General features: G+C 71.0%; 52 protein-coding genes (2 of these 52 only partly in view). 14 read left to right on the forward strand and 38 right to left on the reverse strand.

The window, feature by feature from the left end; all coding sequences use genetic code 11:
• From dxs to ACFY1U_RS13425, 17 genes are all read right to left on the reverse strand, one after another.
• Positions 1–988 carry the 5' portion of a 1-deoxy-D-xylulose-5-phosphate synthase gene (gene dxs, locus ACFY1U_RS13345; protein ID WP_390694242.1) on the reverse strand. Its footprint begins 947 nt before the window's first position, so 988 of the gene's 1,935 nt are visible here — the first part of the coding sequence; its start codon is at positions 986–988; its stop codon lies beyond the left edge, outside the window.
• Positions 989–1,015: 27 nt separating this feature from the next.
• Positions 1,016–2,173: a flavodoxin-dependent (E)-4-hydroxy-3-methylbut-2-enyl-diphosphate synthase gene (gene ispG / locus ACFY1U_RS13350; protein ID WP_099932728.1), complete on the reverse strand. Its 1,158-nt coding sequence runs from the start codon at positions 2,171–2,173 to the stop codon at positions 1,016–1,018.
• 4 nt (positions 2,174–2,177) lie between these two features.
• Positions 2,178–3,200, reverse strand: a complete 1,023-nt coding sequence (gene hpnH / locus ACFY1U_RS13355) for an adenosyl-hopene transferase HpnH (protein ID WP_390694243.1) — start codon at positions 3,198–3,200, stop codon at positions 2,178–2,180.
• Between the two features lie 5 nt (positions 3,201–3,205).
• Positions 3,206–3,847: a 1-hydroxy-2-methyl-2-butenyl 4-diphosphate reductase gene (locus ACFY1U_RS13360; RefSeq protein WP_390694244.1), complete on the reverse strand. Its 642-nt coding sequence runs from the start codon at positions 3,845–3,847 to the stop codon at positions 3,206–3,208.
• The gene (shc, locus tag ACFY1U_RS13365; RefSeq protein WP_390694245.1) at positions 3,847–5,853 is read right to left on the reverse strand and encodes a squalene--hopene cyclase; all 2,007 of its coding nucleotides are present in this window, start codon (positions 5,851–5,853) and stop codon (positions 3,847–3,849) included. The genes ACFY1U_RS13360 and shc overlap by 1 nt, the downstream gene beginning before the upstream one ends.
• A 116-nt stretch (positions 5,854–5,969) precedes the next feature.
• Complete coding sequence (locus ACFY1U_RS13370; RefSeq protein WP_351469142.1) at positions 5,970–7,034, reverse strand: polyprenyl synthetase family protein; 1,065 nt, start codon at positions 7,032–7,034, stop codon at positions 5,970–5,972.
• 68 nt (positions 7,035–7,102) lie between these two features.
• Complete coding sequence (gene hpnE, locus ACFY1U_RS13375; RefSeq protein WP_390694246.1) at positions 7,103–8,533, reverse strand: hydroxysqualene dehydroxylase HpnE; 1,431 nt, start codon at positions 8,531–8,533, stop codon at positions 7,103–7,105.
• Positions 8,530–8,667, reverse strand: a complete 138-nt coding sequence (locus ACFY1U_RS13380; protein WP_390694247.1) for a DUF6380 family protein — start codon at positions 8,665–8,667, stop codon at positions 8,530–8,532. The genes hpnE and ACFY1U_RS13380 overlap by 4 nt, the downstream gene beginning before the upstream one ends.
• The gene (hpnD, locus tag ACFY1U_RS13385) at positions 8,667–9,617 is read right to left on the reverse strand and encodes a presqualene diphosphate synthase HpnD (protein WP_390694248.1); all 951 of its coding nucleotides are present in this window, start codon (positions 9,615–9,617) and stop codon (positions 8,667–8,669) included. The genes ACFY1U_RS13380 and hpnD overlap by 1 nt, the downstream gene beginning before the upstream one ends.
• Positions 9,614–10,501, reverse strand: coding sequence for a squalene synthase HpnC (gene hpnC, locus ACFY1U_RS13390; RefSeq protein WP_390694249.1), 888 nt, complete (start codon positions 10,499–10,501; stop codon positions 9,614–9,616). The genes hpnD and hpnC overlap by 4 nt, the downstream gene beginning before the upstream one ends.
• 401 nt (positions 10,502–10,902) lie before the next feature.
• A complete protein-coding gene (locus tag ACFY1U_RS13395) occupies positions 10,903–11,691 on the reverse strand; it encodes an ABC transporter ATP-binding protein (protein ID WP_390694250.1) in 789 nt (262 codons plus the stop codon).
• A complete protein-coding gene (locus ACFY1U_RS13400; protein WP_390694251.1) occupies positions 11,684–12,613 on the reverse strand; it encodes an ABC transporter permease in 930 nt (309 codons plus the stop codon). The genes ACFY1U_RS13395 and ACFY1U_RS13400 overlap by 8 nt, the downstream gene beginning before the upstream one ends.
• A 95-nt stretch (positions 12,614–12,708) precedes the next feature.
• Complete coding sequence (locus ACFY1U_RS13405; protein WP_390694521.1) at positions 12,709–13,581, reverse strand: glycosyltransferase family 2 protein; 873 nt, start codon at positions 13,579–13,581, stop codon at positions 12,709–12,711.
• A 5-nt stretch (positions 13,582–13,586) separates the two neighbouring features.
• On the reverse strand, positions 13,587–14,366 hold the full coding sequence (locus ACFY1U_RS13410) for a CDP-alcohol phosphatidyltransferase family protein (RefSeq protein ID WP_390694252.1): 780 nt from the start codon (positions 14,364–14,366) through the stop codon (positions 13,587–13,589).
• On the reverse strand, positions 14,344–15,405 hold the full coding sequence (locus ACFY1U_RS13415; protein ID WP_115910429.1) for an iron-containing alcohol dehydrogenase family protein: 1,062 nt from the start codon (positions 15,403–15,405) through the stop codon (positions 14,344–14,346). The genes ACFY1U_RS13410 and ACFY1U_RS13415 overlap by 23 nt, the downstream gene beginning before the upstream one ends.
• A complete protein-coding gene (locus ACFY1U_RS13420) occupies positions 15,393–16,145 on the reverse strand; it encodes a sugar phosphate nucleotidyltransferase (protein ID WP_390694253.1) in 753 nt (250 codons plus the stop codon). The genes ACFY1U_RS13415 and ACFY1U_RS13420 overlap by 13 nt, the downstream gene beginning before the upstream one ends.
• Positions 16,142–17,977 (reverse strand): DUF5941 domain-containing protein, encoded by a 1,836-nt coding sequence (locus ACFY1U_RS13425; RefSeq protein ID WP_390694254.1) that lies wholly within the window; start codon positions 17,975–17,977, stop codon positions 16,142–16,144. Before ACFY1U_RS13425 ends, ACFY1U_RS13420 begins: the two co-directional genes overlap by 4 nt.
• Positions 17,978–18,253: 276 nt before the next feature.
• On the opposite strand from ACFY1U_RS13425, the gene galE reads away from it, so the two are divergent.
• The 3 genes from galE to idi all read left to right on the forward strand — a co-directional run bounded on the left by galE (position 18,254) and on the right by idi (position 21,154).
• Positions 18,254–19,219, forward strand: coding sequence for a UDP-glucose 4-epimerase GalE (galE, locus tag ACFY1U_RS13430; RefSeq protein WP_390694255.1), 966 nt, complete (start codon positions 18,254–18,256; stop codon positions 19,217–19,219).
• 149 nt (positions 19,220–19,368) lie between these two features.
• A complete protein-coding gene (locus ACFY1U_RS13435; RefSeq protein ID WP_390694256.1) occupies positions 19,369–20,304 on the forward strand; it encodes a cation diffusion facilitator family transporter in 936 nt (311 codons plus the stop codon).
• Between the two features lie 256 nt (positions 20,305–20,560).
• Positions 20,561–21,154 carry an isopentenyl-diphosphate Delta-isomerase gene (idi, locus tag ACFY1U_RS13440; RefSeq protein WP_030936227.1) on the forward strand — a complete coding sequence of 198 codons (594 nt, stop codon included), beginning with the start codon at positions 20,561–20,563 and terminating at the stop codon, positions 21,152–21,154.
• Between the two features lie 6 nt (positions 21,155–21,160).
• Here idi and ACFY1U_RS13445 read toward each other — a convergent pair whose 3' ends face one another.
• Positions 21,161–21,673 carry an ATP-binding protein gene (locus tag ACFY1U_RS13445; RefSeq protein ID WP_390694522.1) on the reverse strand — a complete coding sequence of 171 codons (513 nt, stop codon included), beginning with the start codon at positions 21,671–21,673 and terminating at the stop codon, positions 21,161–21,163.
• Between the two features lie 245 nt (positions 21,674–21,918).
• Here ACFY1U_RS13445 and ACFY1U_RS13450 point away from each other — a divergent pair, with 245 nt between their 5' ends.
• Positions 21,919–22,668 carry an enoyl-CoA hydratase/isomerase family protein gene (locus ACFY1U_RS13450; RefSeq protein WP_390694257.1) on the forward strand — a complete coding sequence of 250 codons (750 nt, stop codon included), beginning with the start codon at positions 21,919–21,921 and terminating at the stop codon, positions 22,666–22,668.
• Here ACFY1U_RS13450 and ACFY1U_RS13455 read toward each other — a convergent pair.
• Positions 22,655–23,290, reverse strand: coding sequence for a DJ-1/PfpI family protein (locus ACFY1U_RS13455; RefSeq protein ID WP_390694258.1), 636 nt, complete (start codon positions 23,288–23,290; stop codon positions 22,655–22,657). The two genes, ACFY1U_RS13450 and ACFY1U_RS13455, sit on opposite strands and share 14 nt — an antisense overlap.
• Positions 23,291–23,300: 10 nt before the next feature.
• Positions 23,301–24,266, reverse strand: coding sequence for a GlxA family transcriptional regulator (locus ACFY1U_RS13460; RefSeq protein WP_390694259.1), 966 nt, complete (start codon positions 24,264–24,266; stop codon positions 23,301–23,303).
• 113 nt (positions 24,267–24,379) lie between these two features.
• On the opposite strand from ACFY1U_RS13460, the gene ACFY1U_RS13465 reads away from it, so the two are divergent.
• From ACFY1U_RS13465 to ACFY1U_RS13475, 3 genes are all read left to right on the forward strand, one after another.
• Positions 24,380–25,249 (forward strand): hypothetical protein, encoded by an 870-nt coding sequence (locus ACFY1U_RS13465; RefSeq protein ID WP_390694260.1) that lies wholly within the window; start codon positions 24,380–24,382, stop codon positions 25,247–25,249.
• A 289-nt stretch (positions 25,250–25,538) separates the two neighbouring features.
• Positions 25,539–25,670 carry an LPFR motif small protein gene (locus tag ACFY1U_RS13470; RefSeq protein ID WP_390694261.1) on the forward strand — a complete coding sequence of 44 codons (132 nt, stop codon included), beginning with the start codon at positions 25,539–25,541 and terminating at the stop codon, positions 25,668–25,670.
• Positions 25,671–25,770: 100 nt separating this feature from the next.
• Entirely contained in the window at positions 25,771–28,203 is a 2,433-nt protein-coding gene (locus ACFY1U_RS13475) for a Tex family protein (RefSeq protein ID WP_390694262.1), read from the forward strand.
• Between the two features lie 156 nt (positions 28,204–28,359).
• Here the strand turns inward: ACFY1U_RS13475 and ACFY1U_RS13480 are convergent, their stop codons facing one another.
• The 3 genes from ACFY1U_RS13480 to ACFY1U_RS13490 all read right to left on the reverse strand — a co-directional run bounded on the left by ACFY1U_RS13480 (position 28,360) and on the right by ACFY1U_RS13490 (position 31,709).
• Complete coding sequence (locus ACFY1U_RS13480) at positions 28,360–28,839, reverse strand: DUF1003 domain-containing protein (RefSeq protein WP_390694263.1); 480 nt, start codon at positions 28,837–28,839, stop codon at positions 28,360–28,362.
• Positions 28,840–29,000: 161 nt separating this feature from the next.
• Entirely contained in the window at positions 29,001–30,641 is a 1,641-nt protein-coding gene (locus ACFY1U_RS13485; RefSeq protein ID WP_390694264.1) for an ABC-F family ATP-binding cassette domain-containing protein, read from the reverse strand.
• Between the two features lie 36 nt (positions 30,642–30,677).
• Positions 30,678–31,709 carry an oxidoreductase gene (locus ACFY1U_RS13490; RefSeq protein ID WP_390694265.1) on the reverse strand — a complete coding sequence of 344 codons (1,032 nt, stop codon included), beginning with the start codon at positions 31,707–31,709 and terminating at the stop codon, positions 30,678–30,680.
• Positions 31,710–31,823: 114 nt separating this feature from the next.
• Between ACFY1U_RS13490 and ACFY1U_RS13495 the strand changes: the two genes are divergently transcribed.
• Entirely contained in the window at positions 31,824–32,732 is a 909-nt protein-coding gene (locus tag ACFY1U_RS13495) for an FAD-dependent oxidoreductase (protein ID WP_390694523.1), read from the forward strand.
• Positions 32,733–32,845: 113 nt separating this feature from the next.
• On the opposite strand, the gene ACFY1U_RS13500 is transcribed toward ACFY1U_RS13495, so the two are convergent.
• On the reverse strand, positions 32,846–34,795 hold the full coding sequence (locus tag ACFY1U_RS13500) for a Xaa-Pro dipeptidyl-peptidase (RefSeq protein WP_390694266.1): 1,950 nt from the start codon (positions 34,793–34,795) through the stop codon (positions 32,846–32,848).
• A 196-nt stretch (positions 34,796–34,991) separates the two neighbouring features.
• On the opposite strand from ACFY1U_RS13500, the gene ACFY1U_RS13505 reads away from it, so the two are divergent.
• Positions 34,992–36,479, forward strand: a complete 1,488-nt coding sequence (locus tag ACFY1U_RS13505; protein ID WP_390694267.1) for a M1 family metallopeptidase — start codon at positions 34,992–34,994, stop codon at positions 36,477–36,479.
• A 92-nt stretch (positions 36,480–36,571) separates the two neighbouring features.
• Here ACFY1U_RS13505 and ACFY1U_RS13510 read toward each other — a convergent pair whose 3' ends face one another.
• The 3 genes from ACFY1U_RS13510 to ACFY1U_RS13520 are packed head-to-tail and all read right to left on the reverse strand — an operon-like array spanning position 36,572 to position 39,491.
• Entirely contained in the window at positions 36,572–37,498 is a 927-nt protein-coding gene (locus ACFY1U_RS13510) for a PfkB family carbohydrate kinase (protein ID WP_390694268.1), read from the reverse strand.
• On the reverse strand, positions 37,488–37,982 hold the full coding sequence (locus ACFY1U_RS13515) for a macro domain-containing protein (RefSeq protein ID WP_390694269.1): 495 nt from the start codon (positions 37,980–37,982) through the stop codon (positions 37,488–37,490). The genes ACFY1U_RS13510 and ACFY1U_RS13515 overlap by 11 nt, the downstream gene beginning before the upstream one ends.
• Positions 37,983–38,024: 42 nt before the next feature.
• Positions 38,025–39,491 carry an amino acid permease gene (locus ACFY1U_RS13520; protein WP_390694270.1) on the reverse strand — a complete coding sequence of 489 codons (1,467 nt, stop codon included), beginning with the start codon at positions 39,489–39,491 and terminating at the stop codon, positions 38,025–38,027.
• Between the two features lie 220 nt (positions 39,492–39,711).
• Here ACFY1U_RS13520 and ACFY1U_RS13525 point away from each other — a divergent pair, with 220 nt between their 5' ends.
• Positions 39,712–40,491 (forward strand): MerR family transcriptional regulator, encoded by a 780-nt coding sequence (locus ACFY1U_RS13525; RefSeq protein ID WP_390694271.1) that lies wholly within the window; start codon positions 39,712–39,714, stop codon positions 40,489–40,491.
• An 82-nt stretch (positions 40,492–40,573) separates the two neighbouring features.
• On the opposite strand, the gene ACFY1U_RS13530 is transcribed toward ACFY1U_RS13525, so the two are convergent.
• From ACFY1U_RS13530 to ACFY1U_RS13550, 5 genes are all read right to left on the reverse strand, one after another.
• The gene (locus tag ACFY1U_RS13530) at positions 40,574–42,202 is read right to left on the reverse strand and encodes a thiamine pyrophosphate-binding protein (RefSeq protein WP_390694272.1); all 1,629 of its coding nucleotides are present in this window, start codon (positions 42,200–42,202) and stop codon (positions 40,574–40,576) included.
• Positions 42,203–42,433: 231 nt separating this feature from the next.
• Entirely contained in the window at positions 42,434–44,608 is a 2,175-nt protein-coding gene (locus tag ACFY1U_RS13535) for a 3-hydroxyacyl-CoA dehydrogenase NAD-binding domain-containing protein (RefSeq protein WP_390694273.1), read from the reverse strand.
• A gap of 50 nt (positions 44,609–44,658) precedes the next feature.
• Positions 44,659–45,873 (reverse strand): acetyl-CoA C-acetyltransferase, encoded by a 1,215-nt coding sequence (locus tag ACFY1U_RS13540; protein WP_390694274.1) that lies wholly within the window; start codon positions 45,871–45,873, stop codon positions 44,659–44,661.
• Positions 45,874–45,914: 41 nt separating this feature from the next.
• Positions 45,915–47,057 (reverse strand): acyl-CoA dehydrogenase family protein, encoded by a 1,143-nt coding sequence (locus ACFY1U_RS13545; RefSeq protein WP_390694275.1) that lies wholly within the window; start codon positions 47,055–47,057, stop codon positions 45,915–45,917.
• On the reverse strand, positions 47,054–48,208 hold the full coding sequence (locus ACFY1U_RS13550; protein ID WP_390694276.1) for a CaiB/BaiF CoA transferase family protein: 1,155 nt from the start codon (positions 48,206–48,208) through the stop codon (positions 47,054–47,056). Before ACFY1U_RS13550 ends, ACFY1U_RS13545 begins: the two co-directional genes overlap by 4 nt.
• Before the next feature lie 186 nt (positions 48,209–48,394).
• Between ACFY1U_RS13550 and ACFY1U_RS13555 the strand changes: the two genes are divergently transcribed.
• Complete coding sequence (locus ACFY1U_RS13555; RefSeq protein ID WP_390694277.1) at positions 48,395–49,573, forward strand: saccharopine dehydrogenase family protein; 1,179 nt, start codon at positions 48,395–48,397, stop codon at positions 49,571–49,573.
• 61 nt (positions 49,574–49,634) lie between these two features.
• On the opposite strand, the gene ACFY1U_RS13560 is transcribed toward ACFY1U_RS13555, so the two are convergent.
• Entirely contained in the window at positions 49,635–50,507 is an 873-nt protein-coding gene (locus ACFY1U_RS13560) for a YhjD/YihY/BrkB family envelope integrity protein (RefSeq protein WP_390694278.1), read from the reverse strand.
• Between the two features lie 189 nt (positions 50,508–50,696).
• Between ACFY1U_RS13560 and ACFY1U_RS13565 the strand changes: the two genes are divergently transcribed.
• Positions 50,697–51,377, forward strand: a complete 681-nt coding sequence (locus ACFY1U_RS13565) for a GAP family protein (RefSeq protein ID WP_390694279.1) — start codon at positions 50,697–50,699, stop codon at positions 51,375–51,377.
• Positions 51,378–51,461: 84 nt separating this feature from the next.
• Here ACFY1U_RS13565 and mmpA read toward each other — a convergent pair whose 3' ends face one another.
• From mmpA to ACFY1U_RS13585, 4 genes are all read right to left on the reverse strand, one after another.
• Complete coding sequence (gene mmpA / locus ACFY1U_RS13570) at positions 51,462–51,605, reverse strand: morphogenic membrane protein MmpA (protein WP_181922587.1); 144 nt, start codon at positions 51,603–51,605, stop codon at positions 51,462–51,464.
• 99 nt (positions 51,606–51,704) lie between these two features.
• Positions 51,705–52,400, reverse strand: a complete 696-nt coding sequence (locus ACFY1U_RS13575) for an endonuclease V (protein WP_390694280.1) — start codon at positions 52,398–52,400, stop codon at positions 51,705–51,707.
• Positions 52,401–52,504: 104 nt separating this feature from the next.
• Positions 52,505–52,837, reverse strand: coding sequence for a plasmid stabilization protein (locus tag ACFY1U_RS13580; protein ID WP_390694281.1), 333 nt, complete (start codon positions 52,835–52,837; stop codon positions 52,505–52,507).
• 54 nt (positions 52,838–52,891) lie between these two features.
• Positions 52,892–53,968, reverse strand: a complete 1,077-nt coding sequence (locus ACFY1U_RS13585; RefSeq protein ID WP_390694282.1) for a WD40/YVTN/BNR-like repeat-containing protein — start codon at positions 53,966–53,968, stop codon at positions 52,892–52,894.
• A gap of 249 nt (positions 53,969–54,217) precedes the next feature.
• Between ACFY1U_RS13585 and ACFY1U_RS13590 the strand changes: the two genes are divergently transcribed.
• The gene (locus ACFY1U_RS13590; RefSeq protein ID WP_390694283.1) at positions 54,218–54,634 is read left to right on the forward strand and encodes an SsgA family sporulation/cell division regulator; all 417 of its coding nucleotides are present in this window, start codon (positions 54,218–54,220) and stop codon (positions 54,632–54,634) included.
• 401 nt (positions 54,635–55,035) lie between these two features.
• Here ACFY1U_RS13590 and ACFY1U_RS13595 read toward each other — a convergent pair whose 3' ends face one another.
• Positions 55,036–55,704, reverse strand: coding sequence for a GPP34 family phosphoprotein (locus ACFY1U_RS13595; RefSeq protein WP_390694284.1), 669 nt, complete (start codon positions 55,702–55,704; stop codon positions 55,036–55,038).
• A 296-nt stretch (positions 55,705–56,000) separates the two neighbouring features.
• Here ACFY1U_RS13595 and ACFY1U_RS13600 point away from each other — a divergent pair, with 296 nt between their 5' ends.
• Positions 56,001–56,262, forward strand: partial view of an ABC-F family ATP-binding cassette domain-containing protein gene (locus ACFY1U_RS13600; protein WP_390694285.1) — the start only. Its footprint extends 1,352 nt past the window's final position; 262 of the gene's 1,614 nt are visible here — the first part of the coding sequence; its start codon is at positions 56,001–56,003; its stop codon lies off the right edge, out of view.

Here is a 56,262-nt window from a genome sequence, read left to right on the forward strand (position 1 = left end):
CGATCGCGACGATCTCGTCCCCGAACACCGAGGTCCAGGAAGGCCCGTTGGAGGGGGCGAGGGGCTCGCAGGTGAGCGGGTCCATCACACCGACGGTGTGGAAGTGGTCCTCCTCGTGGGCGATGGCCGGCTCGTAGCCGCGGCCCTTCTCCGTCAGGCAGTGGACGAGGACCGGTCCGTGGAAGCGCTTGGCGCGCCGCAGCGCGGACTCGACGGCCCCGATGTCGTGCCCGTCGATCGGGCCGACGTACTTCAGTCCCAGGTCCTCGAACATGCCCTGCGGGGCGAACGCGTCCTTGAAGCCCTTCTTGGCGCCGTGCAGCGATTCGTAGATGGTGTTGCCGACGATGGGTGTGCGCAGCAGGACGTCCTTGCCCCAGGCGAGCACCTTCTCGTAGCCGTCGGTGGTGCGCAGGGTGGCCAGGTGGTTGGCGAGGCCGCCGATGGTCGGCGCGTACGAGCGCTCGTTGTCGTTGACGACGATGATCAGCGGGCGGTCCTTGGCGGCCGCGATGTTGTTCAGCGCCTCCCAGGCCATGCCACCGGTGAGGGCTCCGTCGCCGATGACCGCGACGACGTGTCCCCTCTCGCCCTGCACCTGGCGGGCCTTGGCGAGGCCGTCGGCCCAGCCGAGCGCCGTGGAGGCGTGGCTGTTCTCCACGATGTCGTGCTCGGACTCCTCACGCGAGGGATAGCCTGACAGGCCGCCCTTTCCGCGCAGCTTGGAGAAGTCCTTACGGCCCGTCAGGATCTTGTGTACGTAGCTCTGATGGCCGGTGTCCCAGACGATGCGGTCGACGGGCGACTCGAAGACCCGGTGCAGCGCGATGGAGAGTTCCACCACCCCCAGGTTGGGCCCGAGGTGCCCGCCGGTCCTGGCCACCGCGTGCACCAGGAACTCTCTGATTTCTTCGGACAGTTCGCGAAGCTCCGTCTCGGACAGCGCCTTCAGGTCGCGTGGTCCCCGGATGTTCTCCAGAATGGTCACGCTCGGGCCCCCTTCGGTCCGTGCTGTTCAACTCACGGTGACGGCCGGCTCCCCCGACGCGGTACCGTCCTGTTCCATCTGTTCGGCGATCTTCATCGCCTCCTCGATGAGGGTCTCCACGATCTTCGACTCGGGTACGGTCTTGATGACCTCGCCCTTGACGAAGATCTGGCCCTTGCCGTTGCCGGAGGCGACACCCAGGTCCGCCTCCCGCGCCTCACCCGGGCCGTTGACCACACAACCCATCACGGCTACCCGCAACGGGACTTCCATGCCCGTCAGGCCGGCCGTGACCTCGTCGGCCAGTTTGTAGACGTCGACCTGGGCGCGGCCGCAGGACGGACAGGAGACGATCTCCAGGCGCCGCTGCTTGAGGTTCAGCGCCTCCAGGATCTGCAGGCCGACCTTGACCTCCTCGGCGGGCGGGGCGCTGAGCGAGACCCTGATGGTGTCGCCGATGCCCTGCGAGAGCAGCGCTCCGAAGGCGACCGCCGACTTGATCGTGCCCTGGAAGGCGGGGCCGGCCTCGGTCACGCCGAGGTGCAGAGGGTAGTCGCACTGGGCGGCGAGCTGCTTGTACGCCTCGATCATCACGACCGGGTCGTTGTGCTTGACCGAGATCTTGATGTCCCGGAAACCGTGCTCCTCGAAGAGGGACGCCTCCCAGAGGGCCGATTCGACCAGGGCCTCGGGGGTCGCCTTGCCGTACTTCTGGAGCAGGCGCCGGTCGAGGGAGCCGGCGTTGACGCCGATGCGGATCGGGGTGCCGTGGTCCTTCGCGGCCCGGGCGATCTCCTTGACCTTGTCGTCGAACTGCTTGATGTTGCCGGGGTTGACCCGCACCGCGGCACACCCGGCCTCAATCGCCGCGAACACGTACTTCGGCTGGAAGTGGATGTCCGCGATCACCGGGATCTGCGACTTGCGGGCGATGGTCGCGAGGGCGTCCGCGTCGTCCTGCGTGGGGCAGGCGACGCGGACGATCTGGCAGCCGGACGCGGTGAGTTCGGCGATCTGCTGCAGGGTGGCGCCGATGTCCGAGGTACGGGTCGTCGTCATCGACTGCACCGACACCGGGGCCCCGCCCCCGACCGCCACCGGCCCGACATGGATCTGCCGCGACACACGCCGCTCGGCGATCGGCCGGGCCGGTACCTCGGGGACGCCCAAGGAGATGGCGGTCATCGTGTCACTCCCGGTTTCCGGAGACCGTCTCGCGCATCGCGCGCAGGGACTCCTTCAGGGAGCCCATGGTGGCGAGGACGGCGGTGGGCTCGTAGCCGCAGTGCGCCATGCAGTTGGCGCAGCGCGGGTCCTTGCCGCGGCCGTACTTGTCCCAGTCGGTCTCCTCGATGAGTTCGCGGTACGTCGGCACGTATCCGTCGCTCATCAGATAGCAGGGGCGCTGCCAGCCGAAGAGCGAGTAGTTCGGGATCGCCCAGGCGGTGCACGGGAAGTCGACCTTGCCCTCGAGGAAGTCGAGGAACAGCGGCGAGTGGTTGAGCCGCCACTTCCTGCGGTTGCCGCCCGCGAAGGCCTTCTTGAACAGTTCGCGGGTCTGCTCCACGCCCAGGAAGTGTTCCTGGTCGGGCGCCTTCTCGTAGGCGTAGGCGGGCGAGATCATCATCTCGTCGACCTTGAGGTCGTCGTTGAGGAAGTTGAGCACCTCGATGATGGTCTGCGGGGTGTCCGTGTTGAAGAAGGTCGAGTTGGTGGTGACCCTGAAGCCGCGCCGCTTGGCCTCCTTGATCGCCGCCACGGCCTCGTCGAACACGCCCTCCTTCGCCACCGACTCGTCGTGCCGCTCACGCAGCCCGTCGATGTGCACGGCGAAGGCGAAATAGGGAGAGGGCTTGAACTTGTCCATCTTCTTGCGCAGCAGCATCGCGTTGGTGCAGAGGAAGACGTACTTCTTCCTCGCCACCAGCTGCCGCACGATCTCATCGATCTGAGGGTGCATCAGGGGCTCGCCGCCCGCGATGGACACCATGGGGGCACCGGATTCGAGCACCGCCCCGACGGCCTGCGCGACCGGCATGCGCTGCTTGAGCACACCCGCCGGATGCTGGATCTTGCCGCAGCCCTCGCACTTCAGATTGCATGCGAAGAGCGGTTCCAGCTCCACGATCAGCGGAAACTTGTCCCGCTTGCGGAGCTTCTGTTCAGCCAAGTATGTAGCGACCTTGATGGACTGACGCAGCGGCATGGCCATCTGGCTCACCTCCTGGGGAGCAGCAAAGAACGGTGCCATTCGAAGAAAGCGGGAAGTACGGCACGAAGGACGCGGAAAGCCGATATTCCACCGCGGACCGTGCCGATTCGAACTAGTTCATGTTCAGGAGCGTCCACGACCACCCGCACGGCCGCAACCGGGCGCACGCCGGTGCGCACGGCGCTCAGAAGCGTCGCCGCGGACTCCATGTCGACCGCGATCGCGCCGGTCGCGAGCAGATCCGCCCGTTCGTGACCGCGTACGACATGATCGGAGCCGGTGACGGGGCCGGTGTGGACGGTACGCCCGGGCACCGCGCGCCCGAGCTCCTTGACGAGCAGGTCGGTCCCCACGCACGGAACGGTTCCGTCCGGGTCCCGGGTCTCCTCGGCCACGACCAGGTCGCCGGGGTGCATGCCGGGGGCGAGCCCCGCGCAGAAGCCGGTGGCCAGCACGGCCGCCCCGCTCCAGGCCGGGTCCGCGAGCATCCGGGTGATGGAGCGCTCGGCCGCCTTGGGCCCCATGCCCGTACGGAGCAGGGAGACGGGCCCGCCGGCCCCGCCGCGGTCGCCCGCGCGCAGGGCGAGGTGCTCGATGCCGAGCGCGCAGGCGATCAGCAGCGGGGCCGGGGCGGGCTGGGTGCTCATCAGCCCCCCTCGGCCTCGGCGAGAGGCTTCTTGGAGAAGGGCTCGCCGTTGACGTACCGGCCGAGTGCGGTCAGCGGGAAGACCTGCCGGTAGAGGTGGTAGTTGATGGAGAAGTCCCAGGGGAAGCCGGTCCCGGTGAAGTACGGCTCGTCCCAGGAACCGTCCTCCCGCTGGGTGGCCGCGAGCCACTCCACCCCGCGCTCGACGGCCTTGGAGTCCTTCTCCCCTGCCGCCAGCAGCGCCATCAGTGCCCACGCGGTCTGCGAGGCGGTCGAGGCGCCCTTGCCACTCCACTCCTCGGCGTACTTGTAGGAGCGCAGGTCCTCGCCCCAGCCGCCGTCCTCGTTCTGGACCTTCTCCAGCCAGGACACGGCCCGCCGGATCGCCGGGTGCGAGCCGGGGAATCCGGCCGCGACGAGGGCGGGTACGACGGACCCGGTGCCGTAGACGTAGTTGACGCCCCAGCGCCCGAACCAGGAGCCGTCCGGTTCCTGCTCGGCGAGCAGCCACTCGATGCCGCGCCGGGTGCGCGGGTCGTGCGAGAGGCCCTCGACGGCCAGCATCTCCACCACGTGCGCGGTCACGTCCGCGGACGGCGGGTCGATGACCTCGCCGAAGTCGCAGAACGGCAGCCGGTTGGGGAAGGGGCTGGTGTTGTCGACGTCGAAGGCCCCCCACGCGCCGTTCTTCGACTGCATCCCGAGGTTCCAGCGCACCCCGCGCCCGATCGCCTTCTCCACCCGTTCCGGGTCGTGGTGCTTGACGCGGCGCAGCGCGAGGACTACCTCGGCGGTGTCGTCGATGTCGGGATAGTTGTCGTTGTGGAACTCGAACGCCCAGCCGCCGGGCGGAAGTTGGGGCCTGCGCACGGCCCAGTCGCCGGGCCGGACGATCTCCTCGCCGAGCATCCAGTCCGCCGCCTTGACCAGCTGCGGATGGTCGGCGGGCACGCCCGCGTCGACGAGCGCGATGGTGGCGAGGCAGGTGTCCCACACCGGCGACTGACAGGCCTCGATCATCCGGGCCCCGTCCTCGCGCCACACGGCGAAACGGTCCAGCGACGCCAGCCCCTCGCGCAGCACGGGATGTTCGAGGTCGTAGCCCAGCAGATACAGGGCGATCACCGAGTACACGGCCGGCGGCTGGATGCCGCCCCAGCAGCCGTCGTTCTCCTGCCGCTCGATGATCCAGCGGGCGGCGGAGTTCATGGCCGCCTTGCGCAGTCCGCGCGGGATGACCTTGCGCGCCCGGTGCAGCACCTTGTCCAGGCGCTGGAAGGCACCGTCCCAACTCGCCACTGGAGCAAGGGGCCCCGGCGGGTTCGGGCGGTTCGGGTCGGTGTGCAGCTCGTCGAGCGGGAAGGGCGCGGGCCGCACCGGCCGCTTCGCGGACACGACCGTCAGTGGCACGATGGTCTGCCGGGCCCAGCACCCGAAGTCGTAGATGTTGAGCGGTACCCACTTGGGGAAGTAGATGAGCTCCGGCGGGAGTTCGGGCAGGTCCTCCCACTTCCACCAGCCGAACAGGGCGAGCCAGATCCGGGTGAAGACCCGGGACGCGGCGATCCCGCCCTGCTCGCGGATCCAGGCCGAGGCCTTGGCCATGTGCGGGGCGTCCGGCGTGTCGCCCGCCAGGCGCAGGGCGACGTATGCCTCGATGGTGGTGGACAGTTCGCCCGGTCCGCCGTAGAAGGTGGCCCAGGTGCCGTCCTCGCGCTGCTCGCCCCGGATGAACAGGGCGGCGGCGTGTGCGGTCTTCTCGTCCAGGATGCCCAGGAACTGCCGCAGGAGCAGGTCCTCGGCGTCCATGGTCACGTTGGTCTCGAGGTCGCCCTTCCACCAGCCCTGGGCGTCCTGCCGCGACAGCAGGAAGTCGGTGGAGCGCTGGACGGCGCGTACGGCGGCATCGCGCACCCCCGCCGCCACGGGGCTCGTGCTGTCGGTTTCGCTGGCCGAGGCTGCCCGGGGCGGCAGGGCCCCGGTGCTTCCGTCGGTCGTCGCTGTCATGGCTTCCCCTTCGTGCAGTCGTACACGTCGTGCTGCTGTGGGTCCGCCGTCGGCCGGTGCTCGTGTTCCCGCGACACCGGCCGGCGACTACGCGAGGGCTGTTCGACCGATAGTGATCATCTCTTTCGTACGACGACGAAGTCGGCGAGCGCCGTGAACCGGTCCCGCACCGGGTCGGGCATGTCGATGGCGTGCAGGGCCTGGATGGCGGTGTTGTGCTGACGACGCGCCTCTTCGGCGGTCCACTCGCGGCCGCCCGCCTCCTCGATGAGGGCGGCGCGGGAGGCGAACTCCTCCTCGGAGAAGTTCTCGAAGTCGCTGCTCTTGGCGTCGGCGGCAAGGATCTCGCCGAGCCGCTCGGAGGCGGATCCGCCCGCCGCGAGCGCGGCCACGACCGGCAGGGACTTCTTGCGCTGGCGCAGGTCGCTCCAGGTCTGCTTGCCGGTGGAGACCGGGTCGCCCCAGATGCCGAGCAGGTCGTCGACGGCCTGGAAGGCGAGGCCCAGGTGGTAGCCGTACTTCTCCAGGGTGTCGGCGGTGCGGTCGTCAGCGCCGCCGAGCACCGCGCCGATGGAGGAGGCGCAGGCGAGCAGGGCGCCGGTCTTGTTGCCCTCCATCTCCAGGCACTCCTCGACGCTGACACGGTCGCGGTGCTCGTAGGAGATGTCCTGTGCCTGACCGTCGATCAGGGCGCGGGTGGCGGTGGTCAGACGGCGGGTGGCGCGACCCGCCTCGACGGTGCCGAGTTCGAGGAGGATCTCGTTGGCGAGGGCGAACAGCGCGTCGCCGACGAGGATCGCCTGGGCGGGGCCGTGCACCTTCCAGACGGTGTCGCGGTGGCGGCGCTGCTCGTCGCCGTCCATCAGGTCGTCGTGCAGCAGGGAGAAGTTGTGGACGAGCTCGACGGCCACGGCGCCGGGGATGCCGACCTCGGGTGCGGCGCCGGTGACCTCGGCGGACAGGACCGCGAGGGCGGGGCGCACGGCCTTGCCGCCGTCACCCTCGGCGGGGTTGCCCTCGGCGTCGATCCAGCCGAAGTGGTAGGCGGAAACGGTGTCCATGGGAGGGGCCAGGCGGTCGACGGCCGCCCGCAGTACCGGTGTGGCAAGGGTCCGGCCGCGCTCCAGGAGCGCGGTCACGTCCACTGCGGTCGCTCGATCGGCCGTCTCGGCCGGGGGCACAGTGGGCACAGTCTCTCCTCTTGTTGCGGTACCGGGGGTGCGGGGGCCTGCCGCATGCTGATCGAGCATCAGGCCGCCTCCTCTACTTCGAAGAGGTGACTCGGGCGGGGCCGGCCCAGGGCGGCGAGCGCGGCGTCCGCCGCACTCACTCCACTGCGGACCGCACTCTCCATGGTCGCGGGCCACCCTGTGGCGGTCCACGCTCCGGCCAGGTAGAGGCCGGGGGCTTTGGTACGGGCGCCGGGCCGCAGCCGCCCGACGCCGGGGGCGGGGGCGAACGTCGCCGTGCGCTCCCTGGTGACGAAGAAGTCCTTCACTTGCGCACCGCGCGTACCCGGAAGCAGCCGTTCCAACTCCGGCAGATAGCGCTCGCGCAGCACGGCGACCGGCTCGTCGATCTCGTCCTGCGCGGCCGACTGGGACAGGGCCAGGTACTGGCCCTCGCGCAGACCCGAGGCCGCGGTGCGGTCGAAGACCCACTGCACGGGGGTGCCGAGCGCCGCGAAGAACGGCCTCTGCAGCACCCTGCGGTCGTAGACGACATGGATGTTGAGGATCGGCGCGGTGCCGATCTGAAGAAGATTTTCGGGGGCGTCCAGCGCCCCCTGAGGCAGCAGGTCGTGGGCCTCGCGCTGGGGTACGGCGAGCACGACGGCGTCCGCGGTGAGCGTCTCGCCGGGAACCTGAACGCTCCAACGCCCGTTTTCGTCAATGGAGATGGAGGTGACGCGTGTACGGACCTCGGTACGCACGCCCGCGGAGTCGAGCGCCTTGCGGGTGAGCCGGTCATGCAGTTCACCGAGCGGGACGTGTGCCCATCCGATGTCGGCCGCGCCCGGGTCGGACAGCAGACCGGTCTTGAACACCATCGCGGCGAGCCCCAGCGAGGCGTCGCCCGCGACCGCGTTGAGGGTGGCGACCCCGACCAGGTCCCACAGGGCCTCGACGGCACGCGCCGACTGACCGTGCGCGGTCAGCCAGCTGCCGAAGTCCTGCGTGTCCAGGTCCGGATCGGCGAGGTCGAGCCCCTTGAGCGCGAGCGCGGCCCGGCCCACCCTGGCCCGCTCGGCGAGCGAGAGATGCGGATACGTGGCGAGGCTGCGCCCCAGGTGCAGGGGCACCGGCAGGGCGTCGCGCCGCAGTCTGCCGAGCCGCTGTCCCTCGGGCTTGTCGACGTCGAGTACGGGCACGTCGAGACGATCCTGCAGCGGCGCCAGCGCCGTCCCCTCGATGCGGTCGAGGAACCAGCGGTAGGCGGTGCAGCAGCGCAGGTAGACATGCTGTCCGTTGTCGACGGTCAGTTCGCCGCGCTGGAAGGAGAAGGCCAGGCCACCCAGTCTCGGCCTGCCCTCGACCAGGGTGACGCGGACTCCCGCGTCGGCGAGCGCGAGTGCGGCGGTGATGCCGGCCAGCCCGCCGCCGACCACGACGGCGTCCCTCGCGGAACGCCCCGCCGGATCCGCGAGCGGCTCGTCGGCCTGTGTGCCGTCGTCGCTCATCGTGCACCCTCCCCTGCGTGACCGCCGTGGTTGAACGGTGCACGGCCGACCGCTGAAGTCAGGGACGCCGTCCCCGCCCGGAGGGTTGCGTGCCGCTTTTCGCCGGTGGCATCACCTTGGCCCTGTTTGTCCATCAGGCGCGCCTCCTGACGGTCCTCCGCGTCACATGCCGGGCATCCAGCCCGGACAGTCCGCGTACGGCGACGTAGGCCTTCTCCCTGCCGGGCAGCGAGACCCGGCCGCGCAGCACGGCCTCGGGGTCGCGCTCGATACGGTCCAGCAGCCGGCGGTAGATGCCGGCCATCGCGGCGACGCAGGCGCCACTGCGCCGGTCCAGCATGGGCAGCAGCCGGTAGCCCTCGGCGAAAAGGGCGCGGGCCCGTCGCACTTCGAAGTGCACGAGGCCCGCGAAGTCGGAGCCCTCCGGTGGTGTCGGCCCGTTGAACCCGGCCGAGCACCCGAATTTCGCGAGGTCGTCGGAGGGCAGATAGGTGCGGCCGCCCTCGGCGTCCTCGCGGACGTCTCTGAGGATGTTGGTGAGCTGCAGCGCCAGGCCCAGGGTGTCGGCGTACTCCGGCGCACGGTCGGCGCCGCGCGCTCCGGGTTCGGTGCCGAACACGCCGAGCGAGAGCCGTCCGATGGCGCCCGCGACGCAGCGGCAGTAGACCTTCAGGTCGTCCCAGGTCTCGTAGGTCTCGCCGCGCACGTCCATCAGCACGCCGTCGATCAGCTCGTCCAGGCCGTCGAGCGGGATCGGGAAGGTCTCGGCGGCATGAGCGAGGGCGACGGCGACCGGGTCGGTGTCGTCCTCGGCGACCGACCCCTCACGCACCCGGGTCAGCAGCGCCCGGGTGCCCTCGAGTCTTGCCGCCTTGACCTCGCCGGCCAGTGCGCCGTCGCCGATGTCGTCGACGCGCCGGGAAAACGCGTAGAGCGCCGACATCGCGCGGCGCTTGGGCGTCGGCAGCAGCCTGATGCCGTAGGCGAAGTTACGGGCCTGCTGTCCGGTGACGGCCTCGCAGTAGCTGTAGGCGGCGAGTACCGGTGCGGACACGTGTTGTTCCGACTCCACGGTCCGGATCACCCCTCTCCTCGCAGAGTCACGCCCACCTCGCGCAGCAGCTGGACCTTGCCGGGCTTGGGCGGGCCGGGAAGTACGTCGTATTCCGCGGCGGCGATCGCCTTGATCGCCGCCCTTCCCCCCGCCACGAACCCCGCAAGAAGCAGCTTCAACCTGCCGTGGACGCTACCCACGAGGGGGGCGCCTTCATTCAGGAGATCGCGGGCGCGTTCTGCTTCGTACGCAACCAGTGCGCGCAACGATGCGCCCGCGGTGGATGTGGCGAGATCCGCCTCTTGGACATGGAAGTGCTTCATGTCCTCGGCGGGCAGATAGATGCGGTCGCGGCCGAGGTCCTCGGCGACGTCCTGCAGGTGTTCGACGATCTGGAGGGCGGTGCAGATCGCGTCGGAGAGGCGGATGCGTTCGGGCGTCGAGGTGCCGGTGACGGACAGCACCAGGCGGCCGACGGGATTGGCCGACAGTTCGCAGTACACGAGCAGGTCGTCGTAGGTCTCGTAGCGGCTGACGAGCTGGTCCTGGCGGTTGGCGGCGATCAGGCCGAGGAAGGGCTCGGGGGTGAGCGAGCAGCGGCGGACCGTGCGCTGGAGGCGGCGCAGCAGGGGGTGGCGCGGGGTCGAGTCGAAGACCCGGTTCAGATCGGTCTCGAAGGCATCGAGGAGCAGTAGCCGGTCCTCGGCCTCCTCGGGCGACACGCCGAGCAGACGGGCGTCGGCGCCACCGGGGGCCAGGTCGCCGTCGCCGATGTCGTCGACGAGACGGGCGAAGCCGTACACGGCCATGAGGTCGGCGCGCCAGGCCCTGGGCAGGAAGAAAGGTGCCACGGGGAAGTTCTCACCCGCGGCCTTGTCGAGCGTGTCGCGCTCCGGATCGACGGCGTGCGACATGCCGGTACCCGTCACCGGTGACTGCCCGGGGCGGGGACGGCACATGCTGCGTTCAGCTGGGGAGTTTCCGTAGCCATTGCCGTCACATCTCCCGTTCTACACTGCCGACCCAATGCATACTATTTCGGACACGCCGCCCGGCCGTCCGCGCGGCTGTCCCGGCCGAGGGTGTCGTGCGTTATCGCCCCACTTGCCGCGTTTCGGGACCGGTACAGCTTACGTTGTACAACGCGGCGAGGTTCCCTGGGGTGTCCTGCACATCACAACAACACACCGATTGGCGTCAAGATTCCTAAGGCGAGACCGAGTTGACGTTTCCTTTGCAGACGCGGGGCCCCGCCGCAGAGGTTGCGGTGGGGCCCCGCCATCCGTCCTGGCCGGTGCGTCCAGGCCGGCCTGCACTACTTGCCGGTGAACTTCTCGTACTCCTTGATGACCTCTTCGGTCGGTCCGTCCATGCGCAGCTCGCCGCGTTCCAGCCACAGGACGCGGTCGCAGGTGTCGCGGATGGACTTGTTGTTGTGACTGACGAGAAACACCGTGCCGGCGGACTTGCGCAGCTCACGGATGCGCTCCTCGGAGCGGACCTGGAACTTGCGGTCACCGGTGGCCAGCGCCTCGTCGATCATCAGGACGTCGTGGTCCTTGGCGGCGGCGATGGAGAAGCGCAGTCGGGCCGCCATGCCGGAGGAGTAGGTGCGCATCGGCAGGGTGATGAAGTCGCCCTTCTCGTTGATGCCCGAGAAGTCGACGATCCCCTGGTAGCGCTCCCTGATCTGCTCGCGGGACATCCCCATGGCGAGCCCGCCCAGGATGACGTTGCGCTCGCCGGTCAGGTCGTTCATCAGGGCCGCGTTCACGCCCAGCAGCGAGGGCTGGCCGTTGGTGTAGACGCGGCCCTTCTCCGCCGGGAGCAGGCCGGCGATGGCGCGCAGCAGGGTGGACTTGCCGGAGCCGTTGGAGCCGATGAGGCCGATGGCCTCGCCGCGGTAGGCGACGAAGGAGACACCCTTGACGGCGTGCACCTTGCGCACCCCGCGCTCCTCGCCGCGCTTGATGATGCGGCTGAGGGCGGCGGTGGCGCTGCCCTTGCCGGTCTTGGCGCCGTGCACGCGGTAGACGATGTGGAGCCCGTCGGCGATGACGGTGGGGATCCGCTCGCCGGTCTGCTGGTCGGTCTGCTCAGCCACGGCCGTACCTCTCTTCCGCCTTCCAGAAGTAAAGGAACCCACCGAGGGCGATCAGGGCGGCCCAGCCGCTCGCGACCACCCAGACGTGGTCGGGCAGGTTCTCGGAGCCGTAGCCGTCGATGAGGGCGAAGCGCATCAGGTCCATGTAGAGGGCGGCCGGGTTCCACTGCAGGACGTTCGCCAGCCACTGCGGCTTGTCCGCCAGCATGATCGGGATGGAGAACATCACGCCGGACGCGTACATCCACGTCCGCATCACGAAGGGCATGAGCTGCGCGAGGTCGGGGGTCTTGGCGCCCGCCCGGGCCATGATCAGCGCGAGACCGGTGTTGAACAGGAACTGCAGGGCCAGCACCACGGGGATCAGCAGCCAGGACATGTCCGGGATGCTGCCGAAGCCGATCGCCACGGCGAACAGCACGATCATCGAGAACAGCAGCTGCTGGAGCTGCTGCAGCGCGAAGGAGATCGGCAGCGAGGCGCGCGGGAAGTGCAGGGCGCGGACCAGGCCGAGGTTGCCGGAGATCGCGCGTACGCCCGCCATCACCGAGCTCTGCGTGAAGGTGAACACGAACACGCCGGTGACCAGGAACGGGATGTAGATGTCGCGGGGCAGGCCGCGGTTGGCCTTGAGGAGCATGCCGAAGATGAAGAAGTACACCGCCGCGTTCAGCAGCGGGGTCGCCACCTGCCACAGCTGGCCCAGTTTGGCCTGGCTGTACTGGGCGGTCAGCTTCGCCCGGGAGAAGGCGAGGATGAAGTGACGCCGGTCCCAGAGCTGGCGGACGTACTCGACAAGGGAGGGCCGGGCGCCGCTCACGGTCAGCCCGTACTTGGCGGCCAGCCGGCTCGCCGTTAGGCCCTCGTCGGGCGACACGGCCGCGCCCAGGGCGACCGTGCCGTCGTGCGTTGTCTCACTCACTGGTGGAAACTTTCGTCTTCGGGATGCGCAGCCTGTGCGGGCCTGCGCAAGAGCCTGGGCCCGGGTGGGGCCGATGGCTCACGGTTACGAGCCTGTCAGATCACCGGAGGTCGGCCCAGCCGGGTCAGCCGCCACACCGTACGCCACTTCATCGGGCGGCGTGGCCCGCACGGAGTCGTCCAGCCTTCCCTGAACCCGCCGAACCATGCCTTCAGGGCGGGCCGCGAGGGGCGGCGGACGAGGGTGAGCAGCAGCCAGACCCCGAGGTAGACCGGGACCAGCGGGGCCGGAAGGTTTCGGCGGGCCAGCCAGACCCGGTTGCGGGCGACCATGCGGTGGTAGACCGCGTGCCGCGAGGGCGCGGTGGTCGGGTGGTACAGCACCATGTCGGACCGGTAGTCGATCATCCAGCCCGCGTCGAGGGCCCGCCATGCCAGGTCGGTTTCCTCATGGGCGTAGAAGAATTCGTCCGGGAGTCCGCCGACTTCGGCGAAGACCTTGGTGCGGACGGCGTTGGCGCCGCCGAGGAAGGTGGTGACCCGGGAGGAGCGCATCGGGTCGGCGGCGCGCAGGCGCGGCACGTGGCGGCGCTGGGTGACCCCGGTGTCGGGGTCGGCGATGCGGAAGCTGATGATGCCGAGCTTCGGGTCGGCCTCGAAGGCCTGGCGGCACAGCTCGGCGGTGTCGTGCTGGGCGAGCAGGCCGTCGTCGTCGAGGAACATCAATATGTCGACGTCGCGGCCGCTGGGGCCGAAGGCCTCGATGCCGACGTTGCGGCCGCCGGGGATGCCGAGGTTCTCGGGCAGCTCGATCGTACGGACGCCCTCGGGGACGTCGGGGACGGGCGAGCCGTTGCCCACCACGACCACCTCGACACGGTCGCCGTCCTGCTTGGCGACCGAGTCGAGGAGGGCGCGGAGTTCGTCGGGGCGGTTGCCCATGGTGATGATCACCGCGCCGACCTTCATGCCGCTCACTTCAGCCTGCTGGAGGCGAGGATGGACACGAGGTGCAGGAGGGTCTGCAGCAGGGCGATGCCGGCGAGTACGGCGACGCCGAGCCGGGAGAAGAACAGGTCGCCGCGCACCTGGTCGACGATCGCCAGGACCAGGATCAGCAGGGACGCCTCGATGCCGAGGACGAGGCGGTGGAACTTGAACGCGGCGGCGGCCCGGCGGGCCAGCGCCATGCCGGAGGAGCGCATCTCCGCGGCGGCCTCCTGGACCGGCGGCTTGCCCGCCTGGTGACGGGCGACGCCGACCAGGTCGGTCTCGGCCTTGATCAGGATGGCGCCGAGGGCGGCCAGCGTGCCGAGGAAGGCCCACAGCCAGTCGATACGGCCGCTGCCCCACAGGTCGGCGGCGCGCAGCCCGAAGCCCACGAGGACGGCGGCGTCGGTGAGGTAGGCGCCGACCCGGTCCAGGTAGACGCCGTTGAGCGAGTACTGCTTCTTCCAGCGGGCGATCTCACCGTCGACGCAGTCGAGGAGCAGGTACATCTGCACGCAGACCACGCCGAGCACCGCGCCCGTGATCCCCGGCACCAGCAGCGCCGGGGCGGCGAGCACGCCGAAGACGGTCATCAGATACGTGAGCTGGTTGGGCGTGACCCTGGTGTTCACCAGGTAGCGGTCGACCCGCAGGGACACCTCACGCATGTAGAGGCGTCCCATCCAGTGCTCACCGCTGCGCCGGTCCTTGACCCCCGCGGGGTGGACGACCGGACGGAGTTCAGCTACCGATGGCCTTGACATAGTCGGCGTAGATGTCCTTGATCTGGTCGGTTTTCAGGTCGAGGTGTTCGAGGATGGTGTAGCGGCCGGGCCGGGTCTCCGGGGCGTACTCCACGGCGCGGACGAACTCGTCCACCGTGAAGCCGATCTCCTCCGGGAGCACCGGAAGCCCGTGCCGGCGCAGCACCTCGGCCGTGTACGCCGACTCCTCGTGCGCGCCGCGCAGATACATCGCGAAGGCGGCGCCGAGGCCGCACTGCTCGCCGTGGCTGGCGGCCCGCTTGGGGTAGAGCAGGTCGAAGGCGTGGTTGATCTCGTGGCAGGAGCCCGAGGCGGGGCGCGAGTCGCCGGAGATCGACATCGCGATGCCGGTGAGGACCAGCGCCTCGGCGAGCACCTGGAGGAAGTCGTTGTCGCCGATGCCGCCGGGGTGGCGGAGCACCGCCTCGCCCGCCTGACGGGCCATGGCGGCGGCGAGGCCGTCGATCTTCTCGCCGTTGACGCGGTGGGACAGCTCCCAGTCCGCGATCGAGTTGATGTTGGAGATCGCGTCGCCGATGCCCGCGCGCACGAAGCGCGCCGGGGCCTGGCGGATGACGTCGAGGTCGACGACGGCCGCGATCGGGTTCGGCACGCCGTACGAGCCGCGGCCGGCGTCGTTGTCGAGGGTGGCGACCGGCGAGCACAGGCCGTCGTGCGCGAGGTTCGTCGGCACGGCGACCAGGGGCAGGCCAACCCGTGCCGCGGCGAACTTGGCGCAGTCGATGATCTTGCCGCCGCCGAGGCCCACGACCGCGTCGTAGTGGCCGGCCTTTATGTCTCCGGCCAGCCGCACCGCGTCGTCGAGGGTGCCGCCGCCGACCTCGTACCAGGTGGCACCAGGCAGGGTCGGGGCGATGCGCTCGCGCAGCCGGGCGCCGGAGCCGCCGCTGACGGCGACGGCGAGCCGACCCGAGGTCGAGATGCGTTCGTCGGCGAGCACGCAGGCCAGATCGTCGAGGGCACCCGGGCGGATGTCCACGACGAGCGGCGAGGGGATGAGCCGGGTCAGTACTGGCACGCGATCTCCCGTCCGCGGGCGAGATCGTCGTGGTTGTCGATCTCGACCCACTTGACGTCGCCGATCGGCGCCACGTCGATCCGGAAGCCGCGGTTCACCAGTTCCTGGTACCCGTGCTCGTAGAACTGCTGCGGGTCGGTCTCCCAGACCGCCTTCAGGGCGTCGGCCAGCTCGGGGGCGGCGTCGCCCTCGATGAGGGTCACACCGATGTACTCGCCGGTCGCCTCGGCCGGGTCCATCAGCTTGGTGATCTTCGTCATGCCCCGATCGGGGTCGACGACGACCTTCATCTCCTCGTCGGCGAGGTTCTTCACCGTGTCCAGGGCGAGGATGATCTTCTTGCCCTCGCCGCGCGCGGCGAGCAGCGTCCGCTCGACGGAGACCGGGTGGACGGTGTCGCCGTTGGCGAGGATCACGCCGTCCTTGAGGGCGTCACGGCCGCACCACAGGGAGTAGGCGTTGTTCCACTCCTCCGCCTTGTCGTTGTCGATGAGGGTGAGCTTGAGGCCGTACTTCGCCTCCAGGGCGGCCTTGCGCTCGTACACGGCCTCCTTGCGGTAGCCGACGATGACCGCGACCTCGGTCAGACCGATCTCGGCGAAGTTGCCGAGGGTCAGGTCCAGGACCGTCGGTTCGCCCTCTATGCCCGCGGGCCCCACCGGCACCAGCGCCTTGGGAAGGCTGTCGGTGTAGGGGCGCAGACGGCGTCCGGCGCCGGCCGCCAGCACGAGGCCGATCATGCGGGTTCTCCTTCATCGTGTACGGCGGGCGCCCCAGCGGACACCCAGAAGCGGATGCTCTCGACGAGCACCACCAGGGCGACGGCCACGGCGAGCACCGCGAGCGCGACCTTGAACTGCGAGGCGGTGAGCCCGGCGGCCAGGACGGTGACGAGCAGCGTCCGCCCTTCGTGCCCCCCGATGGCGCGCACCAGCCAGGCCGGGGGCGCTCCGGCGTTGCCGCGGATGCGGTACACCGTGTCGTAGTGATGGTAGGCGACGGCCGCCACCAGCCCGAAAGCCGCAGGAAGCGCCCCGTTCACGTCCGCTTTGGCCGCGAGGATCAGTACGGTGCCGTATTCGGCGGCGCGGAAGATCGGGGGGACGAGCCATTCGAGGGCGCCCCTGAGGGGGCGGCACAGGGCCTGACCGGCGGTGTTCGCGTACACGAGGGCGCCGACGACGGGGGCCCAGGTCACACCGGAGAACAGGGACACGGCGAGAACGGCCGTGCCCGCGAGGGCGATCAGGAAGGGAGCCCCGAGCCGGCGGGGGGTCACCCGGCCCAGGAAGGAGGCCAGCGGCCCGCTGTCCGCGAGGTCCGCCAGCGCCGTGGCCGCACGGTCGGTGCGCCGGGCCTTGCGGGTCAGCGAGCGCAGCACCCGGCCCGCCGTGGTGTACGTCGCCGCGAAGGCGCAGCCGATGAGCAGGACGTAGAAGGTGATGCGGGGTGTCGTGAGCGCCGTGAGGACCGCGATCATCGCCCAGCGCTCGCCGATCGGCAGCACGATCATGCGGCGCACCCACACCGTCCAGCCGACGCTGTCCAGCCTGCCGGAAAGGGCCGCCGTGGGGCTGGTGTTGGCGGTCGCGTCGTGGTTGGCCTCGTTGAAGGAGAAGTCGACGACGTGCCGGCAGGTCTGCAGGATCATCGCGCCGAGCGCGAGCGCCCATACGTCGTCGCCGCCTCGGGCAGCTCCCAGCGCCAGCCCCGCGTAGTAGGCGTACTCCTTGGCCCGGTCGAAGGTGGCGTCGAGCCAGGCGCCGAGCGTGGAGTACTGCAGGGAGTAGCGGGCCAACTGGCCGTCGGTGCAGTCCAGTACGAACGACGCGATCAGCAGGACGCCCGCCGCGACGAAGCCGATCCGGGTACCGGTGGCCGCGCAGCCGGCCGCGATCAGCGCGGTGAGCAGGGAGGCGGTGGTGACCTGATTGGGGGTCAGGCCGCGGCGGGCGCACCAGCGGGCGATGTAGCGGGAGTACGGGCTGATGAAGAACGTGGTGAAGAAGCCGTCGCGGGACTTCACGGCCGACTTCAGACGTACGGCCTCGTCGTCGACGCTCGCGACGGCCTGCCGTGCCTCGTTGCGGGACTGCGGGTCGGCGGGGACGGCCGCGACCAGGCTGCCGAGTTCCGGGCGGTGCACGTCGGCGCCGTCGCTGTCGAGGGCGGTGACGATGTGGTCGGCGAGGCCGACGAGGCTGTCGACGTCCTCCCTCACACTCAACTGCGTTCCCCCGGGGGCACCAACATGGGCCGTGACGCCGCCGGCCGAGTTCTCGCGCGCCATCGCGCGGGTCAGGGCCTGGCGGCCGGCCGGCTGGGCCGTGACGGCGCCCGGGATCGCGGCGAGCGGGAAGCGGGGGTCGGTGAGGCCGAGGCGCAGGGCGTGCAGGTGGCCCACGAAGCGGGCGTCGACCACGGCGACCCGCTGGTCACCGGGGGCCTGGGCCAGCAGCGTCTCGGCGTCGGCGGTGTCGGCGGCGATCCGCACGTCGAAGCCGAGGGACCGCAGATCGCCCTCGATCGACGATCCGGGGACCGGCTGACCGGTGAGGATGGCGGTCGACAACCGAACTCACTCCCTGGGTGCCGACGCGCCGGCGCCGGTCATGTGCATGGTGGGCGCCCCTTGGCTGCACCAGGCGGGCGGCATGTCGGCAGAGGCTATCGGATGTCCGGAGCGCGGAGTTCACCGCCCGTTCACGAGTCGATCAACGCCGTCTCCACTGGCCTTTGCCGCGATCATCATCGGTGATCCGGGGTCCCGCCGACAAACCGCGGTGCCCAGATCAGGCATCCGGGACATTGGGGAGCGCCGGGCGGTGTCGGCATAGGGTGGGCGACCATGACATGGCTGATCACAGGCGGAGCGGGATACATCGGAGCCCATGTGGCGCGGGCCATGACCGGCGCCGGGGAGCGCGTCGTCGCACTCGACGACCTCTCGGCCGGGTTCCCCGAGCGGCTGCCGGCGGACGTGCCGCTCGTCGAGGGCTCGACGCTCGACGGCGACCTGCTGAAGCGGGTGTTCGCCGAGTACGGGGTGACCGGCGTCGTCCACCTCGCCGCGCGCAAGCAGGTCGCCGAGTCCGTGGCGCAGCCCACCCGTTACTACCGGGAGAACGTCGGCGGCCTCGCGACGCTCCTGGAGGCGGTCGCCGAGGCCGGGATCGGGAAGTTCCTGTTCTCCTCGTCCGCGGCCGTCTACGGCAACCCCGATGTGGACCTCATCACCGAGGACACCCCGTGCGCGCCGGTGAACCCGTACGGCGAGACCAAGCTCACCGGTGAGTGGCTGGTGCGGGCGGCGGGCCGGGCACACGACATCTCCACGGTCTGCCTGCGGTATTTCAACGTGGCGGGCGCCGCCGCACCCGAACTGGCGGACACGGGCGTCTTCAACATCGTCCCCATGGTCTTCGACCGGCTCACCCGCGACGAGGCCCCGAGGATCTTCGGCGACGACTATCCGACGCCGGACGGCACCTGCATCCGCGACTACATCCACGTCGCCGACCTGGCCGAGGCGCATCTGGCCGCGGCACGGCGGCTCGCCGACCGCAGCGGTGACCTCACGGTGAACATCGGCCGCGGCGAGGGCGTCTCCGTCCGCGAGCTGATCACCGTCATCGGCGAGGTGACCGGCGAGCGCCGCCCGGCCCTCGTGGAGGGCCGCCGCCCCGGGGACGCGCCCCGCGCGGTCGCCTCCGCCGCCCGGGCCGCACAGGAGCTGGGCTGGACCGCACGGCGCGGGGTGCCCGAGATGGTCGAGTCGGCCTGGCGGGGCTGGCTGCTGCACCACGGCAAGTGACACCTCGGCGGGGGAACTGAGCCTGCCCTGACCTGCACATCGTTTCCGCAGGTCAGGGCACATGACAACGGTGTTCAATGCCGCGTTGCCCGATACCCCCCGCCCGTAGTTCACTGTCATCCCGGGCGCAACACAGGAAGGCGGCTGCCATGGGGGCTGGGCACGATCACGGGCACTCACATGCCCCGACCGCCGGTACGGCCGCGGCGGCGTACCGCGGGCGGCTGCGCGTCGCGCTGTCGATCACGCTCACCGTCATGGTGGTCGAGATCGTCGGCGGGCTGCTCGCGGACTCGCTCGCGCTGATCGCGGACGCCGCCCACATGGCGACCGACGCGCTGGGCCTCGGCATGGCGCTGTTCGCGATCCACTTCGCCAACCTCCCGCCGAGCGGCAACCGCACCTTCGGGTACGCCCGCGCCGAGATCCTCGCGGCGCTCGCCAACTGTGTGCTGCTGCTCGGCGTCGGCGGCTACGTCCTGTACGAGGCGATCCAGCGGTTCCTCACCCCCGCCGACACCTCGGGCGGGATGACCATCGTGTTCGGTGCGATCGGCCTGGTCGCGAACATGATCTCGCTGACGCTGCTGGTGCGCGGACAACAGGAGAGCCTGAACGTGCGCGGCGCGTTCCTGGAGGTCGCCGCGGACGCGCTCGGCTCCCTCGCCGTGATCATCTCCGCCCTAATTATCCTGGCCACCGGCTGGCAGGCCGCCGACCCGATCGCCTCGCTGGTGATCGGCCTCATGATCGTGCCGCGCACCTGGAAGCTGCTGCGCGAGACCCTGGACGTCCTGCTGGAGGCGGCCCCCAGGGACGTCGACATGGCGGACGTACGGGCCCACATCCTGGACCTGGACGGGGTCGAGGACGTCCACGACCTGCACGCCTGGACGATCACGTCCGGCATGCCGGTGCTCTCCGCGCACGTGGTCGTGCGCTCCGACGTCCTCAGCGCGATCGGCCACGAGAAGATGCTCCACGAGCTCCAGGAGTGCCTCGGCGACCACTTCGACGTGGCGCACTGCACCTTCCAGCTGGAACCGGGCGGGCACGCGGAGCACGAGGCGAGGGTGTGCCATTGAGGCAGGTGCGCCGCAGCTTGGCCGGAATGCAGCCGTCCGGCGTGACCCGGCGTCGTTAAGCCTCACAGCGTTGCCCCGCACGGTTCCCCGCCGACCGGTACGGGCACGATCAACTACCGGGCCCCTCTTCCGGTCTTCAACGGGTGACGGCCGTGCCCGCGCCGCGGCGCGGGACATGCGGGCGCGCCGCGAAGTGCCGGGAGTGCCGGATTCGTACGGCAGACTTGGGGCGCGAAGACCGATGTGAAGGATGGGTATGCCGATCACACCTGCTACCGCGACGCACACTTCGTCGAACGGCGCCGCAGACGCGATTTTGCTGGAACTGGTCGACGAGAACGGCGTCACGATCGGCACCGCGGAGAAGCTCGCCGCCCATCAGCCGCCGGGGCAGCTGCACCGCGCCTTCTCCGTCTTCCTCTTCGACGAGCGCGGCCGGCTGCTGCTGCAGCAGCGGGCGCTGGGCAAGTACCACTCCCCCGGTGTGTGGTCCAACACCTGCTGCGGCCACCCCTATCCCGGCGAGGCGCCCTTCGCGGCGGCGGCCCGGCGCACATACGAGGAGCTGGGTGTGTCCCCCTCGCTGCTCGCCGAGGCGGGCACGGTCCGCTACAACCACCCGGACCCGGACTCGGGCCTGGTCGAGCAGGAGTACAACCACCTGTTCGTCGGGATGGTGCAGTCGCCCCTCAGGCCGGACCCGGAGGAGGTCGGCGCGACGGCCTTCGTGACGCCCGCCGAGCTCGCGGAGCGGCACGCCAAGGACACCTTCTCGTCCTGGTTCATGACCGTGCTGGACGCGGCCCGCCCGGCCGTCAGGGAGCTGACCGGCCCGTCGGCCGGCTGGTGACCTCCGTCAGAGCACTCGTAGGGGTTTGAGCGGCAGGGCGGCCCAGATCACCTTGCCGCCGCTCGAGGTGTGCTCGACGTCGCACACACCGCCCGCCTCCCGGGCGACCTCGCTGACCAGGAGCAGCCCCCGGCCGCCCTCGCCGCTGTGGTCGGTCTCCAGAGCGGTCGGGCGGTAGGGGTGGTTGTCCTCCACGGACACCCGCACCCACTCGGCGCCGACGGCGACCTCCACGGCGAGCATCGGCGAGAGCAGCGCCGCGTGCCGGACGGCGTTCGTGACCAGCTCCGAGACGATCAGCAGCAGGCCGTGCACCAGATCGTCGGAGACGGGCACCCCCTGGCGGTACAGCAGGTCCCGTACGGCGTGCCGCGCCTGCGGCACCGAGGCCTCGATGGCGGGGGCGGTGAACCGCCAGACGCCTTCATACGGCAGCGGGTCCGCGGGCGGCCCCGGGTCGCGGAGCTCGTCGGCGCCGCCTTCTGGGCGTGGGCCGGACCCGCGCCCATGGTTGTCCATCGTCCGGTCGCCACCCTTGCGCTCGATTGTCACCACACGTCGAGTGTTGGGAACGACCCGCGGCACTCCGGATGACTGAACACAAGTCAGCAGGTATCGAGCACTTATGACCGTTGGCGTATGACACGGTCAGTTGTGGGACTGGTCTTTTCACGCTTCAGCCGACTTCGCGAACTCTTCGGGTTGTACGGGTTAGGACGCCCCCTTCTTGATCACGGCTCCGGCGCGGCGGCTAGCATCCGGCCATGGAGCCCCAGCTGCTGCACAGCGTCACCGACTCGGTCGCCACCGTCGTCATCCACCACCCGGCGAAGCGCAACGCCATGACGGCCGCGATGTGGGCCGCGCTGCCTCCGCTGCTCGACACCCTCGCCGCGGACCCGGGCGTACGGGCGCTGGTGCTGACCGGTGAGGGTTCGACGTTCTGCGCGGGCGCCGACATCTCCACGCTGCAGGGGTCGCCGGAGGAGGCGCAGGGGCTCGCGGTGCGGGCCGAGGAGGCGCTGGCCGCCTTCCCGAAGCCGACGCTGGCCGCGATCCGGGGGCACTGCGTGGGGGGCGGGTCGCAGCTGGCGGCGGCCTGTGATCTGCGGTTCGCCATGGAGGGGGCGCTGTTCGGGGTGACGCCGGCGAAGCTCGGGATCGTGTATCCGGCCTCCTCCACGCGCCGTCTGGTGTCGCTGGTGGGTCCGGCCGCCGCCAAGTACCTGCTGTTCTCCGGCGAGCTGATCGACGCGGAGCGGGCGCTGCGCACCGGTCTGGTGGACGAGGTGCTGCCGCAGGGCGAACTCGCCAAGCGGGTCGCGGAGTTCACCCGGATCCTGGTCTCGCGTTCGCAGCTCACCCAGGCCGCCGCGAAGGAGTTCGCGAACGGGCGCACCGACCGGGACGCGTACTGGACGCAGCAGGCGCGCGGCAGCGGCGACACCGTGGAGGGCGTCGCCGCGTTCCTGGAGCGCAGGCAGCCGCGCTTCACCTGGACTACGTCAGGATGAAGCGGCTCTTGGAGCGGAACTCCTCGACGAGGTGCGCGGGTGCCTTCTCGGGCGAGCCCGCGTCGTAGGGCGGCTGCGGGTCGTACTCGGTCAACAGCTGTACGGCCTTGGCGTGTTCGTCGCCGGCGATCCGGCCGAGGAGGGTCAGGCCCATGTCGATGCCGGAGGAGACGCCGGCCGCGGTGACGTACTTGCCGTCGAGGACCACCCGCTCCCCCGTGGGCTCGGCGCCGAACTGCTTCAGGAAGTCCAGGGCCAGCCAGTGGGAGGTGGCGCGGCGGCCCTGAAGGAGGCCGGCCGCGGCGAGCAGCAGGGAGCCCGTGCACACCGAGGTCGTCCAGGTGCTGGTGGCGTCGGCGGTGCGCAGCCACTCCAGGAGGGTCTCGTTCTCCATCTGCGGGGTCTGTCCGGGGCCGCCCGGGACGATCACGATGTCGGGGTGCTCCACCTCGGCCAGGGTCCTGTCCGCGACGATCGCGAGGTTGCCGGTGTCGGTGCGGACGGGGCCGGTCCGTTCGGCGACGAAGACGGTCTCCGCGTCCGGGAGGCGCCCGAGCGTCTCGTACGGGCCCACGGCGTCCAGGGCGGTGAAGCGGTCGAAGAGCACGATGGCGATCTGCATCGGGTTCCTTTCAGCGGGTGGATGCGGGGCGGAAGCGGCGGCGGTATTCCGCCGGGGCGGTGCCGAGGGTCCTGACGAAGGCGCGTCGCATGGCCTCGGGGGTGCCGTAGCCGCTGGCGCGGGAGATCTCCTCGATGCCGTCGGCCGTGTCCTCGAGGAGGCGGCGGGCGTGTTCGAGGCGGACGCGGTCGACGTAGCGGCCCGGGGTCATGCCGGTCTCCGCCTGGAAGGCGCGGGCGAAGTGGCGGGGCGAGAGGGCGGCGCGGGCGGCGAGGGACTCGACGTCCAGGTCGTCTGCGGGGTGCTCGGTGATCCACTGCTGGACCTCGCGCAGCGGTTCACGCCGGGCGGTCTGCGCGGCGAGCTGCGCGCTGAACTGCGCCTGGTTGCCGGGCCGGCGCAGGAAGACGACCAGGTGGCGGGCGATGGCCAGGGCCGTCTCCCGGCCCAGGTCCTCCTCGACCAGGGCGAGCGCGAGGTCGATGCCGGAGGTGACGCCGGCCGAGGTGAAGACGTGACCGTCGCGCACGTAGATGGGGTCGGGGTCGACCTCGACGGACGGGTGGTCGCGGGCGAGCTTGTCGCAGTACGCCCAGTGGGTCGTGGCGCGGCGGCCGTCCAGCAGGCCCGCCTCCGCGAGCAGGATGGCGCCGGTGCAGACGGAGACGAGGCGCTCCGCGCGCGGGCCGCACTCGCGCAGCCAGTCGGTCAGCCGTGGGTCGCGCCCCGGACGGCGGGTGCCCTGGCCACCCGGCACGAGAAGGGTGTGCGGGACGGACGCGTCCGCGAGGGCCTGGTCCGGTACGAGGGTCAGGCCGCTGGAGGTGCGGACGGGCGCGCCGTCCGAGGAGGCCGTACGCAGGCGGTAGGTGCCCGGAGTGTGCAGCTCGGCGCCCGCGAAGACCTCGAGCGGGCCGGTGACGTCGAGGCTCTGGACGCCGTCGAAGAGGACGAGCAGGACGGTTCGCTGCGGCATACCCACGATTCTTGGCAGCGGGGCGGATGGCTGCAATGACGAGTCCCCCACCTTTTCTGCCATCCGGAGCGCGGCACTGGAGCCCGTACCGACCAGTCGGTAACCTGCCCGGCATGACTACTGCCGCCCTCGATCCGCACGCCGGTCGCCGCTGCCACAACGCACTCAACTCACTGCACGCCACGTACTACTTCTCACCCGACCTGGGCAGGGAACTGGGCGCTCTGGGCATCACGCACCCGAGGGCCGTCAACCTGGCGGCGCGGGCGGCCGCGCTGGGCCCGGTCGGACCGGGCGCCGTGACGGCGACGTTCTACAACTACAAGTACGAGCTCGTGGCCCGCTATGTGCCCGCCGTATGGGAGAGCGCCGCGCCGGCGCAGATCCTGGCCGCACGCGCGCGTGCCGTCGACGCGACCCTGCGCCGTCTGCTGGGCGAGGACACCGTGGCGTCCGAGGAGATGGCTCAGGCGGCACGGCTGGCGTTGCGGGCCGCCGAGGCCTGTTCGCGCGCTGCGCGGCCGCTGTACTCCGCGTATGCCGACCTGCCGGTGCCCGACCAGCCGCATCTGGCGTACTTCCACGCCACCACGCTGCTGCGTGAGCACCGGGGCGACGGGCATCTCGCCGTGCTGATGTCCGCCGAGCTGGACGGTCTGGAGGCCGTGGTGACCCACACCGCGACCGGCAAGGGCATGACACCGAAGTGGGTCTTCGGCAGCCGCGGCTGGAAGCAGGAGGACTGGGACGCGGCCTGCGGGCGGCTGCGCGAGCGCGGGCTGCTGGACGAGGCGGGCGAGTTGACGGAGCGGGGCGTCGCGCTGCGGGCGCAGATCGAGGCGGAGACGGACCGGCTGGACCGGGCGCCGTACGAGCACCTGGGGGCGGAGGGCGTCGCCCAGCTGACGGAGCTGGGGGCGGGGTTCGCGCGGGCCGCGCTCGCCGCCGGGGCCTACCCGGCGGATCTGATCGGAAAGCGCTGACCAAAGATCGCGCCCGGGAGCGTCACCCGGCCGACGCAGCTCAGGACAGGCCTCGCGCGGGCCGCACTGCCGCCGGAGCTCACCCCCGCGGCCCTCATCGGCACGCGCTGACCAAAGATCGAGGCCGAGGTCCGTCGCCCAGCCGACGGACCTCAGGACAGGTCTCACACGGACCGCACTGGCCGACCGGGCCGCAGATGTGATCGGCAAACGGTGGTGAAAGCCGGGTACCCGGAGCTCGCCCGGCCGCCGCGGCCGGGTGGGAAACGGGAACAGAAAGGGGAATTCGGTGTTCCGCGCCATTGCAGACGTGCTGCGGCAGATCGCCGGAGCGATCGCCACCGTCGTCACACTGCCCTTCCGGGCACTGGCCCGGCTCTTCGGCGGAGCCTCGAGTTCCGCGCGGGGCCACGGGGCCTGATTCCGCCGCCCCGCCTCGCCGGATGCCGCCCTGATCCCCGACTGTCGGTGCCGCCTGCCACAATTGCGGCGCAACCTCAGTGAGAAGGCGGTACGGGATCGTGACGACACCCGGGTCCAGCGGGTCCACCAACGTAGGGTCCATCGAAGGCAGGATCGCCGAGGAGCTCGGCGTCCGGGAGCGGCAGGTCAGGGCTGCCGTGGAGCTGCTCGACGGCGGTTCGACGGTGCCCTTCATCGCCCGCTACCGCAAGGAAGCGACCGAGATGCTCGACGACGCGCAGCTGCGCACGATCGAGGAGCGGCTGCGCTATCTGCGGGAACTGGAGGAGCGGCGGACCGCGATCCTGGAGTCGGTGCGCGAGCAGGGCAAGCTGACCGCCGAGCTGGAGGCGCAGATCCGCGGCGCCGAGACCAAGGCGCGGCTCGAGGACATCTACCTGCCGTACAAGCCCAAGCGCCGCACCAAGGCGCAGATCGCGCGCGAGGCCGGGCTCGAGCCGCTCGCCGACGGGCTGCTCAGCGACCCGACGGTCGAGCCCCTGGCCGCGGCCGCCGCGTTCCTCGACCCGGACACGGGCATCGTCGAACCGCAGGCCGCCCTGGACGGCGCGCGCGCGATCCTCACCGAGCGGTTCTCCGAGGACGCCGACCTGATCGGCGAGCTGCGCGAGCGCATGTGGGTGCGCGGACGGCTGGCCGCCAAGGTGCGGGACGGCAAGGAGGAGGCGGGCGCCAAGTTCGCCGACTACTTCGACTTCGCCGAGCCGTTCACCGAACTGCCCTCGCACCGCATCCTCGCCATGCTGCGCGGCGAGAAGGAGGAGGTCCTCGACCTCGTCCTGGAACCGGAGGAGCCCACGGACGGCCCCTCGTCCTACGAGGGCATCGTGGCCGCGAGGTTCCAGATCGCCGACCGCGGCCGTCCCGCCGACAAGTGGCTGACGGACACCGTCCGTTGGGCCTGGCGCACCCGCATCCTGGTGCACCTCGGCATCGACCTGCGCCTGAGGCTGCGCACGGCCGCCGAGGACGAGGCCGTCCAGGTGTTCGCGGCGAACCTGCGCGACCTGCTGCTCGCCGCCCCGGCCGGCACGCGCGCGACCCTGGGCCTGGACCCCGGTTTCCGTACGGGTGTGAAGGTCGCCGTGATCGACGCCACCGGCAAGGTGGTGGCCACGGACGTCATCTACCCGCACGTTCCGGCCAACAAGTGGGACGAGGCGATCGCCAAGCTGGCCCGCCTCGCGAAGGAACACGCGGTCGAACTGATCGCGATCGGCAACGGCACGGCCTCCCGCGAGACCGACAAGCTCGCCGGTGAACTCATCACCAAGCACCCCGAGTTGAACCTCACCAAGGTGATGGTGTCCGAGGCGGGCGCGTCCGTGTACTCGGCGTCCGCGTTCGCCTCGCAGGAGCTGCCCGACATGGATGTGTCGCTGCGCGGCGCCGTCTCCATCGCGCGCCGCCTCCAGGATCCCCTGGCCGAGCTGGTGAAGATCGACCCCAAGTCGATCGGCGTCGGCCAGTACCAGCACGACCTGTCCGAGGTGAAGCTGTCGCGCTCGCTGGACGCGGTGGTCGAGGACTGTGTGAACGGTGTCGGCGTGGACGTCAACACGGCCTCGGCCCCGCTGCTCGCCCGGGTCTCCGGCATCACCTCCGGGCTGGCCGAGAACATCGTGGCGCACCGCGACGCCAACGGCCCCTTCAAGTCCCGCACCCAGCTGAAAAGCGTGGCACGGCTCGGCCCGAAGGCGTACGAGCAGTGCGCGGGCTTCCTGCGGATCCGCGGCGGCGACGACCCGCTGGACGCCTCCAGCGTGCACCCGGAGGCGTACCCGGTCGTCCGGCGCATGGTGAAGACGGCCGGGCAGGAGGTGGCGTCGCTCATCGGCAACACGAGCGTGCTGCGCTCGCTGAAGCCGGGTGAGTTCGTGGACGAGACGTTCGGTCTCCCGACCGTCACCGACATCCTCAAGGAGCTGGAGAAGCCCGGGCGCGACCCGCGGCCCGCGTTCAAGACGGCCACCTTCAAGGAGGGCGTCGAGAAGATCTCCGACCTGGCCTCCGGGATGGTGCTGGAGGGCGTGGTCACGAATGTGGCGGCCTTCGGTGCGTTCATCGACATCGGTGTCCACCAGGACGGGCTGGCCCATGTCTCCGCGTTGTCCAAGACGTTCGTCAAGGACCCGCGGGACGTGGTGAAGCCCGGGGACATCGTCAAGGTGAAGGTCCTGGACGTCGACATCCCGCGCAAGCGGATCTCGCTGACGCTGCGGCTCGACGACGAGGCCGCGCCGCAGGGCGACGGCGGCGGCGACCGTCGGCAGCGGGGCGCGCGTCCGCCTCAGCAGCGGCAGCAGCAGCGCCAGCGCCAGGGCGGCGGGCAGAGCGGCGGGCGTGGCGGGCAGGGCGGCGGGCGTGGCGGGCAGGGCGGCGGTTCGCGTCAGGCGGCGGCGCCTGCCAACAGCGCGATGGCCGATGCTCTGCGCCGGGCCGGGTTGCTTGATCCGAAGGGCAAGCGGTGAGCTGAGGGGCAGGTCGTGGGAAATCCGCGTTGCGGCTGGTCGCGAGGGTCGCTGCGGTGAGCGGGAGGTCCTGATGGCGTGGGTGTCGGTCCCGGGCGTGGTGGTACGGCCGCCACGGCGGACCTGCACCCGCCCCGGGCGCACCGACCGACCCGCTCAGCTCTGCTGGTGCGGCGGCGTGGTGCCGCCGTTCATCCGGGCGCGGTTCTCCGCGAGCAGTTCCTGAACGCGCTGCTCGACCTCCGCGGGGTCCACACCGAGGGAGCGGCCGATGTGCACGGACCACACCTCCGAGCGCACATTGGTCTCGAAGTCCAGGTCGGCGCGTACGTTCTCACGGGCGGCCTGGCGGTTCTGGCTCACCATCACGAAGGTGGAGAGGAAGATCGCTTCCAGGCTGACGATCATGGTGAGCAGTCCGAAGGGGTACGGATCCCAGACCGCGCCCTTGCCGAAGACGCCTTCGTTGCACACGATCCACACCGCGAACCACAGGGCGTGCAGATAGACGAAGGTCATGGTCCCGGCGAAGGCGGTGACCGCGTCCGCGATCCGGTCCTGGGTCCCGCGCATCCGTGCGACGACGTCCTGCTCGTGCACGATCCGCGCGGCGGGCCGCTTCTCCGCAGCGCCCATGGTCTCCCCTTGTCCTGCCTGGTGTCCGACGAGGAATCGCCGTCAGCGTACGCGGCGGACGTGAGGGGGCACGGGGAACTGCGCGACCAGCCACGATCGAGCCGCAGACGATCGACGGCAATGGGGGCCCGCCGCAGGAGGTCGGCACGGCCGGCGCAGCGTCAGCGCTCCGTGACCTTTCCGTCCGCCACCTCCAGCCGCCGGTTCACATGGACCGCGTCCAGCATGCGGCGGTCGTGGGTGACCAGGAGGAGGGTGCCCTCGTAGGCGTCGAGGGCCGACTCCAGTTGTTCGATGGCCGGCAGGTCCAGGTGGTTGGTCGGCTCGTCGAGGACGAGGAGATTGACGCCCCGGCCCTGCAGCAGCGCCAGGGCGGCGCGTGTGCGTTCGCCCGGGGAGAGGGTGGCCGCCGGGCGCAGGACATGGTCGGACTTCAGGCCGAACTTGGCCAGCAGCGTGCGCACTTCCACCGGCTCGGTGTCCGGTACGGCGGCGCAGAACGCGTCCAGCAGGGCCTCCGGGCCATGGAACAGCTTGCGGGCCTGGTCGACCTCGCCGACCAGGACGCCGGAGCCGAGGCTCGCGTGGCCCGCCTCCAGGGGGATCCGGCCGAGCAGGGCACCCAGCAGGGTCGACTTGCCGGCGCCGTTCGCCCCGGTCACCGCGACCCGGTCCGCCCAGTCGATCTGCAGGGACACCGGGCCGAAGGTGAAGTCGCCGCGGCGTACCTCCGCGTCCCGCAGGGTGGCCACGACGGCGCCCGAGCGCGGGGCCGACGCGATCTCCATGCGCAGCTCCCACTCCTTGCGGGGCTCCTCGACCAGGTCGAGCCGCTCGATCATGCGCTGGGTCTGCCGGGCCTTCGCGGCCTGCTTCTCGCTGGCCTCGCTGCGGAACTTGCGGCCGATCTTGTCGTTGTCGTTGCTCGCCTTGCGGCGGGCGTTCTTGACGCCCTTGTCCATCCAGGAGCGCTGCATCTGCGCCCGGTCCTGCAGGGCGGCGCGCTTGTCGGCGTACTCCTCGTAGTCCTCGCGGGCGTGCCGGCGGGCGACGTCCCGCTCCTCCAGGTAGGCCTCGTAGCCGCCGCCGTAGAGGTTGATCTGCCGCTGGGCGAGGTCGAGTTCGAGGACCTTGGTGACGGTGCGGGTGAGGAACTCGCGGTCGTGGCTGACGACGACGGTCCCGGCGCGCAGGCTCTTCACGAACCGTTCCAGGCGCTCCAGGCCGTCCAGGTCCAGGTCGTTGGTCGGCTCGTCGAGCAGGAAGACGTCGTAGCGGGACAGGAGCAGGGAGGCGAGTCCGGCGCGTGCCGCCTGGCCGCCGGACAGGGACGTCATCGGCTGGTCCAGGTCCACGGCCAGGCCCAGGGAGTCGGCGACCTCCTCGGCCCGCTCGTCCAGGTCGGCGCCGCCCAGGTCGAGCCAGCGCTCCAGGCTGGTCGCGTATGCGTCGTCGGCGCCCGGTGCGCCGTCGACCAGGGCCTGCGTGGCCTCGTCCATCACGCGCTGCGCCTCGGCGACACCGGTACGGCGGGCGAGGAACTCCCGGACGGTCTCGCCGGGGCGCCGCTCCGGCTCCTGAGGGAGGTGGCCGACGTTCGCGGTCGGCGGGGAGAGCCTGAGTTCCCCCTGCTCCGGTACGAGCAGCCCCGCGAGCATCCTGAGCAGGGTGGACTTGCCCGCGCCGTTGGCGCCGACCAGCCCGATCACGTCGCCGGGCGCCACCACGAGGTCGAGCCCGGAGAAGAGGGAGCGGTCGCCGTGGCCGGCGGCGAGGTTCTTGGCGACGAGGGTGGCAGTCATCAGGGCGCCGATTTTAGCCGCCGTATCGCCCCGCCCTCAGCGCGCCATCGCCTCCACCAGCACGCTCCCCGCCGTCCGTGCCACCACGAACGACTCTCCCTTCACCGCCTTGGCGTCCAGGGCGATGCGGTGGCGGCCCGGTTCGAGGACGCCGTCGAAGACCTCGTGGGTGTGGGTGCGGTAGAGGCGGTCCAGACGGTACGCGGTGAGGCGGACCCGGCAGGGTGAGGTGACCTCGACGCCCGCCTCGCCGTCGGCCGCCACCAGGCGGGTCAGGCGGCGCTGCTGCGCCGGGCTGCGGTCCAGGGCGTGTTCGATCTGGGCGACGAGGAGCGGGACGATCGGGGCGAGGCCCTCGACGTAGACCACGTCGACGCCCGCCTGCTCGAAGGAGCGGCGTACGGCGGTGCGCTCCTCCTGGGTGATGGCGCGGCCGAAGGCGACGGCGCCGTAGGCGCGCAGTTCGTCGGCGGGGACGCCGTCGGCGTCGTGGGCGATGTCGGCGCCGATGCCGATGGTGCGCAGGGCGGCGGCGAGCTTGGCGAGCAGGGCGACCCGGGCGCCGATGAGCAGGACGCGGCGGCGGGCGCCCGGAGGCTCGCTGTCGAGGAGGCCGGCGAGGGCGTCCCGGTACTCGGCGCCCCGGAAGCGGAAGGGGCCGATGCCGTGGTAGCCGTTGAGTTCGAGGTCGGCGTGTTCGTCGGTCTGCCAGGCGAAGTCCCGCCAGACGTAGTCCTCCCCGTCATGGCCGTCCCGCTCGATGATCGCGGTGACCGCGCCGCAGGCCAGGTCGGCGCACTCGGGGCAGCCGTAGATGACGTAACGGCCGTCCGGAAGCGGTGGGTCCGCCTCCAGGAGGAGGCTGCGGACCTGTTCGGTGAAGATCGCGGGTGGGATGTCGGAGGCGAGCGGGGAGACGGCGTCGAGGTCGGAGAGCTGGAACAGCAGCGGACGTCCGTCGACGATGAAGTCCACGAAGTCCCGGTGCACTTGGTAGTCACCGTTGGCGAGGACTCCACCGGCACGCATCGCCGGTGCCAGGCCGAAGGTCGCGTATGCGGCAGACATGCTGTGAGTATTCCCAGAGTGGGAGCTGTCTGAGCACGGCATGACACATTCCGCTAACGTCCCCGCGTGGACAGCGTGCGGAACAACGATGTCATCGTGGTGGGCGCCGGGGTCATGGGGCTGACGACGGCCGTCGTCCTCGCCGAGCGCGGCGTACGGGTGCGGGTGTGGACGCGGGATCCCGTGGCGGCGACCACCTCGGCGGTTGCGGGCGCGCTGTGGTGGCCGTACCGGATCGAGCCGCTCGCGCGGGCGCGCGTCTGGGCACTCCGGTCGCTGGATGTGTACGAGGAGTTGGCGACGCGGCCCGAGTCGACCGGCGTACGCATGGTCGAAGGAGTACTGGGCGAGGCGGATCTCGACCGGGCCGAGGCCTGGGCGGCCGCGCGGGTTCCCGGGCTGCGGGTGGCGACGGCGGCGGAGTACGCCGGGAGCGGGCTGTGGGCGCGGCTGCCACTCATCGACATGTCGACTCATCTGCCGTGGCTGCGGGAGAGGTTGGTGAAGGCGGGTGGGGTGGTCGAGGAGCGTACGGTCACCGATTTCGCGGAGGTGGACTCGCCCGTGGTCGTCAACTGCACCGGGGTGGGGGCGCGTTCGCTCGTGCCGGACGCGTCCGTGCGGCCGGTGCGCGGGCAGTTGGTCGTCGTGGAGAATCCCGGCATCCGCACCTGGCTCACTTCCACCGGCGCGGACGGGGAAATGGCGTACTTCTTTCCGCAGCCCGGGCGGCTGTTGCTGGGTGGTACGGCGGATGAGGACGACTGGTCGCTGGAGCCGGATCCGGAGGTGGCCTCGGCGATCGTACGGCGGTGTGCCGCGTTGCGGCCCGAGATCGCGTGGGCGCGGGTGCTGGACCACTGCGTGGGGCTGCGGCCGGGGCGGGATGCGGTGCGGCTGGAGCGGGAAGTACTGCCGGACGGGCGGGTGTTGGTGCACAACTATGGGCATGGTGGGGCCGTGGTGACCGTGGCCTGGGGATGCGCGGGGGAGGCGGCCGGGTTGGCTTGCCCGGCCGCCTAGTGCTCCGCCGGGTGTGCTGTGTGTCATCTGCGGCTGCGTCGTGGCTGGTCGCGCAGTTCCCCGCGCCCCTTAAAGGGCGCTCCTGAACCGCCAGGGCCACTGCGCACCCCTGCTCAGCCGATGGGCACGCGGTGCGCGGCGCTCGGGTCGCGTACGCCCTTGAGCGGCGTTGCAGCAGGTACTGCCGACTGCTTGCCGGAGGTGGCGCCGGCGAAGGCTGCCGCGCCGCCGACCAGCGGGACGTCGGCCGAGGTGCGGGTCAGGTCCAGGGTGAGCGTCGGCTTGTCGGTCGGGGGGTCGATGAGGTCCTTGTCGGTGCCCGCGACGATCAGGGCGAGGCGGTGGCCGGCGGGGACGATGTGGTCGGTGGCCGCGAGGTCCAGGGTGATGGTGTACGCCTTGCCCGGGGTGAGCGGGACGCCCTTCAGGTCGGAGGCGTAGTTGCCGAGGTCGGCCCAGCCGCGGCTGAACACCGTGTAGTCGACGGCGGTCTTCTTGGCCTCGGTGGCCTTGAAGCAGGCGCTGTCGCCCGCCGTGCTCGCGCCCCAGCAGGTGCGGTCGGTGAGGGTGGTGATGCCCTCGGCGGAGTCGGCGTAGTCACGGATGGTGTCGGGGCCGAGGTCCACGAGAACGGCGGAGAGGTGGGCCGTCTTCGTGGTCGGGGTCGCGGTGACGGTGACCTTGGAGGAGCCGGACAGGCGCAGGTCGTGGGTGAGGGGCTCGGTGACGAAGCCGGCCTTGTCGGGGGTCGACGTGTCGGTCTTCGCGGCCCAGTCGGTCTCGCTCAGCTGCGGGTTGTCGGTGAAGGTCTCGGTGCCGGCGCCCTTGGTGAGGCCGAGAGTCCCGACGCCCGCCTGAGTGCCCTGGCCGGGGCGCAGGGTCGTGCTGCGGGTGCCGCTCGGGGGCCAGGACCGCGAGGTCACCCACTGGTCGGGGTGGCGCTCGATGTCGGCCATCGGCTGGCGGTCGATGCCGTTGTCGTAGCCGAGGAGTTCGTGGTCGAACCAGCGGTGCAGGGTGTCGACCCAGGCGGCGCGGCGGAAGTCGAAGGGGTCGACGTGGCCGGTCTGGGAGAGCCAGATCTTGCGCTCGACGCCGTTCTTGGCGAGGGCGTCCCACCACTGTCCGAAGTGCTTGGTGCGGACGTTGAGGTCCTGCATGCCGTGCACGAGGAAGACGCTGGCCCGCACCTTGCTCGCGTTCCTGACGTAGTCGCGTTCGGTCCAGAACGGCGTCCAGTCGCCGGTGCGCGGGGCCCCGTCGACGATCTTCTGCTGGACGGCGGCGCACTTCGCCTGGGCGCCGGGGCTGTCGACGTAGTTCGAGAGCCAGTCGGGGCCGGAGTCGTAGAGCGGGGCGCCCTTGGCGAAGTAGTAGTCGTACCAGGAGGAGATGGCGCTGATCGGGACGACGGTCTTGAGGCCCTTGACGCCGGTCGCGGCGACGCCGTTGGCGATCGTGCCGTCCCAGCTCTTGCCGATCATGCCGGTCTTCCCGTTGGTCCAGGTCGCCCTGGCCGTGGTGGTGCCGGTGCGGGTCGTGTACGCCTTGGCCCGGCCGTTCAGCCAGTCGACGACCGCCTTCGCGGACTGGATGTCGCTGCGGCCGCCGACGTCGACGCAGCCGTCGGAGCGGTTGGTGCCGGCGAGGTCGACGCCGACGAAGGCGTAACCGCGGGGCACGAAGTAGTTGTCGTAGAAGAGCGGCATCTGGACGACGTTGCCGCTCGCGTCGTACGTCTTCTTCTGGCTCTCGTTGCCGCGGCCGCAGCAGGAGTAGTAGGGGCTGGCGTCCATGATGACCGGAACCTTGCGGCCCTGCTGGGCGGGTTCGCGGGGGCGGACGATGTCGACGGCGACCCGGTCGGTCTTGCCGTCGCCGTCCCCGTCGAGTCCGGTGTCCACCCACACGGCCTCGCGGATGGCCTTGTCGTACGAGTAGACGGGGCGGCTCTCCTGCGGGGCACTGTGAGCCGCCGCGGGGGTGAGGAACGCTGCCATCAGGGCGGCGACGGCCGCCGCTGCCAGCGGTCTCCAGGTCGTGAAGCGCATGCGTATGGGCATGCGCGGACGGTACAACGGTCAACTCCCGTACAGAAGAGTGCAATCGGACGCCTGTGAGGTCCGTGAGGAAGCAGGGGCCGCTGCTCATGTCGGCCGAATGGCGATCGTGTGACACGTGGGGCCATGGACATGCCCGGGGGCACAGGGACTGAATAGGCTCCGAACAGACCTCGTACTCCTACGACTTGGAGCTTTCGTGCACCGCAGAATCATCACGCCGGGCGCACTCGCTGCCGCGTCGCTGATGCTGGCGATCCCGGCGTCGGCCGCGAGCTACTCCCCCGGCGCACCGGGCATCGGCGACCCCTACTACCCGGCCTACGGCAACGGCGGATACGACGTCTCCCACTACGACCTGCGGCTCCAGTACCAGCCGGCCACCGACGAGCTGGCGGGTACGGCGACGATTCTGGCGAAGACGACGCAGGATCTGTCGAGCTTCGACCTGGACTTCCTGCTGGACGTCAGCGAGGTGCGGGTCAACGGCGTCAAGGCGTCCTTCGCGACCTCGGGCCAGCACGAGCTGGTGGTGACGCCGAAGACGCCGCTGGCCAAGGACACGCCGATCACCGTGGTGGTCCGCTACAGCGGAGTGCCGTCCACCAAGAGCGCGTACGGCTTCAACACCTGGCACCGCACGCCGGACGGGGCCGTCGCGGCGGACGAGCCCGAGGCGGCCTGGTGGTGGTTCCCCAGCAACGACCATCCGCTGGACAAGGCGACCTACGACGTGTCGGTGGCCGTGCCGGACGGGACCCAGGCCATCTCCAACGGCACACTGCAGTCAACGAGTTCGAAGCTCGGCTGGACCCGTTACAACTGGCGGGAGAACAAGCCGCAGGCGACCTATCTGGCCACGCTTGCGGTCGGCAAGTTCGACATCACGACCAGCACCTCCGAGGGCGGTGTGCCGGTCGTCAACGCCTACAGCAAGGACCTCGGCGACAACGACGCAGCCGCGCGGGCGAGCGTGGAGCGCACCGGGGAGCTCGTCGACTGGCTGAGCGGCTACTTCGGGCCGTATCCCTTCAGCTCGGCCGGCGGGTATGTGCCCAACACGACCACCGGGTACGCGCTGGAGACGCAGACCCGCGTGTACTACAGCCCGAAGCAGTTCGCGAACGGCTCCAACACCTCGGTGGTCGTGCATGAGCTGGCGCACCAGTGGTACGGGGACAGCGTGTCCTTGAAGGGCTGGAAGGACATCTGGATCAACGAGGGCTTCGCGCGGTACGCGCAGTGGCTGTGGTCCGAGCACGAGGGCGAGGGCACGACGCAGCAGCTCGCCGACTACGTGTACGCCTCGCACCCCGCGGACGACGCGTTCTGGACGGTCAAGCCGGGCGACCCCGGGCCCGACAACCAGTTCGACATCGCTGTCTACGACCGGGGGGCGCTGGCGGTGCAGGCGCTGCGGAACGCGGTCGGCGACGACGCCTTCTTCGCCATTCTGAAGGGGTGGCCGCAGACGCACGCGTACGGCAACGCTTCTGTCGCCGACTTCCAGGCATACGCCGAGCAGGTGTCGGGGAAGTCGCTGTCCTCGTTGTTCGACACGTGGCTGTTCCAGCCGGTGAAGCCGGCCGCGCCGGCGGCGAAGCGAGTGGCCATCGCCAAGTCGGCGGCTGCTCCGGTGCGGCCGAAGTCGTGGAAGAAGATCGAGGCCACGAACAGCGTCCACTGAGCGTTTACCGGGTTCGGTGGTGTGGGGACTGCGGGCCGTCTGTGGTTGGTCGCGCCGCGCGGCGGAGCCGCTGATGTGACAGCCCCGCGCCCCTAAAGGCCCGCTGCACCCGCAGCCCCTGCAACGGCAACCCTTGCCTGGAGTTCTTCGCGGCGTATTGCCTCCGTCTCCGTCGAGGGCACCGTACATGCGTGTGCACCGGCCACCGCGCCGTACAGGGCGCAGCGCTGTGGGGTCTCGCGGTTCAGCCAGCCGTGGAGGAAGGCCGCGGCGAAGGCGTCGCCCGCGCCGTTGGAGTCCACCACCGGGGCGGGCGGTGCGACGGGTGGCACGTGGGTCAGCTCTTCGTCGGCCAGGAGGTACGCGCCCTTGGCACCGGCCGTGGCGACGACGACCTCGGCCCGGCCGCGGTCCGCGATGCGGCGCATGGTCCGCTCGGGGTCGGTCAGGGCCGCGGCGGACAGGAACACCACGTCCGCCGCGTACGCGAAGGGTTCGTGGTAGGTGTTCCTGCCGTCCCAGTCGTGCAGGTCGGTGGAGAGGGTGGCTCCCGACTCGCGCAGGAGTGGCAGCGCATGGGCGCAGGGCTGCGTGATGGCGACGTGCGCGTGCCGGCTCGCCCCGGCCAGGGCGCGCACGGTGTCCTCCGGGAAGCGGTCCTCCCCCTGCGTCCGGCTCACGTCGTACAGCGACAGGCGTCTGCCGTCGGGGCCGACCAGGTTGACCGCGCGCTTGGTGCCGGCGGCGTGTTGGACGGCGGTGAGCGCGATGCCCTTGTCCCGGTGCAGGGCGCGGACGAGGTCGCCCTCGGGATCGTCGCCGAGCATGTCGAGGTGATGGACGCGCAGGCCGAGCGCGGCGAGCCCCAGGGCGACGAAGTCGCCCGTCTGCCCGGCCCGGGTCCGGATGCCACGCTCGATCATGTAACTGTCGGCGTACGGCAGCGGCAGTTCCGGCACATACACGATGATGTCCACGCCGGCGCCGCCCAGCACGAGGACGTCGGTGTCACGACTCAACTCTGGCCTCCCCGTGGTCGTAGACGGTGACCTGCACGCCCCGCTTCACAAGCCGCTCGGTGACCAGCGGTTCGACGCGGGACCACTTGCCGCCGGCCAGACCGCAGCCTATCCGGGGCATGTGGACGGAGGCGCCCAGTTCCAGAGCCTTGCCGGCGAGTGCGCCGAGGGCCGCGTCGATCGCCTCGTAGCGCACCGGGACGCCCTTGCTGCCGGTCCGGATCCCGCGCTGGCCGACCATGTTGGCCACCCACACATACGGCTCGACCTGGACGAACTGGGCCGCGCCGAGCCCGAAGTCGTTCGCCGCGCGGTCGCGGTGCCAGGCGCGGTACGCCGCCTCCGGCTCGGGCCAGCGGCGTGACACGGCCAGGACGAAGCCCTTTCCCCATCCCCCGATGTCGTTACAGACATGGGCGATCACCTTGACGCCCTTCACCGAAGGAACGGTGGCGTCACCCCGGACATAGATGATCTCCGACATGACGCCACCGTAGGCGAGGCCACTGACAGTGGCCCTGGCCTGCTACTTCGTCAGGTCGGTCAGTTCCCGGTCGCCGTTGCGTATGACCCTACGGCGTACCGCGAACCAGCCGGCCACCAGCATGGCGGCGATCACCGGGATGAGGAGGAGGGTCTTGCGGCCGACGTCGGGGTCGTTCCACATCAGGGCGAGCACGGCGAGCAGGAAGGCGATCGTGGTGATCTCCGTGACCGGGCTGCCGGGAAGGCGGAAGGACGGGCGGGCGACCAGGCCCGCCTTGGCGCGGCGGACGAAGACCAGGTGGCAGATCATGATGATCACCCAGGTCGAGACGATGCCGAGCGAGGCCACGTTCAGCACGATCTCGAAGGCCTGGCTCGGCATGAGGTAGTTGAGGCCGACGCCGAGCACGCACACCGCGCAGGTGAGCAGGATGCCGCCGTAGGGAACCTGGCTGCGGTTCATGCGCGCCGTGAACCTGGGGGCCGAGCCCGCCGTCGCCATCGAGCGCAGGATACGGCCCGTCGAGTACAGACCCGAGTTCAGCGAGGACATCGCGGCCGTCAGGACCACCAGGTTCATCACGTCGCCCGCCGCCGGGATGCCGATCTTCGACAGGACCGTGACGAAGGGGCTTTCGTCCGCCGAGTACACCGAACCCGGCAGCAGCAGGGCCAGCAGGACGACCGAGCCGACGTAGAAGAGGCCCACGCGCCACATGATGGAGTTCACCGCGCGCGGGACGACCTTCTCCGGCTCGGCGGTCTCGCCCGCGGCGACACCGACCAGTTCCAGCGCGGCGTACGCGAAGATCACGCCCTGCATGACGAGGACGACCGGCATCAGGCCGTGCGGGAAGACACCGCCGTGGTCGTTGATCACGGACAGCCCTGGCGTGTGTCCGCCGACCTCGTGCCGGGTGGCCAGCAGGAAGATGCCGATCAGCATGAAGCCGACGAGCGTGGCCACCTTAATGATCGCGAACCAGAACTCCATCTCGCCGAAGATCTTCACCGAGATCAGGTTCACGGCGAGCACGACGGCCAGCGCGATCAGGGCGAGCACCCACTGCGGGATGCTCGTGAACATGCTCCAGTAGTGCGTGTACAGCGCGATCGCCGTGATGTCGGCGATTCCGGTCGTCGACCAGTTCAGGAAGTACATCCAGCCGGCGACGTACGCACCCTTCTCACCGAGGAACTCACGCGCGTACGACACGAAGGAACCGGAGGAGGGGCGGTACAGGACCAGCTCGCCCAGCGCCCGGACGACGAAGAAGGCGAAGATCCCGCACACCAGGTAGGCGAGCGCGAGGGCCGGGCCCGCGTTGTGCAGGCGGCCGCCGGCACCCAGGAAGAGGCCGGTGCCGATGGCGCCGCCGATGGCGATCATGTTGACGTGGCGGGCCTTGAGGTCCTTGCTGTAGCCGGCGTCGCCCGCGTCCGCGGGCGCCTGGGCCGCGTCGGTCCGGGTGGCGGCCTGTGCCGTGTCCACGGCGTCCTTGCTCACAGGTGGTTCCACTCTCTGGTGCGCCCGAGCGGGTCGCGCTCGGGTGTCCGGACGTACTCGGTCGGCGCTCTTCGGTGGAAGACGCGGACCAACGCGGCACCTTCCCCCAGGTGGCGGCGGGCATGCGATGGCATAGATCACAGAGCGGTACTTCTCACAGGCCTCACGGGCCTCTCGTACCGGGTTTCGCAGTACTGGTGTGACAGCGATACTGCTGCACATGACGACCGACACGGACAGCGACACCGACAGCGACACCGCGGAGCCGACACTCACGATCGACGAACTGGCAGCGCGGGCCGGCGTCACGGTCCGCACGGTCCGGTTCTACGGCACCAAGGGGCTGCTGCCGCCGCCGGTGATCGGTCCGCGCCGCGTGGGCCGCTACGGGCAGCAGCACGTGGCCCGGCTGGCGCTGATCGAGGAACTGCAGCACCAGGGCATGACACTGGCGGCGATCGAGCGGTACATGGCGCAGCTGCCGCCCGGTCTCAGCCACCACGACCTGGCGATCCACCGGGCCGTGGTGGCGTCCTGGGCGCCGGACACCGTGGAGACCGTGAGCGCGGCGGAGCTGCGGCGCCGGGCCGGGCGGCCGCTGACCGAGGACGAGGTCGAGCGGCTGTGCGCCATGAACGTGATCCGGCGGGACGGGGACTCGTACCGCGTCGACTCCGGCCTGCTCCGGCTCGCCGTGCAGCTCCTCGACGTACCGCTGTCCCAGGAGGCGATCCTCGCGGCGCGCAGGGTGCTGATCGAGCACTCGCGGGCCGCCGCGCACGAGCTGTCCCAGCTGTTCCGGGGCGAGGTGTCCGAGCGGGCGGAGCAGGACGTGAAGTCGCTGTCCGCGCACATGCAGCCCATCGTGGTGCAGGCGCTGCTGACGACCTTCCAGCGGTCGCTGAAGGAGGAGGTGCACCAGTGGCTCGACGCCTCACTCGGCCTCCCAGAGGACGGCGTCTCGGAGCACGGCGTCTCGGAGCACGGCCGGCCCTCCTGACACGTTGAGCGTCTGACCGGTCAGGACCCCGCTCCCCTGCCACCACCTAGGGCGGGAAGCCGGGCGGGCCTGGCTCGGAAAGTCACTGGCGCAGGGGTACGTCCACCAGCAGCGGCCCCGTCAACTCGCCCGCCCCGGCAACCAGTTCACGCAGATGGTCCGCGCTGTCCGCACGTACCGCGTCGACCCCGAAGAAGCGCGCCGCCTGGGTGAAGTCCAGTGGACCCAGCTCCGTGCCGGGGCAGACACCCTGGCGGCCCATGGCCCCGTAGGTGTCCTGGAGGGTCTGGTAGACGCCGTTGCTCATCACCACGAACAGGACGGGGACGTTCTGGCGGGCGGCGCTCCACAGTCCCTGGAGACCGAACAGGGTGCAGCCGTCGCCCAGGACGGCGACCACCGGGCGGCGGGGCTCGGCGAGGGCGCGGCCGACGGCGGCGCCGATGCCCCAGCCGAGGCCGCCGCCGACGGTGTGCATGTAGCTGCCGGGGCGGTCGAGGCGGACGAAGCGGCGGAGCAACAGGCCGACGGTGATGGCCTCTTCGACGACCACGGCGTCGGTCGGCAGTCCACGGGCCACGGCGTGGGCCGCGGCCCAGGGCGCCAGGGGTGCCGGGGAGTAGGTGGCGCGGGCGGCGGACTCGGCGCGGTCGCGTTCGGCGGTGTGCCGTTCGCCGGCGCGCAGGGTGCGGGCCTTGGCGGTGTGGGCGGGCACACGGTCGGGCAGCAGTTCGGCGAGGCGGTGCAGGGAGGCGCCGAGGGGGCCCACGAGTCCGGCGGCGGCGGGGAAGTTGCGGCCGATCTCGTGCGGGTCCGAGTCGAGTTGGACGACGGTGAGACCGGGCGGCAGCGCGGGCCCGGGGGTGTAGTGGTGAGGCGTGAAGGCGTGCGCGCCGGCGATCAGCACGGTGTCGTATGCGGCGAGGGCCTCGCGGATGGCGTCGTGGCGGGGCGGCAGCATCCCGGCGTAGAGGGGGTGCGTGGTGGGGAAGTTGAGGCAGTCGGCCATCGGCTGGTGGTGGACCACGGCGCCGCACGCCTCCGCCGTGCGCACCAGCGCGGCGACGGCGTCCTCGCGGCCCACCCCGTCCCCGGCGACGATCGCGGGGCGGGCGGCGGCGCCGAGCAGGTGGGCCGCGCGCTCCAGGCCGGGGGCCGGTCCCGGCGGGGGTGTGGGGGTGCGGGCCGGGACTTCGACCTCGGTGTCCTCGCCGAGCAGGTCCATGGGGACGGACAGGAACACCGGTCCGGCGGGCGGCCGTACGGCCAGGGCGAAGGCGCGGCGCAGGGCGAGCGGGAGGTCGTGGGCGTGCTGGACGTCGAAGGTGGCTTTCACCGCGGGGGCCGCCAGGCCGATGAGGTCGCCGGAGAGCATGGGGTCCTGCTGGAGGTGGCGGCGGTCCTGCTGGCCCGCCGTCACCACGAGGGGGGTGCGGGAGCGGCGGGCGTTGAGCAGGCCGATCAGACCGTTGGCGAGGCCGGCGGCGATGTGCAGGCTGACGAAGGCGGGGCGGGCGGTGCCGCGGGCGTAGCCGTCGGCCATGGCGACGACGGAGCCCTCGTGGACGCCGAGGACGTACTCGGGGGCGTCGTGGGTGTCCGCCAGGGCGGCGAGGAAGGGGAGTTCGGTGGTGCCGGGGTTGCCGAAGACGCGGTCCACGCCCTCGCCGCGCAGGATCTCCAGCAGGGCGAGGGCTGGGCGGTATCCCATGGGGGCTCCTCCAGGGGGCGGCAGCCGTGCGGGCCTTTCGCGGCTCAGCGTGCCGGGCGCATGCCGCGGGCGGCAAGGGGGGTCGTGTCGCTCAGCGGTACGGCCCACCGACGGATCTCGCCCCCGCCGCCCCTACCCGTCCCGTACCGGGGGCCAGCCCCCGGGCCCCCGCTCCTCAAAGCCGTCAGGCGGTAGGGGCGGCGGGGGCGAAACACCCTCCGCCGCAGGGGGTCACGCGTCCGCGAACCGCTCCCCCTTCTCCGCCTTCTCCACCAGCAGCGCAGGCGGCGTGAACCGCTCCCCGTAGCGGTCCGCCAGCTCACGCGCGCGTGCCACGAAGCCCGGCAGACCACCCTCGTAGCCGTTGATGTACTGCAGGACACCACCCGTCCAGCCGGGGAACCCGATCCCGAAGATGGAGCCGATGTTCGCGTCGGCCACCGACGTCAGCACCCCCTCCTCCAGGAGCTTCACCGTGTCGAGCGCCTCGGAGAAGAGCATCCGCTCCTGCATGTCCCGGAACGGGATCTCCTGCCCCGGCTTCGTGAAGTGCTCCCGCAACCCGGGCCACAGCCCCGCCCGCTTGCCCTCCTCGTCGTAGTCGTAGAACCCCGCTCCCCCACTGCGCCCCGTGCGTCCGAACTCGTCGACCATGCGGTCGATGACCGCCTCGGCCGGGTGCGTCGGCCAGGTGCCGCCCGCCTCCTCCACGGCCCGCTTCGACTCGTTGCGGATCTTGCGCGGGAGCGTGAGCGTCAGCTCGTCCATCAGGGAGAGGACCTTGGCCGGGTAGCCCGCCTGGGCCGCCGCCTGCTCGACGGACGCGGGCTCGATGCCCTCGCCGACCATCGCGACACCCTCGTTGATGAAGTGGCCGATCACCCGGGAGGTGAAGAAGCCACGCGAGTCGTTGACGACGATCGGGGTCTTCTTGATCTGGCGGACCAGGTCGAAGGCGCGCGCGAGGGCCTCCTCGCCCGTCCGCTCGCCCTTGATGATCTCCACGAGCGGCATCTTGTCCACGGGCGAGAAGAAGTGCAGACCGATGAAGTCCGACTGGCGCTCCACTCCCTCGGCCAGCGCGGTGATGGGCAGGGTCGAGGTGTTGGAGCACAGCAGCGCGTCCGGTTCGACGATGTGCTGGATCTCCTGGAAGACCTTGTGCTTGAGCTCCGGGTTCTCGAACACGGCCTCGATGACCGCGTCGCAGCCGGCCACGTCCTGCGGGTTCGCCGTCGGCGTGATGCGGGCGAGCAGCGCGTCCGCCTTCTCCTGGGTCGTACGGCCCCGGGAGACGGCCTTCGCGCACAGCTTCTCGGAGTAGCCCTTGCCCTTGACGGCCGCCTCGAGCGACACGTCCTTCAGGATCACCTCGATGCCCGCACGGGCACACGAGTACGCGATGCCCGCGCCCATCATCCCGGCGCCGAGGACGGCGACCTTGCGGACCGGACGCGGCTCGACGCCCTTGGGGCGGTTGGCACCGGAGTTGACGGCCTGGAGGTCGAAGAAGAAGGCCTGGATCATGTTCTTGGACGTCTGGCCGGCGGCCAGCTCCACGAAGTAGCGCGCCTCGATGACCTGCGCGGTCTCGAAGTCGACCTGGGAGCCCTCGACAGCCGCGGCGAGGATGTTGCGCGGCGCCGGGTAGGGCGCGCCGCCCGTCTGCTTGCGCAGGGTGGCCGGGAAGGCGGGCAGGTTGGCGGCGAACTTGGGGTTGGCGGGGGTGCCGCCGGGGATGCGGTAGCCGGGCTTGTCCCAGGGCTGCTGCGATGCGGGGTTGGCGTCGATGAAGGCGCGGGCCTTGGCGAGCAACTCGTCCTGAGTGGCGGCCACTTCGTCGACCAGGCCGTTCTGCAGGGCGCGCTGCGCGTTGTACTGGGTGCCCTGCAGCAGCACCTTCAGCAGGGCGTCGGCGATGCCCAGCAGGCGTACGGTGCGCACGACGCCACCGCCGCCGGGGAGCAGGCCGAGGGTGACCTCGGGGCAGCCGATCTTCGTGCCGGAGGTGTCGAGCGCGACCCGGTGGTGGCAGGCGAGCGCGATCTCGTAGCCGCCGCCCAGGGCCGCGCCGTTGATCGCGGCGACGACCGGCTTGCCCAGGGTCTCGATGCGGCGCAGGTTGCGCTTGATCGCCATGCCGCCGTCGAAGAGGTCCTGCGCGGTCTCCGGGGTGACCCGGATGAGGTCGCGCAGGTCGCCGCCGGCGAAGAAGGTCTTCTTGGCGGAGGTGAGGATGATGCCGCGGATGGAGTCCTTCTCGGCCTCGAGACGGTCGGTGATCACGGCGAGGGAGTCGCGGAACGCCTGGTTCATGGTGTTCGCGGACTGGTTCGGGTCGTCGAGGACGAGGGTGACGACGCCGGTGCGGTCCTGTTCCCAGCGGATGGTGGTGCTCTGCGTCATGACGGGGGTCTCCGTTGAAGTCTGTGAAGTCTCTTGGTTCCGCCGGGTGTTCAGATGCGTTCGACGATCGTGGCGATGCCCATGCCGCCGCCGACGCAGAGGGTCGCGAGGCCGTAGCGCTTGTCCTGGCGCTCCAGTTCGTCGACGAGGCTGCCGAGGATCATCGCGCCGGTCGCGCCGAGCGGGTGGCCGAGGGCGATCGCGCCGCCGTTGACGTTGACCTTGTCCAGGGACAGGCCCATGTCCCGCGCGAAGCGCAGGACGACCGCCGCGAACGCCTCGTTGATCTCGACGAGGTCGATGTCGTCGATGGTCAGGCCCGCCTTGGCGAGCGCCTTGCGGGTGGCGGGCGCGGGACCGGTGAGCATGATGGTCGGCTCGGAGCCGGAGACGGCGGCGGAGACGATCCGCGCGCGCGGGGTGAGGCCGTAGCGCTCGCCGACCTCCTTGGAGCCGATCGCGACCAGCGAGGCGCCGTCGACGATGCCGGAGGAGTTGCCCGCGTGGTGGACGTGGTCGATCTTCTCGACCCAGTGGTACTTCTGCAGCGCCACCGCGTCGAAGCCGCCCAGCTCTCCGATGTCCGCGAAGGACGGCTTCAGCTTGGCGAGGGAGTCGGCGGTGGTGCCGGGGCGCAGATGCTCGTCGTGGTCGAGGACCGTCAGACCGCTGCGGTCCTTCACCGGGACGACGGAGCGGTCGAAGCGGCCTTCCTTCCAGGCCGTGGCCGCCCGCTCCTGGGAGAGCGCCGCGTACTCGTCGACGTCCCGCCGCGAGAATCCCTCGATGGTGGCGATCAGGTCGGCGCCGATGCCCTGCGGCACGAAGTTGACGGCGAGGTTGGTCATCGGGTCGTTGAACCAGGCGCCCCCGTCGGAGGCCATCGGCACCCGGGACATGGACTCGACGCCGCCCGCGAGGACCAGGTCCTCCCAGCCCGAACGGACCTTGGCGGCGGCCATGTTGACGGCCTCCAGACCCGACGCGCAGAAGCGGTTCTCCTGTACGCCGGCGACCGTGTCCGGGAGGCCTGCGGCGACGGCGGCGATGCGGGCGATGTCGGAGCCCTGGTCGCCGACCGGGCCGACGACGCCGAGCACGATGTCGTCGATGGCCGCCGGGTCCAGGCCGGGGAAGCGGCCCTGGATCTCGTGGATGAGCCCGACGACCAGGTCGATGGGCTTGGTGCCGTGCAAGGAGCCGTTCGCCTTGCCGCGGCCGCGCGGGGTGCGGATCGCGTCGTACACGTACGCTTCGGTGCTCACTGGAAAGCCTTTCGGGGTGAGGGTCGGCCGGGCGATGAGCTTCAGCCCAGCAGGGAACGGCCGATGATCTCCTTCATGATCTCGGTGGTCCCGCCGTAGATGGTCTGGATACGGCCGTCGGTGAAGGCCCGGGCGACCGGGTACTCGGTCATGTAGCCGTAGCCGCCGTGCAGTTGGAGGCATCGGTCGGCGACCCGCTTCTGCAGCTCGGTCGCCCACCACTTGGCCATGGAGGCGTGCACGGCGTCGAGCCGGCCGTCCGCATGGTCCTCGACACAGCGGTCGAGGAACGCGCGCGTGACGGCGCACTCGGTGGCCATCTCCGCTATCTCGAAGCGGATGTGCTGCTTGGTGGCGAGCGGCCGGCCGAAGGCCTCGCGCTCCTTGACGTACTCGGTGGTGATCTCCAGCAGGTGCTCGGCGGCCGCGATCGCGGCGACGGCGATGCTCAGGCGCTCCTGCGCGAGGTTGGTCATCAGATGGCCGAAGGCGCCATTGAGCGTGCCGAGCAGGTTCTCCTTGGGCACGCGCACGTCGGTGAAGAACAACTCGGCCGTGTCCTGCGCCTTCTGGCCGATCTTGTCGAGGTTGCGGCCGCGTTCGAAGCCGGCCGTGCCGCGTTCGACGACAAGGAGGGACAGTCCGTGCGCGCCGCCCTCCGGTGTCGTCTTCGCGACGACGATCACCAGGTCGGCGAGGATCCCGTTGGAGATGAACGTCTTGGCGCCGTTCAGCAGCCAGTGGTCGCCCCGGTCCTCGGCGTGCATACGGATGCCCTGGAGGTCGGAGCCGGCGCCGGGCTCGGTCATGGCGATGGCGGTGATGATCGAGCCGTCGCAGAATCCGGGCAGCCAGCGCCGCTTCTGCTCGTCGGTGGCGAGGCCGGTGAGGTACGGGCCGATGACGTCGTTGTGCAGGCCGAGGGCGAGCCCGGGAGCGCCCGCTCGGGTGAACTCCTCGGCCAGTACGGTGGCGTAGCGGAAGTCCGAGGTACCGCCGCCCCCGTACTCCTCGGGCACGGCGAGTCCGAGCAGCCCCTGTTTGCCGGCGGCCCGCCAGGCGTCGCGGGAGACGATGCCGTCCTTCTCCCACTGCGCGTAGTACGGCAGCACCTCCCTGGCCAGGAAGGCACGCACGGTCGCGCGGAACGCGTCGTGCTCAGGGGCGAAGATCTGCCGCTTCATTCGGAGCCCTTCATGAGTTCCTGGTCCTTCAGGAGGTCGGGTACGTCCCAGTCGCGCGCCACGCCGGCGGTGTCGGCGCCGGGCTGCGCGGGGCCGGTGCGTACGGCCGTGGGGGTGACGGAGAAGCGGGGGGCGGGGGCCGGCTGGGTGATGCCGCCGTGGTCGGTGAAGGTGCCGCGGGCGGCGAGGTGCGGGTGGTCGGGGGCCTCGCGCAGGGACAGCACGGGCGCCACGCATGCGTCGGAGCCCTCGAAGAGGGCCGTCCACTCCTCCCGGGTGCGGGCTTTGAAGCCGGCCGCGACCGCCTCGCGCAGTTCACCCCAGCGGGTCCAGTCCTTGCGGGCGTCGGCGTGCTCCGGGATGCCGAGGACGCGCACGAACTCGTCGTAGAACTGCGGCTCCAGGGCGCCGACGGCCATGTACTTGCCGTCGGCCGTCTCATAGGTGCCGTAGTACGGACAGCCGCCGTCCAGGAGGTTGGCGCCGCGGCGGTCCTGCCAGCCGCCGGCGGCGAGCATGCCGTGGATCATCGCGGCGAGGTGGGAGGTGCCGTCGACGATGGCGGCGTCGACGACCTGGCCGGCGCCGCCCCCGCGCGCGTGGTGGAGCGCGGCGAGGACGCCGACGACCAGGTAGAGGGAGCCGCCCGCGTAGTCGCCGAGGAGGTTGGCGGGGACGGCCGGGGGCTCGTCCGGGCCGCCGATCATGCCGAGGGTGCCGGTGAGGGCGATGTACGCGATGTCGTGGCCGGCTCGGTGGGCGAGCGGGCCCTGCTGGCCCCAGCCGGTCATCCGGCCGTAGACGAGCTTCGGGTTGCGGGCGTGGCAGGCCTCGGGGCCGACGCCGAGGCGTTCGGCCACTCCCGGGCGGTAGCCCTCGATGAGGATGTCGGCGCGTGCGGCGAGGTCGAGGACGCGCGCGGGGCCGTCCGCGGACTTCAGGTCGACGATCACCGAGCGCTTGTTGCGGTTGGTGATGTCGTACTCCGTGTTGATCGCGAGTCCGACGCCGCCGGGGCGGTCCACGCGGACGACGTCGGCGCCCAGGTCGGCGAGGAGCATGGCGGCGAACGGACCCGGCCCGATACCGGCCAGCTCGACCACGCGCACGCCGGAAAGCGGGCCGTGTCCAGGCGTCTTTGCCTCTGCCATGCAGTCCCCAGGGGTTGTGACACAACTGCTGTAACACTAGTGATGTTAGAAACAGGTTCCAGCGGACACAAGACCCGGGAGAGCAAGCGCTTAGCCAAGTTGTGCGGGGGCTCGTCGTCGGGCTTCGCACCCTTCACGCTAGCCTCGGCCACCGACAACGGCGCGTGCTGCGGACCGAGGGGTGTCATGAGCAGGCTGAACAGGACGGACCGTCCGTACGACCTCGTGCTCTTCGGAGCCACGGGCTTCGTCGGGACGCTCACCGCGGAGTACCTCGCAGCGCATGCGCCCGACGATCTGCGCTGGGCGATCGCGGGCCGCAGCGAGCAGAAGCTGGAGCGGCTGCGCGAGCGGCTGCCCGGCACCGGGAAGGTCGGGGTGCTGCGGGCGGACGTGGCCGATCCGGCATCGCTGCGCGCACTCGCGGAGCACGCGCGCGTGGTGGCCACGACGGTGGGGCCGTATGTGACGTACGGCGAGGAGCTGGTCGCCGCCTGCGCGGACAGTGGTGCGGACTATCTCGACCTCACCGGTGAGCCGGAGTTCGTGGACCTGACGTACGTCCGCCACGATGCACGCGCGCGTGAGACCGGGGCGCGGCTGGTGCATGCCTGCGGGTTCGACTCGATCCCGCATGACCTGGGCGCGTACTTCACCGTGCGGCAACTGCCCGAGGGGGTGCCGCTGACGGTGGACGGGTTCGTGACGGCGGACGCGGCCTTCTCCGGCGGGACGTTCGCCTCGGCGCTGAACCAGTTCTCGCGGGTGCGGCCGATGCTGGCCGCCGAGCGCGACCGCAAGCGGCACGAGCCGCGCCTGGTGGGGCGGCGGGCCGCCGCGCCCACGGGTGTGCCGCGGTTCGCGAAGGAGGTCGGCGCGTGGGCGCTGCCGCTGCCGACCATCGACGCGCAGATCGTGGGCCGCTCCGCGAAGGCCCTGGAGCGCTACGGCCCCGACTTCCGCTACCGCCACTACGCGGCGGTGCGGCACCTGCCCGTCGCCGTGGGCGGGATCGCGGCCGTCGGCGGGCTCTTCGCGGCCGCCCAACTGCCGCCCGCACGCCGCTGGTTGTCCGACCGGCTGAGGCCCGGCGAGGGGCCGAGCGCCGAGAGGCGGGCGAAGAGCTGGTTCAGGGTCCGCTTCGTGGGCGAGGGCGGCGGCCGGCAGGTGCTCACGGAGGTCGCGGGCGGCGACCCCGGCTACGACGAGACGGCGAAGATGTTCGCCGAGTCGGCGCTGTCGCTGGCCTTCGACGACCTGCCTCCGACGTCCGGTCAGGTCACCACGGCGGTCGCCATGGGCGACGCGCTCACGGAACGGCTGCGGCGGGCGGGGATCACCTTCCGGGTGGCGTCCAGCCGGTGAATCGGCAGTGCCGAGGGGCAGGCGCGAGCGGGGCGTGGGCGGACTCCCCGGCAGGTGTCCGTCAGGGAGGCGATGCCGGGGTTCCGAGGCGGCGCCGCAGGAACGGCTCCTGGGACAGTACGGCGCCCGCACTGAGCCCTACGGCTATGGCCACGGACACGACGATCAGCCAGGACAGCAGGACGAAGACCGAACCCGCGGAACCGTAGTCGGACAGGGCCCGGTCGAGCGCCCGCGGCATGTAGAAGTGTGCGGTCGCGGACAGGCAGCCGACCGCGATCGCCGTGAGGACAGCCCCCGGCAGCAGGGGCGCCCAGCGGACGACTCCGCCGAGCAGCAGATGCTGGGTCCACCACCACATGGCCGTCTGCATGACCAGAACGACCGGAATTCCCAGCCAGGTCCCCAAACCGAACCCGTCGCGCGACAACCCTTGCGCGACCAACGCGGCGAGCCACAGGACGATCCATGCGAGCCACCTCCACGGAGCGACCTTCGTTCCTCCTTGGGGCAGCAGCCAGGCCCGTCTGCACAACCGCTGCACCGCGCGGCTCACCGCGGTGGCCGACAGCAGCACCATCAGCCCGCCCACCACTCCGATCGCCTGGCGCACATCGTTGGTCGACGGCTGGAACACCTGCTGCACTTGGGCCTTCGACTGCCCGCTCAGACCGAAGATGGCGCAGACCGATTTGACGACCTGGGTCTGCACCGCCTCGGGCGCGTACGCGCTCAGCACGAACAGCAACGGGACCGCGGTCAGAAAAACCTGCGCCGCGATGCGGGTGGCGGAGTCGAAGATGTTCACCGCCACCATGCGGTCCAGAAGTGCTGTGATGACGGGGAAGCGGATCTCCAGGCGCGCGTGCACGGCTTTCAGCCGGGCCGTCAGTTCCCCGAGACGGCCACGCCACCGTGACGCGCGCGAGTCCACGCCCGTATCCCCACGCCGCATCAGCCGCGAGTCTCCATCGGCACCCCTTCCCTCTCCAGAGTGCGCGACGAAGCGGGCCACGGCACCCTGCCGCGGGCACGGGGCAAGGCCGGCTCGGCCGTCATCTGAGATGCGGTGGGTCACAGCCGTGCATAGGCTCGCCCCGTACGGTGCCCGTTGGGATCGCCCATGGTCTTCGACCTCCTGCTCATCGCCCTCGCCATCACGCTCGACCCGCTCCCCCTCATGGCGTTCGTCCTGGTGGTGGTGTCCGTCAGAGGCGTTCGGACAGGGCTCGCCTTCATCACGGGATGGCTGGCGTGTCTCGTCGCGGTGATCGCTCTCGTCCTGACGGTGACCGGCGGGCAGCCCCCGGAGCCGAGGTCGCCTCCGTCCACGGCAAACCTCGCGATCAAGGTCGCCATCGGAGTGTCGCTGGTCGCGTACGGCATCCACAGGCGCCGAAGGGCCGTTCACCACGATCCGTCCGGCGCCGACGCCTCGCCGTCGAAGGGCGGGTCGTCCGCCTTCCTCACCTCCCGGCTGGACCGCGGCGCACTCTGGCCGGCGGCGGGACTCGCCATTCTTCTGCAGCCGTGGGGCCTCGTCGCCGCAGGCGCCGTGACCATGGTGGAGGCCGACGGCTCCGAGCCCACGACCTGGCTGGTACTGGTCGCGTACTGCGTCGTCGCGACCGCCACGCTGCTCGCCGCGGAGTTGTATGCGGTCTTCAAGCCGGCGTCCGCCCGGCACCGGCTGGAAGAGCTGCGCTCCTGGATGCAGGGCCACGCGGAACAGGCGATCGTGTACGGCAGTGTCGTGGTGGGGCTGTTGCTGGCGGGGAGAAGTGCCTACGCGCTGGCCCATTGACCTCATGTCCGGCGCGGCTCGGCCTGCCCGTCGAGCGCGCGGTCCGGTTCCCGAGGCGGCGCTGTCGCACCCCTGGAACAGGGGCTAGGACCACCCCGCCACCGTGTAGAGCATCCCGGCGATCCAGCCGAGCCCCGCCAGCACGGCAAGGACCAGCGCGGCCGTCACGGCCCGCTCCACGGGACGGTTGGGATCGGCGAGGGGCTTCGAAGCGCGGTGCGTCGTCATGGGGCACAGCCTGCCGACCGGCGCACCGCACCGGCATCCGTACGGGTACTCAGTCCAGGTACTCAGATCACGCGCGGCACCTGCGCCCCGAAGCATGGCTCAGCGGAGGATCGTCGCCTCCCGGAGCGCCCGGCGGCACAGCGCGTCCGCCCTGCGGGTCGTCTCCGGCAGGCGGTATTCCGGGGTGAGGGCCAGGGTGTGGGCGCAGGCGTTGTCGAGGTTCACCCGGTGGCCCACCGACACGAAGACCGGTTTGACGGCGTCGCGGGTGCGCAGGACGCGGCCGACCTCCTCGGTGTCGGCGAGGAGGGGTGAGGTGCTGCCGCGCGGGGCGTCCGGGTCGGCGTGGGTGAAGGTGAAGGGGTTCTTCGCTACGCCGATCGTGGGCAGGCCCGTCAGGACGCCGAGGTGGCTGGCGAGGCCGAAGCGGCGCGGGTGGGCCAGACCGTAGCCGTCGCAGACGACCAGGCCGGGCGGGCACGGCAGGGCGTCGAGGGCGGCGAGGACCGTGGGGATCTCGCGGAAGGCGAGCAGACCGGGGACGTACGGAAAGGAGATGCGGCCGACCGCCGTGGCCTCCGCGACGACCTCCAGGGTCGCCGCGTCCAGGACGACCGCCGCGGCCGCGACGACGTCCCGCTCGTCGTCGTACGCCACGTCGACACCGGTGACATGTCCGGTGCCCGGCGGTGGTCCCGGCTCGTCGAGCACCACCCGTGCCCGCAGTCGGTCCTGTACGGCGCGGGCCTGTTCCTCGGTCGCGGGCCACCCCGCGGGGATGCGTACGGTCGTCATGATGGGGACGAGCGTACGGCCCCGGGGCGGGCGGCGGAGGCGTGGCACCGGGCGCACGAACCCCCGCGACGGCGATGACCCTCGCTGTCGCGGGGGACGGGGGCTCAGCCCTTCTTCGCGTTCAGCGCGCGCTGCAGCTGGTCCTTGTTCATGTTCGAACGGCCCTCGATACCGCGCTGCTTGGCCTCGTTGTACAGCTGGTCGCGGGTGGGGCCCTGGGAGCCCTGGCCGGACCGCTGACCACCGCGCCTGCCGGATGACATGTCCTTCGTGGAGCTGCGGCTGGCGGACTTGGACTCGCCGGACCGGGCGCGCTCCTTGTTCACGGTCCGCGCCGCGATCTCCTCGGCCCGTCCGGTGCTCTCACCCCGGTCCTGCGCGCTCTTCTTGATGTGCTCGTACTGGCGCTCACGCTTGGAGCTGGAACCTGCGGGCATGCTCGCTCACTCCTTTCGCAGTCGGCGGCCGAGTACCCGCATTCACCCCGTGCGTCACCGCTCCAGGCGAGCCACCCTCCCTTGCTCCCCCGCCGCCCAGCAGCCCAGATCCGCCGTGCAGTCCACGGTGTCGTACGAGCCCGTGTCGACCGTCCGCCAGGTGCGGCCACCGTCGGTGGTCAGGTCGGTGCCGGTGGGGCCGACCGCGAGGGCGGCGGTGCGGCTGTGCGGGAGCCAGGCGGCGCCGGAGCGGTAGGCGGGCGGCGGGGTGGCGGCGGGCTGCCAGGTGCTGCCGCCGTCGGGGGTGTGGGCCGCGGCCTGCGGGGAGGCCTGGTCGGGGCGGTAGTCGCCGCCGACCGCGAGGCCGTGGGTGCGGTCGCGGAAGGCGAGTGCGAAGACACCCTTCGCCGGGTCGCCCGCCGGGACCGGTGTGTCGGTGGCCGTCCAGGTGAGCCCGCGGTCGGCGGAGTGCAGCACGCGCGCGCGTGCACCGCCGCCGGTGGCCAGCCAGACGTCCGAGGGGCCGGAGGCGACCAGGCACTGCCCGCTCGCCGCGAAACCCGCCTCACCGTCCAGCGCGGTCGGCATGCCGTCGCTCGGGAGCACCTTCCAGGAGCGGCCCCCGTCACCGGTCGACAGGATGCGGAACTTGCCGTCCACCGGGTCGCTCATGGCGAGGCCGTGGCGGCGGTCGAAGAAGGTGAGGCAGTCGTAGAAGGCCTTGGTGTCGGTGTTGTGGAAGGACTCGGTCCAGGTCGTGCCGCCGTCGTCGGTGCGGTACACGCGGGAGGCCTCGCCCTCGCCGATGGCCAGCACCACGGCGCGCCGCGCGTCGAACGCCTCGATGTCCCGGAACTGCAGCGCGCCGGCGCCCGGCGGAGAGACGTTCCGCCAGCTCGCCCCGCCGTCGGTGGTGCGCAGCACGGTGCCGCCGGTCCCGGCCACCCAGGCGGTGTCCCGGCTGACGGCCGACAGCCCCCGGAAGCGCACACCGGTCGCGCCGGTGTCCTTGAGTTCCCAGTGCGGCGCCCGGTGCCCGGGCTGCTGTGCCTGTGCGGGTACGGCGGTCAGGGCGGCCAGCGCCACCGAGCACACCGCCCCCGCGGCCACCGTCCGAAACGTACGTCTCATTCGTCGCGTGTTCCCCATACGCCTCATGGCGGGCGAAGCTATCCGACGCCCCGGACGCCGTCCAGATGGCGGCCCATTCCACAACTGCCCGTCGGTGCACAGGAAATGGACTGCGTCACTCCTGTGCATGAATGCGGTGACGCAGGTCACTCGACATCGGTGTGCACGGATTGGCTGATTCCAGCGTCTCTAGCAGTGCCCGCCCAATCCACTCGGAAGTCCGTCCAGACGTCACAAGGGAGCAAGGCGTTGTCCACCGTCATCGAACAACCCGTGGAGGCCCGCCTCGTCGCCGCCGCGCCGCGCATGCCGAGCATCCCGGCGAAGCTGCACTACGACCGCAGCGACCCGTTCGCGGTCCGTATGACCTTTCCGGCGCCGGCCACCCTGGAGGGCGTGGAGGTCTGCTGGACGTTCGCCCGCGAGCTCCTCGCGGCCGGTCTGCACGAGCCGGAGGGCCACGGCGACGTGCGCGTGCGGCCGTACGGCTACGAGCGCACCGTCCTGGAGTTCCACGCCCCCGAGGGCACGGCCGTCGTGCACGTCCGGTCGCACGAGATACGCCGGTTCCTCGACGCCACGAGCGCGCTGGTGCCCATGGGGCTGGAGTACCTCCAGCTGGATCTCGATCACGACCTGGCGGAGCTGATCCGGGACGCCTGCTGAGCGCTGCGCGGGCAGGCGCGACGGGCCGCCGGGTACGTGTCCCCGCCCCCAGCAGCTCCCGCGGGGCGCGGTGGACCAGGGCGTGGGCTGACCGGGCGATGGCCGAGCCCACGCTGACGCGGGCGACTCCGAGTGCGGCCGGTTCGGGGAGGGTGGGGCGCCGGGGCCTGCCATCACGTTCGGTGGGCGCTGACGAACAGCGGCGCCCCTTCAGCGTCGGTGCGGGCGGCCACGATCCTTTCGCCTGTTCGCCGACCGGGCGCAACGGGCCCGCTCCGGCCTGGCACACCGCGGCCACGATGTCCGCGACGGCTGCGAGGGCCCGGTCGCGGTCCAGCCGGTCGCCGTCCGCCGAGCCGAGGGCCCATACATCTGGGTGAGGCGCCGGTGCAGGGTGCGGATCAGTCGCCCGCCGCCGCGACCGCCGTCAGGGACGCGGTCACCGCCGTGTGCACCTCGGTGACGACCTTCCGCAGCGCGGGCGCCGCCGCCCCGCTGCGCTCGGTGAGCTCCGCCACGCGCGCGTGGAGGCGTTTGCGGTCCTTGCCCGGCACCAGCGTGGGCAGTAGCGCGGCGGCGGCGAGGGCGACGACGGCCGCGTCCCGGTCGGAGACCTCCGCAACCGGCACAGGCCCCTCCAGGACCTGCCGCGCCCGAGCACGAAGCGCGTCCACGACGTCCGCCCGCGCCAGCACGTGCTCCACGCTCGGGAAGACCCCGAGGACCCGCTTCTTCTCCGCCCGCAGACAGCCCTCCGCCGTCAGCTGCTCCCGTACGGCGTCGAGGGTCACGCGCGCGTGCAGCGTCACCCAGGTCTGCCAGCGGTGGGGCCGGGACTCGCGGACGAGTTCCAGGAGTCCGTCGAGGACGGCGTCCCCGGTGAGGGAGTCCATGTCGGCGGGCGTGGCGATGCCGTCCTCGTCGACGAGCAGACCGCGCTGGGCCAGTTCGGTGAGGGCGCCGGCCCGCACCAGGTGGTGCAGGCGGGCGGTGGCCGTGACCTCGGCGGTGTCGGTGTCCCAGGCCAGCAGGTAGAGCCGGGCGGGCAGTGAGAGCGGGCCGTGGGGCACGGGGACTCCTTCGTGCGGTGAGGGCGGGAGGTTAATCCGTTGACAGCCCGCAGACCGCCTCCTACGGTGTACAGCGGTTCTGTTGCCGTCGATTGGAGAAGGACGTTGCTCGTCTGAGGTCCTGAGACACCGTGTCACACACGTGAGGTGTGTGCGCTGCGTGCGACCTCGGCGTTCGAGCCGTCCTGACGGAGCAGGCCTTTTTTCGTGCCTCCGGGCTCTCCTCTCCCGCCGTGGGTCTCCGGTGTCTCTCTACGCGTTTGCCCCTGACCGCACCAAGCAACCGCGAGGCCCGCATGTCTACTTCCCTCACTTGTACGTCCCTGTCCTTCACCTGGCCCGACGGCACCCCCGTCTTCGAGGGCCTCGACGTCTCCTTCGCTCCCGGCAGGACGGGGCTCGTCGGCGTCAACGGATCCGGGAAATCGACCCTGTTGAAGCTGATCGCCGGTGAACTCACCCCGGCTGGCGGCGCCGTACGCGTCGCGGGCGAGGTCGGCCACCTCCCGCAGAACGTCACGCTCGACACCCAGCTGCGCGTCGACGAGGCGCTCGGCA

The organism is Streptomyces sp. NPDC001351, assembly GCF_042896045.1.
Taxonomy (GTDB): domain Bacteria; phylum Actinomycetota; class Actinomycetes; order Streptomycetales; family Streptomycetaceae; genus Streptomyces.

Excerpts from the sequence above, each read along its gene's own strand:
- ispG (WP_099932728.1), bottom strand. The coding sequence starts at position 2,173 with ATGACCGCCATCTCCTTGGGCGTCCCCGAGGTACCGGCCCGGCCGATC.
- hpnH (WP_390694243.1), bottom strand. The coding sequence starts at position 3,200 with ATGGCCATGCCGCTGCGTCAGTCCATCAAGGTCGCTACATACTTGGCT.
- ACFY1U_RS13360 (WP_390694244.1), bottom strand. The coding sequence starts at position 3,847 with ATGAGCACCCAGCCCGCCCCGGCCCCGCTGCTGATCGCCTGCGCGCTC.
- shc (WP_390694245.1), bottom strand. The coding sequence starts at position 5,853 with ATGACAGCGACGACCGACGGAAGCACCGGGGCCCTGCCGCCCCGGGCA.
- hpnE (WP_390694246.1), bottom strand. The coding sequence starts at position 8,533 with ATGAGCGACGACGGCACACAGGCCGACGAGCCGCTCGCGGATCCGGCG.
- ACFY1U_RS13380 (WP_390694247.1), bottom strand. The coding sequence starts at position 8,667 with ATGGACAAACAGGGCCAAGGTGATGCCACCGGCGAAAAGCGGCACGCA.
- hpnC (WP_390694249.1), bottom strand. The coding sequence starts at position 10,501 with ATGTCGCACGCCGTCGATCCGGAGCGCGACACGCTCGACAAGGCCGCG.
- ACFY1U_RS13405 (WP_390694521.1), bottom strand. The coding sequence starts at position 13,581 with ATGAAGGTCGGCGCGGTGATCATCACCATGGGCAACCGCCCCGACGAA.
- ACFY1U_RS13410 (WP_390694252.1), bottom strand. The coding sequence starts at position 14,366 with ATGTCAAGGCCATCGGTAGCTGAACTCCGTCCGGTCGTCCACCCCGCG.
- ACFY1U_RS13420 (WP_390694253.1), bottom strand. The coding sequence starts at position 16,145 with ATGATCGGCCTCGTGCTGGCGGCCGGCGCCGGACGCCGTCTGCGCCCC.
- galE (WP_390694255.1), top strand. The coding sequence starts at position 18,254 with ATGACATGGCTGATCACAGGCGGAGCGGGATACATCGGAGCCCATGTG.
- ACFY1U_RS13435 (WP_390694256.1), top strand. The coding sequence starts at position 19,369 with ATGGGGGCTGGGCACGATCACGGGCACTCACATGCCCCGACCGCCGGT.
- idi (WP_030936227.1), top strand. The coding sequence starts at position 20,561 with ATGCCGATCACACCTGCTACCGCGACGCACACTTCGTCGAACGGCGCC.
- ACFY1U_RS13445 (WP_390694522.1), bottom strand. The coding sequence starts at position 21,673 with ATGGACAACCATGGGCGCGGGTCCGGCCCACGCCCAGAAGGCGGCGCC.
- ACFY1U_RS13450 (WP_390694257.1), top strand. The coding sequence starts at position 21,919 with ATGGAGCCCCAGCTGCTGCACAGCGTCACCGACTCGGTCGCCACCGTC.
- ACFY1U_RS13455 (WP_390694258.1), bottom strand. The coding sequence starts at position 23,290 with ATGCAGATCGCCATCGTGCTCTTCGACCGCTTCACCGCCCTGGACGCC.
- ACFY1U_RS13460 (WP_390694259.1), bottom strand. The coding sequence starts at position 24,266 with ATGCCGCAGCGAACCGTCCTGCTCGTCCTCTTCGACGGCGTCCAGAGC.
- ACFY1U_RS13465 (WP_390694260.1), top strand. The coding sequence starts at position 24,380 with ATGACTACTGCCGCCCTCGATCCGCACGCCGGTCGCCGCTGCCACAAC.
- ACFY1U_RS13480 (WP_390694263.1), bottom strand. The coding sequence starts at position 28,839 with ATGGGCGCTGCGGAGAAGCGGCCCGCCGCGCGGATCGTGCACGAGCAG.
- ACFY1U_RS13485 (WP_390694264.1), bottom strand. The coding sequence starts at position 30,641 with ATGACTGCCACCCTCGTCGCCAAGAACCTCGCCGCCGGCCACGGCGAC.
- ACFY1U_RS13490 (WP_390694265.1), bottom strand. The coding sequence starts at position 31,709 with ATGTCTGCCGCATACGCGACCTTCGGCCTGGCACCGGCGATGCGTGCC.
- ACFY1U_RS13495 (WP_390694523.1), top strand. The coding sequence starts at position 31,824 with ATGGGGCTGACGACGGCCGTCGTCCTCGCCGAGCGCGGCGTACGGGTG.
- ACFY1U_RS13500 (WP_390694266.1), bottom strand. The coding sequence starts at position 34,795 with ATGCCCATACGCATGCGCTTCACGACCTGGAGACCGCTGGCAGCGGCG.
- ACFY1U_RS13515 (WP_390694269.1), bottom strand. The coding sequence starts at position 37,982 with ATGTCGGAGATCATCTATGTCCGGGGTGACGCCACCGTTCCTTCGGTG.
- ACFY1U_RS13525 (WP_390694271.1), top strand. The coding sequence starts at position 39,712 with ATGACGACCGACACGGACAGCGACACCGACAGCGACACCGCGGAGCCG.
- ACFY1U_RS13530 (WP_390694272.1), bottom strand. The coding sequence starts at position 42,202 with ATGGGATACCGCCCAGCCCTCGCCCTGCTGGAGATCCTGCGCGGCGAG.
- ACFY1U_RS13535 (WP_390694273.1), bottom strand. The coding sequence starts at position 44,608 with ATGACGCAGAGCACCACCATCCGCTGGGAACAGGACCGCACCGGCGTC.
- ACFY1U_RS13545 (WP_390694275.1), bottom strand. The coding sequence starts at position 47,057 with ATGAAGCGGCAGATCTTCGCCCCTGAGCACGACGCGTTCCGCGCGACC.
- ACFY1U_RS13550 (WP_390694276.1), bottom strand. The coding sequence starts at position 48,208 with ATGGCAGAGGCAAAGACGCCTGGACACGGCCCGCTTTCCGGCGTGCGC.
- ACFY1U_RS13555 (WP_390694277.1), top strand. The coding sequence starts at position 48,395 with ATGAGCAGGCTGAACAGGACGGACCGTCCGTACGACCTCGTGCTCTTC.
- ACFY1U_RS13565 (WP_390694279.1), top strand. The coding sequence starts at position 50,697 with ATGGTCTTCGACCTCCTGCTCATCGCCCTCGCCATCACGCTCGACCCG.
- mmpA (WP_181922587.1), bottom strand. The coding sequence starts at position 51,605 with ATGACGACGCACCGCGCTTCGAAGCCCCTCGCCGATCCCAACCGTCCC.
- ACFY1U_RS13575 (WP_390694280.1), bottom strand. The coding sequence starts at position 52,400 with ATGACGACCGTACGCATCCCCGCGGGGTGGCCCGCGACCGAGGAACAG.
- ACFY1U_RS13580 (WP_390694281.1), bottom strand. The coding sequence starts at position 52,837 with ATGCCCGCAGGTTCCAGCTCCAAGCGTGAGCGCCAGTACGAGCACATC.
- ACFY1U_RS13585 (WP_390694282.1), bottom strand. The coding sequence starts at position 53,968 with ATGAGACGTACGTTTCGGACGGTGGCCGCGGGGGCGGTGTGCTCGGTG.